We start from the raw sequence: 54959 nt of genomic DNA on the forward strand, positions 1-54959 counted from the left end.
TGGCGGTGGCCATGCTGTTTCTCCTTGTTGTTGTGCCAGCCGAAATAGAGGTAGAGCAGCACCAGTGCAGTGGCCAGGGCAAACCACTGCACCGCGTAACCGAGGTGTTTTTCCGGGCCCATGGCGACGACCGGCCAGTCCAGCCGATAAGCAGCCGGGCCGGGCTCCAGGCGTACTTCATGGGCGAAGCCTTCACGATCGAGCTGCTGCCACACTTGCGCAGCGTCGACCGCAGTGAGCAGGTGCGGCCATTGCCCCCCGACCGGATCGGGGTGCAGCTGGAAGGTATTGCCCGGAGCCACATACACCGACGCGTTCAACGCCAGTACCTGGTCGGGGGTGTCGAAAGGCACCGGCACGCGGCGGTCCGGCCATGGCAACCAGCCGCGGTTGACTAGCAGCCACAGGCCACTGGCCTGGTCATGGAAGGGCTGCAGCAGCTCGACGCCGGCCTGGCCATCGCGCATGCGGTTGTCCAGCAACACGCTGTGTTCGGCGTCAAAACGGCCGTAGAGGTGCACCCGGCGGAAGGCGGAATCCTGGGTCTGCAACAACTGGGTGGTGGCCAGCGGGGCATCGACCTCACGCTGGGCATAGGTTTCCAGCAACACGCGCTTTTCTTCGGCCCGGCCGAGTTGCCAGCAGCCAAGCGCGATCAGCCCCGGCAGCAGCGCAAGCACTACCAGGGTCGGTATCCAGCCTGGGCGAAAGCGCCTCATCGCAGCCTCGCCGGGCCAATCGCTATACTTATCCACATCACCGCATCCCCCCGGAGTATCGCCATGCTCAAGGCCGCGATTGTCCTGATGCTGTTGGCCACGGTTGCCAGCCTGTTCAGTGGCCTGGTGTTTCTGGTCAAGGACGATGAAAACTCGACCCGCCTGCTGAAAGCCCTGACCGTGCGGGTGGCCCTCGCCACCCTTACCATCGGCCTGGTTGCCTGGGGCTTCATCAGTGGTCAGCTGGTGTCTCACGCACCGTTCTGATCACAGCACATACACAAAGATGAACAGCCCCACCCACACCACATCAACGAAGTGCCAGTACCAGCTCGCCGCCTCGAAGCCAAAGTGTTTTTCCGGGTTGAAGTGCCCGCGCAGGATGCGCACGAACATCACGATCAGGATGATCGTGCCCAAGGTCACGTGGGCCCCGTGGAAACCGGTGAGCATGAAGAAGGTCGCGCCATAGATGCCCGAGCCCAGCGTCAGCCCCAGTTTGGTGTAGGCCTCGTGGTACTCGTAGGCCTGCAGCGTGATGAAGCTGATACCCAGCAGGATGGTCAGCGCCATCCAGAATTTCAGCGGGCCGCGATGGTCACGGCGCAGGGCGTGGTGAGCGATGGTGATGGTCACGCTGGAGCTGACCAGCAGGATGGTGTTGATCAGCGGCAGGTGCCACGGGTTGATCACTTCCTTGGGCGGCGGGAACAGTTTCGGGTCCGGTGTGTGCAGCAACGGCCAGGCGAACTCGAAGCTCGGCCACAGCATGTGGGCGATGCCCTTGTGCCCCTCACCGCCCAGCCAGGGCCCGGCCAGCACGCGCACGTAGAACAGCGCGCCGAAGAAGGCCAGGAAGAACATCACCTCCGAGAAGATGAACCAGCTCATGCCCCAGCGGAACGAGCGGTCCAGCTGCGGGCTGTACAGCCCGGCGCGGCTCTCGCGGACCACCGAGCCGAACCAGCCGAACAGCATGTAGGCCAGGAACAGCGCGCCGACGAAGAAGATCAGCGGCCCGTGTGATGACGGGTGCCCGGCCTTGATGTCGTTGAACCAGGTGCCCAGGCCGAACACCGTGATGAACATGCCGATGGTGGCGATGATCGGCCACTTGCTCTGCGCCGGAACGTAGTAGTGCTCATGACTTGCCATTGCTGTTCTCCTTCCCTCAACGGGCGCCCTGGACGTCCTGTACCGCGGCATGGGCGACCGGCGGATGACGCGCAGTGATGTCGAACAAGGTGTAGGCCAGTGTCAGGTGCTTCACGCTTTCCGGCAGGTCGCGGTCGACGATGAAGCGCACCGGCATCTCGATGCGTTCGCCGGGCTGCAGCACCTGCTGGGTAAAGCAGAAGCACTCGGTCTTGTGGAAATACGCCGCGGCCTCGGCCGGGGTGATGCTGGGTATCGCTTGCGCACTCATCGGCCGGTTGGTCGGGTTGTGCGCGACGAAGATCATCTGGTTCACCGCCCCCGGGTTGACCTCGAGCTCGTCGCCGGTGGAGTAGAAGTCCCAGACCATGTCGGCGGCGTTGGTCGACATGAACTGCACGCGCACCGAACGTGTCGGGTCGCTGACCTGGCTACCTTCGTACTGCCCGCCCGTCTTGCCGTTGATGCCGAAGGCCTTGCACATCACGTCATACATCGGCACCAGGGCAAAACCGAAGCCGAACATCACCACCGTCAGCAGCAGCAGGCGGGTGACCAGGCGCTTGAGCGACGAGCCTTTCATGGCGACGCTCCTACTTCACTTCCGGTGGAGTCTGGAAGGTGTGATACGGCGCAGGCGAAGGGATCGACCACTCCAGCCCCTCGGCGCCATCCCAGGGCTTGGCCGGTGCCGGCGCACCACCACGGATGCACTTGATGACGATGAACAGGAAGAACAGCTGCGTGGTGCCGAACAGGAAGGCGCCAATCGACGACACCATGTTGAAGTCGGCGAACTGCAGGTTGTAGTCGGGAATCCGCCGCGGCATCCCGGCCAGGCCCACGAAGTGCATGGGGAAGAAGGCCATGTTCATGCCAACGAACGACAGCCAGAAGTGCAGCTTGCCGAGGGTTTCGTCATACATGTGGCCGGTCCATTTCGGCAGCCAGTAGTAGGCCGAGGCAAAGATGCCGAAGATCGCCCCGGGCACCAGCACATAGTGGAAGTGCGCCACCACGAAGTAGGTGTCGTGGTACTGGAAGTCCGCCGGGGCAATGGCCAGCATCAACCCGGAGAAGCCACCGATGGTGAACAGAATGACGAAGGCGATGGCGAACAGCATCGGCGTCTCGAAGCTGAGCGAGCCTTCCCACATGGTGCTGACCCAGTTGAACACCTTCACCCCGGTAGGCACGGCGATGAGCATGGTGGCGTACATGAAGAACAGCTCGCCGACCACCGGGATGCCGACCACGAACATGTGGTGGGCCCAGACGATGAACGACAGGAAGGCAATCGCGCCGGTGGCGTAGACCATCGAGGTGTAGCCGAACAGCGGCTTGCGCGAGAATGCCGGAATGATCGAGCTGACCGCGCCGAAGGCCGGCAGGATCATGATGTACACCTCGGGGTGGCCGAAGAACCAGAACACATGCTGGAACAGCACCGGGTCACCACCACCGGCGGCGCTGAAGAAGCTGGTGCCGAAGTGGATGTCCATCAGCATCATGGTCACCACCCCGGCCAGCACCGGCATCACCGCGATCAGCAGGAACGCGGTGATCAGCCAGGTCCAGACGAACAGCGGCATCTTCATCAGGGTCATGCCCGGGGCACGCAGGTTGAGGATGGTGGCGATCACGTTGATCGCGCCCATGATCGAGCTGATGCCCATCAGGTGGATGGCGAAGATGAAGAAGGTCACGCTGGCCGGCGCGTAGGTGGTCGACAGCGGGGCGTAGAAGGTCCAGCCGAAGTTCGGCCCGCCGCCGGGGCTGAACAGGGTCGAGACCAGCAGCAGGAAGGCCGCCGGCAGCAACCAGAAGCTGAAGTTGTTCATCCGCGGCAGGGCCATGTCCGGCGCGCCGATCATCAGCGGGATCATCCAGTTGGCCAGGCCGACAAAGGCCGGCATCACCGCACCGAACACCATGATCAGGCCGTGCATGGTGGTCATCTGGTTGAAGAACGCCGGCTCGACGATCTGCAGCCCGGGCTGGAACAGCTCGGCGCGGATCACCATGGCGAACGAGCCACCGAGCAGGAACATCGTGAAGGCGAACCACAGGTACATCGTGCCGATGTCTTTGTGGTTGGTGGTCAGCACCCAGCGCATCAGGCCCTTGGCCGGGCCGTGGGCGTGGTCATGGCCGTGGGCGTGGTCGTCGATCACTGCACTCATGTCCTGTCTCCTGCAATCCGCTGATTGCCGCGCAAAACCCGGTTCACTTGGCTTCTGCCTGCTTGAGCGCCAGCACGTCCTTCGGCGTGACCATGTCGCCCTTGTTGTTGCCCCAGGCGTTGCGCTCGTAAGTGACCACGGCGGCAATGTCGACTTCCGAGAGCTGCTTGCCGAACGCGGCCATCGCCGTGCCCGGGCGGCCGTGGTACACCGTGCTCAGGTGCTCTTCCTTCGGCCCGGTGGCCACTTTCGAACCCTTGAGCGCCGGGAACATCGGTGGCAGGCCCTGGCCCTCGGCCTGGTGACAGGCCACGCAGGTGGTGTGGTAGACCTTGTCGCCACGCTCGACCAGTTCTTCGAGCGTCCAGTCCTTGCTGGTCAGTTCCTTGAGCTTGGCCGCCTCGGCCTTGCGTTCGCCGAGCCAGGTGTCGTAGTCGGCCTTGGACTTGACCTCGACCACCACCGGCATGAAGCCATGGTCCTTGCCGCACAGCTCGGTGCACTGGCCGCGGTAGATGCCGGGTTTCTCGATACGGGTCCAGGCTTCGTTGACGAAGCCTGGAATGGCGTCGCGCTTGACCGCGAAGGCCGGCACCCACCAGGAGTGGATGACATCGGCAGCGGTCACCAGGAAGCGCACCTTGGCACCTACCGGCAACACCAGCGGCTGGTCGACTTCAAGCAGGTAGTGCTCGTCCTTGGGTGCTTTGTTGTGGATCTGATCGGCGGGGGTGGCCAGGTTGCTGAAAAACTCCACATCCTGGCCCAGGTATTTGTAGTGCCATTTCCACTGGTAGCCGGTGACCTGGATGTCGATGTCCGATTCGCTGGCGTCGTAGATGTCGATCAGGGTCTTGGTGGCCGGAATGGCCATGGCCACCAGAATCAGGAAGGGCACGATGGTCCAGAGGATTTCCACCCAGGTGTGCTCGTGGAAATGCGCGGGCTGCTGGCCGGTGGAACGGCGGTGGATGACCATGGACCAGAACATCGCACCGAATACCACGATGCCGATGATCACGCAGATCCAGAAGATCGTCATGTGCAGGTCGAACACGGCGTTGGAGACTTCCGTCGCCCCCGGGTGCATGTTCACGGTCCAGGCCGCGTTGGCCTGACCAAAAACCGACCACAACAGGAGGCCCATCCAGACATGTGGATGTCGCATCATTGCGGGTTCCCCTTCTCGTTCTTGTAGTCCCGGAGGCGTGGCCTGCGGCAAGAGGGAACGGCGGTCAAGACTACCTGGCTTCGACGACCGAGCCCCTGCAAAAGCAGTCGGGCCTCATCAACGAATCACGTTCAACGGGAGTATAGACAGCGACCAACGGCACGCAACGGCACCGGTGAAATGAACTTCACGAAATCAGCAGCCGAGCGCAAAAGCCCGTGTTTGATAGGCTGTGGCAAAATAGTGGCATACCGATATACCAAACTGCGCACACGTTTGCGGGGTTTATAACAAATGCGTCTTAGGTATTCTGTATACCGAGCTAATTTAGTGTCTTCCGTTTGAAACGTCTTGTCCCTGGAGTTGTCATGAACATCGCTGCTGTACGCGAGCAGATTAGCCAAGCCCACGATCACGAAGGCCGCACCGGCCAACTGAAAGAGCGTCTCGAGCTGCAACTGCCTCATCTGCACCCCTCGATCCAACTGCCTGAGCAGGACGCCCAGGGTACTTTGGCGCGCTTCGTCAGCGCTTATATCGATCAAGTTCCGGAGCTGCTGGAAGCCGCCCATAACGTGGCCCGCGAAGCGGGGATCGAATCCCAGATCAAGCCCGTGCTGAAAATTGCCGAGGCCTATTTCCTGCAGCCGCCAAGCGTGATGCAGGGGCATGTGGGCCTCGATTGCCTGCTGGATGAGGCCTACCTGGCGCACCGCCTGGTGGAGGAGGTCAACGACCTGTACATCCGACACTTCCAGCAGCCGCTGATCCCGGTCGACACCACGGTGGCCAACCTGATCGCCCACCAGTTGATCGGCGAAACCTTCGCCAACCAGCTGGATGAGGTAGTGCACCACTCGGTGGATGAGATGCTGAACGACGAAAGCTTCGCCGCAGAATCGGTGGAGACTTATCGCGAAACCCTCAGCAGCCCGCAGACCGGCGAGGCATGGAAGCGCTGGCCGTGCCTGTCGCGCCAGTTGAATGTCGAGTTTGGCCGGGTCAGCGCCTGACCTGACGAGCAGGTGAGGGAAGGCGCTCCCGCTGCAGCCCCCCACTTTGGATCATTACTGTCATCCGGCCGCCTCAGGGCGGCCTTTTCCATTTAAAGGTGATGACAATGACGATCAGAAGAAACCGGATCTACACGGACCTGCTGCGGGGTACCTATCGCACGATTTGGGGCAACTGGGGCCTTAATCCCTCCATCAAGCCCGGCGCAGTCGGCATCATCGATTCCGACTCCGGCGACTTCAAGCTTGTCGCCGATTGCCTGCCCGGCGTCGAGATCAACAAGAACCAGCAAAGCCGCAAGTGGGACTTCAAATCCACTGGCGTGACGTGCAGGAGTATCAGCGCCAACGTGGAAGGGGTGATCTTCGACCCGAACACCGGTGCCGAAGTCAAACCTGCTGCCGCGCTGGAATGGACCTTCGACAAGGAGAACTCCATGACTTCGGAGTTCGCGATCGCTGGTGAGCACGCCATCAGCAACCTTGCCGTCCTGGACGACCAATACGATTGGCTGCTCGCCCAGGCGCGCAAGTTGAACATGGCGACCACCGCCGGCATCTCCGAAGGTTTTGGCGTGGTGACCTCGGTCATCTACGCCAGCAGTGGGCTGAATGCAGTAGCGAAGAAGAACAAAGCCAGCTTCACCGTTTCAGGCAGCGCAAGCGGCCTCAATCGCCTGCTCGGTGAAGAGGGCATCAACGGCAAAGGCAAGGCAAGCTACGTATTCACCAGCAACTCCAGTGAAGTCGAGATGCATACCCTGCCGGCCAAAAGCGGTGAAGTGGCAGCTGAGCCATTGCCTATCGCCTTTACCTTTGCGTCGTTCGCCGGCAACCGAGTGCTGATCCCGAACTGGGTCGGCAAGATGGGCGTGCTGAACCTGCTGGTGGATAGCAAGGCTTCGTCCTTCACCACTTACACCACCAAGGTCACACTGTCGTACCAGACCCCCACCGGCCCGGTCGAGGAATCCAGAACCGTGATCGGCGGGAGTTCGACCAGCTTCGGCGAAATTCCGCTGACCGCCACCGAGATGGTGCTGACTGCGGAATTCATCAACATCAGCGCCAATACCCGCAAGTCGATGAGGTGGAACACGCCCGCCAGCGAGTGGCTGGGCGGCACCCGTACCGTGAACCTGACCGGTACCTGGCCGGGTGCGCCGGAGATGACCGAGGTAGAGCGCTGACTTCAGGTGCCAGCAACGCTGCGCAAACGACCTTCCACCCTGCGCTTGAGCCCTCGCTGCTCGATGCGCAGGTCCGAGCCACTGGTCTTGCTCCAATCCTCCAGCAGCTCCAGGCATGAATGGTCGATGTAGGTCAGGTTGGCCAGCGGAACATGCAAGGTGGTGCCAGCGGGCACGCTGTCGAGCACCTTGGTCAACGCAGGCACCTTGAGGAACGTGGCCGCGCCGCTCAAGCGCAGCTCCATATGGCCACGTGCCTTGAGCTGAACAAGGCAGATTTTCAGGCGGGCCGCCTTGAGTGCCAGCTTCAGCAACGTCAGCGCGAAGCCCAGCAGTACGCCGGTCAACAGGTCGGTGAAGATGATCGCCATGGCTGTCGCCACATAGGTGAACATCGGCATCCGACCGTAGCGGCCCAAACCTCGCAGCGCCTTGAAGTCGACCAGCTTGATGCCGGTGTAGACCAGCACGCCTGCCAGGCTCGCCACCGGAATCTGCTGCAGCACGCTACTCAGCACCACCACGAACGCCAACAGCCACAAACCGTGCAGGATTGCCGAAGCGCGGGTTTGTGCCCCCGCCTGAACATTGGCCGAGCTGCGCACGATCACGCCGGTCATCGGTAGCGCGCCCAGCAATCCGCAGAGCATGTTGCCGACCCCCTGGGCCGACAGCTCGCGATCGAAATCCGAGCGCTGGCCGCTGTGCATGCGGTCGACCGCTGCGGCCGACAACAAGGTCTCGGCACTGGCAATGAACGCTAACGCAAATGCGGCAACCAGCAGAGTCGGGTCGGCCAGTTTCATGAGGTCATCGGGGCGAATCCAGTCGATGGCTTCGGTCAGATCTGCTGGCACCTGCACTCGGTTCACCGGCAGTGCCAGCCACATGGCGATGGCCGTCATCGCCGCCACGCCCAGCAAGGCGCCCGGAACGAATCGCAGCCTTTGCGGCCGCAAGCGCTCCCAGGCCCACATGATGGCAATGGTTCCCAACCCTAGCGCACCGGCCATCCAGCCGGATCCTGCATTTTCCAGCGGCAGGGCAGCGCTCACCGTCGCGGGAAACTCCAACAGGTTCTGCATGCCCGACGGCTGCGGCGCCGTGTCGAACATCACGTGTACCTGGGATAACACGATCAGCACACCGATACCGGCCAACATGCCGTACACCACCGCAGGCGCGGTAACGCGGAACCAGCACCCCAGCCGCAAGCGACCGGCCAGCAGTTGCAGAATCCCCGCCAGCAGCAGGATAGGCCCGAGCATCGCCATGCCATGTTGGCGGACCAACTCGAACACCAACACCGCCAGGCCAGCCGCCGGACCGCTGACCTGCAACGGCGAACCCGCCAGGAAGCCGACCACGATGCCGCCAATGATACCGGTGATCAGTCCCTTGGCCGGCGGCATGCCCGAAGCGATCGCAATACCCATGCACAACGGCAGGGCGACCAGGAAGACCACCACCGACGCCAGCAACTCACGCGGCAGGGCCGCTTTCAACTGTGTCATGTTCACCATCGTTCTCCTTTCTCTGTCGCACGGCCATTCCTCTGGCCGTGGGCACGTTTGGCCCCTGACCAGCGCGCAGGCGCGGGCCGCCAGCGCGATCGCCGGCAGTCAGGGCATTTTCAAGGCAGCCGAAGGCCGCGCCACACCCCGTGGGGTGCAGCCGGCTATTCAAGGTTCAGCTGTGGACGGGTCGCTTAGTAGCGGCCTCTCGGAGTGGCGCTAGGCACCGGCTGGCCAGCGGCCAGAGGCAGGAAGCTGTCGCTGGCGGCGTCGTAGGCTTCGATCTTGCTGGTTTCGATGTCGTAGACCCAGCCGTGGATGTACAACTGGCCAGCGGCCAGGCGCGAGGCCACCGATGGGTGGGTGCGCAGGTGGTGCAGCTGGGCGATGACGTTTTCCTTGGTCAGCACCTGCATGCTTTCGTGTTCGCTGCCGCACGAGCAGTTGTTCTCGACCACGGTGCGGGCCACTTCGGCGTGGCGCAGCCAGGCACCGACGGTGGGCATCTTGTCCAGCGAGTGCGGGTTCAGCACAGCGCGCATGGCGCCGCAGTCGGAGTGACCACAGATGATGATGTGGTGCACCTTCAGCGCCAGCACGGCGTACTCGATGGCGCTGGAAACACCGCCATTCATCTGGCCGTACGGCGGAACCACGTTACCGACGTTACGGGTCACGAACAGGTCGCCCGGCGAGCTCTGGGTAATCAGCTCGGGGACGATGCGCGAATCGGCACAGGTGATGAACATGGCGCGCGGGGTTTGCGCGGTGGCGAGCTTCTTGAACAGCTCCTGCTGCTCGGGAAAGACGTCATGGTGAAAGCGCAGGAAGCCGTCGACGATGTGCTTCAGGGCGGCATCGGCGCTCTCCGCGGGGGCTTGCGGAACGACCTTGGATGGGTCCTTGACGGGCATGATTCATCCTCTTGACGGTGTGTAGGTAAATCCATTTTACCGGTGAAAGATTCTGGCTATGCGCAGAGTTAGATGACGCGCACAAGCGATAGATCACAGTCTTCGCTGACTGGTTTCCTACGCTAGCGGGGAAAACTTAACTGAAACTTAATTCGAAGGCTCTAGAACAGGCGTTCCAGATCGAAAAGGCGGGATCTGAATAATAGCAAAAAAACATCAACTGCCAAGAGCCATTAGCACGATTGTCATCTCGGATTAGCTGAGCTGGGGATGGCCACTGCCATCAGAACAACGCCATCTGCCCACCCGGCGGGCAGAATGCGGAGCAGTCCAGGGCCTGCGCCTCGCGGCCGGCAAAGTCCAGACGCTTCGTGGCCTTGGCAAAACGCTGCGCAAGCAACTCGGCAAAGATGCCTTCGCCACGCATTCGCGCACCAAAGCGGCTGTCATACAATTCGCCACCTCGGCTCTGGCGAATCAGGCTGAGCACATGGGTCGCCCGCTGCGGGTAATGCTCATGCAGCCACTGCTCGAACAACGGCGCCACTTCCAACGGCAGGCGCAACATCATGTAGGCAGCGCTCTGTGCGCCTGCTTCCTTGGCAGCCTCCAGCAAATGCTCCAGCTCGCTGTCGTTGATCATCGGAATCATCGGCGAGCACAGGACACCCACTGGCACACCGGCATCGCGCAACACGCGAATGGCCCGTAACCTCGCTTTCGGTGAGGCCGCGCGGGGCTCGAGCACACGTTTGAGATCGTCGTCCAGAGTAGTGAGGCTGATCATCACCCGAGCCAGGCGCTGGCTGGCCATCTCGGCCAGCAGGTCGAGGTCGCGCAGCACCAGCGAGCCTTTGGTGACGATGGTCACCGGGTGACGGAAACGCAAAAGGACTTCCAGCAATCGTCGAGTCAGCTGGTGCTCGCGCTCGATCGGCTGGTACGGATCAGTGTTGGCGCCCAGGTTGATCGGCGCGCAGACGTAACCCGGCTTGCTCAACTGCTGCGCAAGCACTTCGGCAGCATTGGTCTTGGCGATCAGCTTGGTCTCGAAATCCAGCCCCGGGGACAGGTCCCAGTAAGCATGGGAGGGGCGGGCATAGCAGTAGATGCAGCCGTGCTCGCAGCCACGGTATGGATTGATCGAGCGATCGAAGGGCAGATCGGGCGAGGTATTGCGACTGATAACGGACTTGGCCCTCTCGATACGCACCTCGGTGCCCTGGGTGAGCGGCACTTCCTGATACCAACCATCGTCCTCGACCACAGAGTGGGACGAAGCAAAGCGGTTATGTGGTTGCAGAACAGTGCCACGCCCTTTCTGCGACGCAGGAATCATCATGTGCACCACCCATTACTGTATCTATATACAGTAATGCTTATGCACGACGCACACCAGCGCCGCCGGTCACCACAACTACATCAGGCCAGTCCTGTCCACATCAGGAAGCGTGTCACATCCGTCGGCCGCCCCAGGAACGATTCGATACTTTGCAGGAATGGGCGAGATACCGAGGGCGCGAAAATTTCTTCCAGCAACATCTTCCCAGTAGGCTGATCAAGCAATCCCGCCTCTTCGAACCGGCTGAACAGGTCCCAGGCATGGACATCCGCCCAGAGGTAACCGAAAAAGCCGGCGTCGTACCCCGTCACCAGGTGGGTGAAACCGTGCAACGGTTTCTCGAAACCCTTCAACGGCCAGAGCCCGGTGCGCTGATGGCTGTCAGCCACGAGTCGGGTAAGGTCGAGTGTATTGCGGGATGAACGGTGCAAGCCCAGATCGAGAAACGCGCGGCCCAGGAGCGCCGCGGTCGATCGGCCATTGTCGGCCCGCAGCTTGCTCAACACCGGCTCGAGCTCGGCACTGCTCAACTTGCGGCCATCTTCATGGTGAGCACAGATGCTCGCCAGGTAGTCGGCATCCCAGACCCAGCACTCGAAGAGTTTCGAGGGCACTTCCACCCCATCGCTGCCCAGCCGACGGGTATCGGAGAGCAGATGATTGTTCGTGCCGACCAGCAAACTGTGCAGGGCGTGACCAAACTCATGGTAGAGCTTTCTGAGTGCCAGGTGGTCCAGGAGCGGCGGGCGACCATCAACGCCCTGAGGTATGTCGCTGTAAACAGCAACCACGACACGGTGATAACGCCCTTCAGCGTCTATACGCCGATGCCAATGGGTAACGGTCTTGACCGTGTCGGCCGCTTTGCCATCGTGCTGCAGGGCATCCAGGTAAAGATAGCCGATCGACGCATGATCCTTGATCACCTCAAAGGTGATCACGCTGGGATGCCAGGCGTTCGAGGCTTCGAGTGCTTGCAACTCAACGCCAAAGAGCCGCCTGGCCATCTCGCGCAGCGCCGCCAGGACTCCCTCGAACGTGAAGTATTCCTGCAGGGTCGCTTCCGAAAGCAGGTTCTCGGATTCACGGGCATTGGCATGCAGATATTCGATATCCCAAGGCTCGATGGAATCAATGCCCTGTTCGGCCGCGAGCGGCCCGAGCGTGCCGGCAAGGGCTGACATCGCCGGTTTTACCCGATCCTCCAGACTTTGCAGAAACGCTTCCAGCCCGGCAACCGTACCGATGCTCTTGGTCTGCACACTCAACTGCACATGATCCTCGAAGCCCAGCAAGCGCGCTTTTTCATTTCTCAATTCGGCGAGATCCCGAATCACCTCACCATTGTCGAGCGCTGGGTCGTCACTTACACCCTGGGCATGGTAGGCGCGGTAAACCTGTTCACGCAGCGATCGGTCCTTCGCAAACTTGAGGACGTTGGTGAAGTTCGCTTCGTCGCACTTGATCAGCCAGCCGGGGCGAACTGCGGCTTCCGCTGCCGAGCGTATTTGCGCCTGTTGTGGGGCGGGAATCCCTTCGAGTCGGCCTTCATCCGTAACGTGAACGGCAAGGGATGCAATGGAAGCGTCAACGTTGCCCAGGAATCGGGTGCAATGTTCGCCTATTCGCTTATCCAGTTGTTGCAGGCGTGTCTTGTCATCCGTGCTCAGGTGTACGCCACCGTTTTCGTACTCTTGAAGGATCAGCGCCAGCGTCGCGCGCTTGCGCGAATCCAGATGCTGGCCCACTGCGCTGTTGGCCAAACGATCATAGAGTCGATAGAGCTCGACATTTCGCAGCTTGTCCTTGAAACACCCATCGACTTCGAGATAAGTCTTCTCGAACACCTGCCACCATTCATCACTGTGGCTGGCCATCGGCGCGAAGTCGTAGAAAGTGCCTTGCAGATCGGCGTCGAGAACATCGACGGCAAGGACGAGATCGTCCCAGGTGGGTAATGCGGCCTGATGCTCGATAACCGCTGCGATGCCCGTTCGATAGTTGGCAATGCTCGTTTCAATAGCCTGCAGGGCCTGGACGGGAGAGACCTGCCGGTAATCCAGCAAATTTTCAGCTTGCAAGAGTGTCATGACAGTACCTGACGGGACGCGGAAGAAGAGCAGAACTATCCGCACTCCCTCCACTCCCGCGGCAGGCATTATCTAACACCCTATCGACCCGGATTATTCGCTCGGCTTTTTCAGCTTCGGGTTCGGGAAGAACTGCACGGTCTGCACCTTGGCCGGCGCCGCTTTCGGCGCCAGCTGATTGACCCGCGTACCGAGCTCCTTTGGCACCGACAGGCCCTGCTCATTGAGGGTATCGGTGAAGCCGCAGGCCACGCACTCTCGGTGCGGGACGTCGTCTTCGCTCCACATCATCAGTTTGTCGGGCTCGCTGCACGCCGGGCAGACCGCCCCGGCGATGAAGCGTTTCTTGGTCTTGTTCACTGCAACCTCGCTCATGCCGCAGCGTCCTCGGTGAGGCCACTGTGGCGCAGCAATGCGTCGATGGAAGGCTCACGCCCACGGAAGTCCACGAACAGCTCCATGGGTTCGCGCGAGCCGCCGCGGGCCAGGATCGCTTCACGGAACGCACGGCCGGTCTCGGCATTCAGCACGCCTTCTTCCTCGAAGCGCGAGAAGGCGTCGGCCGACAGCACTTCAGCCCACTTGTAGCTGTAGTAGCCCGCCGCATAACCACCAGCGAAAATGTGCGCGAAACTGTTGGGGAAACGGTTGTACGCTGGCGGGCGCATCACCGAAACTTCATCGCGCACGCCTTCGAGCACCTGCAGCACGCTGCGGCCATCGCCATGGCTGGCGTGCAGCTCGAAGTCGAACAGCGAGAACTCCAGCTGACGCACCATCATCATGCCCGACTGGAAGTTCTTCGCTGCGAGCATCTTGTCCAGCAGGTCCTGGGGCAGGGCTGCGCCGCTTTCATAGTGTCCGGAAATCAGTGCCAGGCCTTCAGGCTCCCAGCACCAGTTTTCCATGAACTGGCTCGGCAGCTCGACTGCGTCCCAGGCCACACCGTTGATGCCGGACACACCGGCATGCTCGATGCGGGTCAGCATATGGTGCAGGCCGTGGCCGAACTCGTGGAACAGGGTGGTGACCTCATCGTGGGTCAGCAGCGCAGGCTTGCCAGGCGCAGCCGGGGTGAAGTTGCACACCAGGTTGGCCACCGGGCTCTGCAGCTCGCCGCCAGCCGTGCGGCGACGGTCGCGGGCGCCGTCCATCCAGGCACCGCCACGCTTGTTGGCACGGGCGTAAAGGTCGAAGAAGAAGCGGCCGACGTGCTGGCCGTTTTCTTTGATCTCGAACAGGCGCACGTCCGGGTGCCAGCTGTCGAAGCCTTTGAGTTCGGCGATCTCGATGCCGTACAGGCGCTGGACGATGCTGAACAGGCCGCTGAGCACCTTGTCGATCGGGAAGTAGGCGCGCAGGGTTTCCTGCGACACGCTGTAACGCTGCTCACGCAGCTTTTCACCGAAGTAACCGGCGTCCCAGCTGGCCAGCTCAGGGCAGCCCTGCTCGGCGGCGTAGGCCTTTAGCTGCTCCAGGTCCTGGGCTGCAAATGGCTTGGAACGCTTGGCCAGGTCACGCAGGAAGCTCAGCACCTGGTCGCTGGACTCGGCCATCTTGGTCGCCAGGCTCAGTTCGGCGTAATTCTTGTAGCCCAGCAGCCCGGCCAGCTCCTGGCGCAGGTCGAGGATCTGCTGCATCACCGGGCCGTTGTCGAACTGGCCGGCATTCGCGCCCTGGTCCGAGGCACGGGTGCAGTAGGCGGCATACAGCTCTTCGCGCAGGGCGCGGTCGCTGGCGTAGGTCATCACCGCGTAGTAGCTGGGGAATTCCAGGGTGATCAGCCAGCCGTCGAGGCCCTTGGCCTGGGCAGCAGCGGCCATCTGCGCCTTGGCAGAATCGGTCAGGCCGGCCAGTGCGGCTTCGTCGGTGACGTGCTTGGTCCAGGCCTGGGTGGCGTCGAGCAGCTGGTTGGAGAAGCGGCTACCCAGCTCGCTCAGCTTGCTCTGCACTTCGGCATAACGCTGCTGCTGGTCGGCCGGCAGGTCGATGCCCGACAGGCGGAAGTCACGCAGGGCGTGGTCGAGGATAGTCTTCTGCGCCACGTCGAAGCCAGCGGCTTCCGGGCTGCGGACCAGTGCCTGATAGGCTTCGAACAGCGCACGGTTCTGGCCCAGTTCGGTAGCGTAGGCACTCAGCGCCGGCAGGCAGGACTCATAGGCCTCGCGCAGTTCCTGGCTGTTGCACACCGCGTTAAGGTGGCTGACCGGGCTCCAGGCGGCGCCCAGGCGGTCGTTCAGTTCGTCCATGGCCAGCACCAGGCCGGCCCAGGTAGGGGTCTTGCCCTGCTGTTCGAGGATCTCGGCAATGGCTTTACGGTTGTCGGCCAGGATCGCTTCGATCGCCGGCAACACGTGTTCGGCACGGATTTGCGAGAAGGGCGGCAGATCGTAGGACTGCAGAAGCGGGTTGTTCGCACTCACGGTTCGGATACCTTGGCAGGAGAAACACTGCCCCATCTTAATTACAATCGACGCCGACCGCAGCAGGCAGCCTGCCTATCGGCACAGATGAGAGACGCTATCATGGCCATCCGCAGCTTCCAGCAACACACTCCGAAAGTGGGACTCAGGGCGTTTGTCGACCGTTCGGCGGTGGTCCTGGGCGATGTGGAAATCGGCGAGGACAGCTCTGTCTGGCCGCTGACGGTGATCCGCGGCGACATGCACCGCATCCGCATCGGCGCCCGCACCAGCGTGCAGGACGGCAGCGTGCTGCACATCACCCACGCCGGTCCGTTCAACCCTGACGGTTTTCCACTGATCATCGGTGACGAGGTGACCATCGGCCACAAGGTGATGCTGCATGGCTGCACCCTGGGCAACCGCATCCTGGTCGGCATGGGCAGCACCATCATGGATGGCGCCATCGTCGAAGACGAAGTGATCATCGGTGCCGGCAGCCTCGTGCCGCCCGGCAAGCGCCTGGTCAGTGGCTACCTGTACATGGGCAGCCCAGTGAAGCAGGTGCGGCTGCTGAACGATCAGGAGCACGCCTTCTTCCCTTACAGCGCCGGCAACTACGTCAAGCTCAAGGACCAGCACCTGGCCGAAGGCTACGACCAACCGGAATGAACCCGACTACCGAGACGAACATGCACCAGCAGAACATTCTCTTCGACCTCGACGGTACCTTGACAGACCCGCGCCTGGGCATCACCCGCTCGATCCAGTACGCCCTGGCCAAGCTGGGCATCGACGAGCCCGACCTGACCCGCCTCGAACACTTCATCGGCCCACCGCTGCTGCAGGCCTTCATGCAGTTCTACAGCTTCGATGAAGCGAAGGCGTGGGAAGCGGTGAATTACTACCGCGAACGCTTCCGTGTCACGGGCTTGTACGAGAACCTGGTGTTCGAAGGCGTGCCTGAGCTGCTCGAAGCCCTGAATGGTCAAGGTCGGACGCTGTATATCGCCACGTCCAAACCGTGGGAGTTCGCCCGGGAAATTGCCCGGCATTTTGCGTTCGATCACCACTTCAAGGTGATCTATGGCAGCGAACTGGATGGTACGCGGACCAACAAGGTCGAGCTGATCCGTCACCTGCTGGATGAGGAAGGGCTGGACCCGGCGCAGACGCTGATGATCGGTGACCGCAAGCATGACCTGATCGGTGCTCGCAGCAATGGTTTGCAGGCTGTGGCGGTGGGGTATGGGTTTGGTAGCCGGGAAGAACTGATAGCCGAGGCACCGGCCTTCCATTTCGCTACTGTGGCCGATATGCATCGAGCGTTTATCCAGGGCTGATGGCCACGGGGCTGCTTTGCAGTCCAACCTGTGGGAGCCGCGCTTGCCAGCGATGGGCCGCAAAGCGGCCCCAAAATCTCACAGGCTTACATCAACCGCTGCAAAGCCGCCTTCCTGTCAGCAGCCGACAACCGGCCAAGCTGCTCGACCCGCTCATAGAACCGCCCCCAATCCCCACCCACTTCTCGGAATACAGCCGCAAACGCCGGCACCCACTGGTCATAAAGCCCGAAAGGCAATAACTTGGCATTGCTCAATGGCGCATAGATCCAGGCGTCATAGCGCTTGTCCCCGTTCCACTGGCTGTCCCGCACCTGCTTGTACTCACTGCGCAAGCGCTCGAACTCCGCCTGCTTGGCCGCCCGCTTGAGCGCGTCGTCCAAGGGCCCTGCATAAATCGCCTGCAACCGCTCACGGCTGGCCAGCACCAACCGGGTAAACTGGTCGCGCTGCAGCGACTGATCCTCCCCAATCGCCGCAAGCCCGCGCGCTGCACGCCATTGCCGCGTGCCCTCCTGCTCGACGAAGGTGGCAAACGACTCGTTGAACTCGGTGTCGTCCTGCACATAAAAGCGCTGATGAGCCAGCTCATGGAAGATCAGCGTAGCCAGCCGCTCATCCCCCCAACCGACCATGGAAGAAAGAATCGGGTCATCGAACCAGCCCAGCGTCGAGTACGCTTCGACGCCGCTCACGTACACGTCCAGACCTTGCTGGCGCATCAACGCCGCCTCGCCACGCGCGGCGCCCTGACGGTAATAGCCGCGGTAGGCGACGCAGCCGGCAATGGGGAAGCAGTGCGTCACCGGTTGCAACGACAGCTCAGGTGTGGCGAACACGTTCCACACCACATAGGGACGCTGCAGATCGGCGTAGAGCCGATAGCTTTGATTGTCCGGCAGCTTGAGCTGTTCACTGGCAAACACCCGCGCCGCTTCGGCATGTGCCAGGCGATCGCGCAAGTGCGGGCTGCTGGCCGGGTCGGCGATCACCTTGTCCACCGGCTGGCGCGCCCGCAACAGCTGCCATTGCCCCTCGGCCAACTGGCCGTAATAGCCCACGGTGCTGCAACCGTTCAGCAGAAAGGCAGCCAGCAGGGGAACCAAACGCCTGAAAACGCAGTCGAGTGGCCCAGGGCCTGAGCGCTTGAGAAGAACAAAGAGATCCATCTGGGGCTATCCAACTTGCTCATGGCCAATGCGCTCCAAGACTATCTCGCCAAGGGGGAGTTTCGCCATGCGTGCACTGTTGGTCACCGGCTCACTGCTGCTGGTTTCTGCCTGTTCGACCCTGCCTGACCCGGACCCGAACCTGGCCTGGGTCGACCTCACCCCCTATGACGATGCTTCGCTGGACGCGAAGCAGGTGGACGAGCGCGACTGGGCCGACACTCGCTATTTCGAAGTGCCACCCGGCAGCCACGAGCTGACCGTGCGCTATCAATTCCCGGTCACGCCTAGCAATATCGGCCCGGTCGACGAGCCATTGTGGCGTGATTGCCAGGTCAAACTGACCTTCAAGGACTTCAGCGCCGGCCAGCGCTACCAGCTGCAAGCCGGCAGTATCGGCTTCCGCCCATGGATCAAGCTCTACGACCACCAGCAGAAACTGGTCGGTCAGGGCCTGCCAGCGGGTTGCCAACGCACCTGAACCGCACAAACGGCGCTATGCTTGTAACTCGTGTATCGCGAGTGGGAGTTTTTGCCATGCGCCAGCCCATGATGCTGATCGCCCTCAGTGCACTGGGGGCTTGCGCCAGCCCCTTGCCGCCCGTCGACCCTTCCAAGGCCTGGGTCGACCTCTACACCGTTACCCCTGGCCGCCTGCTCATGGCCGACCGCCTCGACGGCCAGCGCCTGGACGATGGCCGCTACTTCCAGCTGACCCCAGGCAAGCATGAACTGGTGGTGCGGTTCGACTATGAAATCTATGCCGGTGGCATGCTTACCAGCCCCAAGGATCGGACCTGTTACCTGACCGTGCGCTTCGACGACTTCAAAGCCGGCGAACGCTATCGCCTGGAGGCGCGGGCGCCGGTGATGGACCCGCAAGTGCTGCTGTACGACGCCAGCCGAAAGGTGGTGGTGAACGAGCCGAGCGACGTGTTCTGCATCCCGTAAAGCATTGGGGCCGCAGTGCGGCCCCAGTCTTCTACCGGTCGTTCTTCTGGTAGATGATCTTCTTCGTCCCGCCATCACAGGTGCCGACGATCATGTTCTGATCCTTGACCTCACTGTTGGGCACGATTTCCAGGGTGTAGGACGTCACACCCTGGGCCTGGATCTTGGCTTCGATCTCAGCCTTGAGTTCTTCGCACGGTTTCACCGCCGCCAATGCAGAAGTGGCCACAAGTGAAGCCAGCATGGCGATTGCTACGCGAATCATGGAACGGCTCCTGGCAAGGCAGCTGCGCTGCCGACGCTGTTTAGACTACAGCAAACCGTCACCGTTGCGCCGCCTAGCCCACCAAGGCGGCGTCCAGGCTGATCTTCGCGTTGAGCACCTTCGACACCGGGCAACCGGCCTTGGCCTTGTTGGCGATTTCGAGGAACTGCGCCTCGCTGGCCCCGGGCACCTTGGCCTTGAGGATCAGGTGCACGGCGGTGATGGCAAAGCCGTCGGGTTGTTTGTCCAACGTGACTTCGGCAATGGTATCGATGCGATCCGCGGTGAACCCTGCCTCCCCGAGCATCATCGACAGCGCCATCGAGAAGCAGCCGGCATGAGCAGCGCCGATCAGCTCTTCCGGGTTGGTCCCCGGCGAGCCCTCGAAACGGGTGTTGAAGCCGTAGGGGTTCTGCTTGAGTGCGCCGCTTTCGGTGGAAAGCAGGCCTTTGCCATCCTTCAGGCCACCTTGCCAGATCGCCGATGCTGTCTTCTTCATGATGCCTCCTGGTCACAGAGTTACTTACCTACCTTTTTCGAGACCTGCGTCCTACGGCAAGTTCAGAACATTCGCCGAGAGAGCATTGAATCCTTCGAAAACTGCCCATACAGAGTCAAGAAGGCCTCCGGGCCAACCACTCTTGCGGAGGCTCCGATGACGCAGCTGCGTGACCTGAAGATTTCTACCCTCGACCTGGTGCCGGTGCGCGCCGACAAAGGCCCGGCGCAATCGCTGCACAATTCGCTGGACCTGGCCCGGCACGTCGAGCGGTTTGGCTACAACCGCTTCTGGGTGGCCGAACACCACAACATGGACGGCATTGCCAGCTCGGCGACCTCGGTACTGATCGGCTACCTGGCCGGCGGCACTTCGACCATCCGCGTCGGCTCCGGTGGCATCATGCTGCCCAACCATGCACCGCTGGTGATCGCCGAGCAGTTCGGCACACTGGCCAGCCTGTATCCGGGGCGTATCGACCTGGGCCTGGGCCGTGCGCCAGGCTCCGACCAGATGACCGCCCACGCCCTGCGCCGTGACCGCGCTGGCAGCGCCGATGACTTCCCGGATGATGTCGAAGAGCTGTCGCGCTATCTTGGCCCGCGCACCGATGATCAAAAAGTGATCGCCGTGCCCGGTCATGACACCGACGTGCCCCTGTGGCTGCTCGGTTCCAGCCTGTTCAGCGCCCAGCTTGCTTGCATGCGCGGCATGCCGTACGCCTTTGCCTCGCACTTCGCCCCGCGCTACATGCATGAGGCGATCCGCATCTATCGCGACCATTTCAAGCCGTCGACCACGCTCGACAAGCCTTACGTGATGCTGGGCATTCCGATGGTTGTGGCGGAAACCGACGAAAAGGCCGAATACCTGGCCACCTCGGTGTACCAGCGCATCATCGCGTTGATGCGTGGGCAGAGCCTGATGCAAAAGCCGCCAGTGCCGAGCATGGACGGGCTATGGCTGCCCCATGAGCGCGATGCCGTGGGGAGCTTCCTGGGCCTGGCGATGATTGGCAGCCCGCAGAAGGTGCGGGCCAAGGTGGAAGTGCTGCTGGAGCAGACCGGGGCAGATGAGCTGATCTTTACCTGTGACCTGTATGAACATGAAGACCGGATTCGGTCCTATGAGCTGATGGCGCAGGCCCTGAAAGCCGACTGACCCTCTTCGCGGGCAAGCCCGCGAAGAATCCAGCACCTTAGCTGCGGCGGTAGACAATCTCCTTGCGACCCGCCTCACAGCTGCCAACCACCTTGCCTGCCGGCTCGCCCTTGTTGACGATTTCCAGCTTGTAACCCTTCACGCCCTTGGCATCGAGCTTCGAGGCGATCTCGGCCTTGAGTTCTTCACAGGGTTTGCCAGCGGCCATCGCCCCGCTGGCCAGCACCATCAAACCCAACGCCAGCATCAGTTTCTTCATCGATCGCATTCCTTGTACAGATGAGAAAAGACCAGAAGGGCGCCGCCAAGGCGCCCTGCAGAGTTATAACGCCATCACGCCGGGCTATTCCAGCCCGAGAATGTTTCAGCTGTTGGCGATGCGGAAGCCGACCTTCAGCGTGACCTGGAAGTGCGCCGCCTTGTTGTCGCGGATATGGCCACGGGTATCGACCACTTCGAACCACTCCAGGTGCTTGATGCTCTTGCCGGCTTCGGCCAGAGCATTGTTGATCGCCTCTTCGATGCTGGAGTGGGACGAACCCACCAGCTCGATCTTCTTGTAGGTGTGATGATCGGTCATGAGCGCTCTCCTTGGGTGACAGTGAGATTGAGCCTAGCAGCGCAAGCCCGGTTTACCTGCGAGCCGCCGTCGTTCGCTAAAGTTCGATCGCACTTTCCCGCAACCTGGGGGTCGCAATCCTTACAGTCCATACTGCAAAGGAGAGTCAACATGCACCGCAACTCGCTGCGTAAAACGTCCCTGGAAAGCATGGAAGCGGAGATCGAAAGCCTCCTGAAAAGCCTGGAGAACCTGAAGCATGATGCGTCCGAGGAAACCCAGAAGTCAGTGAAGGCGATGCGCAGCAACGCCGAAAGCGCGCTGCGCCATTCGCGCAGCCTGATCAGCGACGCCTATGATGAAGTCAAAGCGCGCACCCGCCAGACCGGCATCGCCACCCGCGACTACGCCCAGGAGCACCCATACACCACCGCAGGCGTTGCCATTGGCGCGCTGGGCCTGTTGGCGGCGTACCTGCTGTGCAAGCGCAACTAGGCACTCTGCCTGGCCAGTTCGGCGCGTAGCCACTGCGCCAGCTGCTCGGCGCGCCCATCCGCGGCGCGCCGAGGCACCCACAACGCCAGCGCGGCAGGGGTCGGCGAGAAACCCCACGGTGCACTCAAACGCCCCGCTCGCAGGTCGTCGGCAACCAAGGGTTGTGGGGCGATTGCCACCCCGAGGCCGGCAACCGCCGCCTCCAGCAAGTAATACAGATGCTCGAACGCCTGGCCGTACTGCAATGCGCCGGCCTCCAGCCCTTGTTCAGTAGCCCAGGTTGGCCAAGCCTGCGGGCGTGAGGTGGTGTGCAGCAGGGCTTCGTCCAGCAGGGCCTTAGCAGGCGCCGCCTGCAAGCGGTCGAAGCCGGCGAAGTGCGGGCTCAGCACGGGGCCGATGCGCTCTTGTGCCAGCACGTGGACCTGCATGTCCGCAGGCCAGGGTGGTTCGGCATACACCAGCAACGCATCCAGCCCGGGCCGGCGCGGGTCGAGGTCGCCTTCACCCGCCGACAGGTGCAGGCGCAGTTCGGGCAGGTCAGCCTTCAGGCGCCCCAACCGGGGGATGAACCAACGCGCCAGCAGGCTGCCGGAACAACCCAGCACGAACGGCGCCTCGCTCACATCCCGGCTCAACTCGGCGCACACACTGCGCAGGCGGTCGAACGCCTCGCCGCTGGCGTCACGCAGGCGCATGCCGGCATCTGTGAGTTTGATGCCACGCCCGTCCTTGACGAACAGCGCAACGCCCAGGTGCTCTTCAAGCACCTTGATCTGCCGACTGACGGCGCCATGGGTGACGTGCAGCGCTTCGGCCGCCTGGCTGACACTGTTGAGCCTGGCAGTGGCCTCGAAGGCTCGCAGGGCGTTTAGGGGGGGGAGGTCGTGAGCCATTTTACCTGTGAGTTTTTCTGACAAGTTTGCGCAATCTTATCGGTTTTCAGCCGGGCTTGCCGTGGTTAGAGTAAAGCCCATCACTCATTCATTACGCCCTGGAGCGCCCCATGACCCAGTCCCAATACCGTCCCGGCCCCGACGCCAACGGCCTGTTCGGCTCGTTCGGCGGCCGCTACGTGGCCGAAACCCTGATGCCGCTGGTGCTGGACCTAGCCCGCGAGTACGAAGCGGCCAAGGCCGACCCCAAGTTCCTCGAAGAACTGGCCTACTTCCAGCGCGACTACATCGGCCGCCCGAACCCGCTGTACTTCGCCGAGCGCCTGACCGAGCACTGCGGTGGCGCGAAGATCTTCTTCAAGCGTGAAGAGCTCAACCACACCGGCGCGCACAAGGTGAACAACTGCATCGGCCAGGTACTGCTGGCCAAGCGCATGGGCAAGAAGCGCCTGATCGCCGAAACCGGCGCAGGCATGCATGGCGTGGCCACCGCCACTGTCGCAGCGCGCTTCGGCCTGCCTTGCGTGATCTACATGGGCGCCACCGACATTGAGCGCCAGCAGGCCAACGTGTTCCGCATGAAGCTGCTGGGCGCCGAAATCGTCCCGGTCACCGCTGGCACCGGCACCTTGAAAGACGCCATGAACGAGGCCCTGCGCGACTGGGTCACCAACGTCGACGATACCTTCTACCTGATCGGCACCGTGGCCGGCCCACACCCGTATCCGGCGATGGTCCGCGACTTCCAGTCGATCATCGGCAAGGAAACCCGCGCCCAGTTGCAAGAGAAGGAAGGCCGCCTGCCAGACAGCCTGATTGCCTGCGTCGGCGGTGGCTCCAACGCCATGGGCCTGTTCCATGAGTTCCTCGAAGAACCAAGCGTGCAGATCATCGGCGTCGAAGCCGGCGGCCACGGCGTCAACACCGACAAGCACGCCGCCAGCCTGAACGGCGGCGTACCGGGCGTGCTGCACGGCAACCGCACCTACCTGCTGCAGGACGAAGACGGCCAGATCACCGACGCCCACTCGATTTCCGCCGGCCTCGACTACCCGGGCATCGGCCCGGAGCACGCCTACCTGCACGAAGTGAAGCGCGTCGAGTACGTCAGCATCACCGACGATGAAGCACTGGATGCGTTCCACGCCACCTGCCGCCTGGAAGGCATCATTCCGGCCCTGGAAAGCTCCCATGCCCTGGCCGAAGCGATCAAGCGCGCACCGAACCTGCCCAAGGACCACCTGATGGTGATCTGCCTGTCCGGCCGCGGCGACAAAGACATGCAAACCGTGATGAACCACATGGCAGCCCAGGAGAAACAGGCATGAGCCGTCTTGAACAACGCTTCGCCGAGCTGAAGGCCGAAGGCCGCTCCGCGCTGGTCACCTTCGTCACCGCTGGCGACCCGGGCTACGACGCTTCGCTGCAGATCCTCAAGGGCCTGCCGGCAGCCGGCGCCGATGTGATCGAACTGGGCATGCCGTTCACCGACCCGATGGCCGATGGCGTGGCCATCCAGCTCGCCACCCTGCGTGCCCTGGAAGCTGGCCAGACCCTGGCCAAGACCCTGCAGATGGTTCGCGAATTCCGTGTGGATAACCACACTACGCCAATCGTGCTGATGGGTTACTACAACCCGATCCACCGCTTCGGTGTGGATAAGTTCGTTGCCGAAGCCAAAGCCGCCGGCGTCGATGGCCTGATCATCGTCGACCTGCCGCCAGAGCACGACGCCGAGCTGGCCACCCCGGCCCAGGCCGCAGGCATCGACTTCATCCGCCTGACGACCCCGACCACCGACGATGCGCGCCTGCCGCGCGTGCTGGAGCGCAGCTCCGGGTTCGTCTACTACGTATCGGTGGCAGGCGTGACCGGTGCCGGTTCCGCGACCACCGAGCACGTGACCGAGGCGATTGCCCGCCTGCGTCGGCATACCGACCTGCCGATCAGCGTTGGTTTCGGTATTCGTACACCGGAGCAGGCTGCCGCCATCGCGCGGCTGGCCGATGGTGTAGTGGTCGGATCGGCGCTGGTCGACAAGATTGCCCAGGCCAAGGATGCCGGTCAGGCGGTGAGCGATGTATTGAGCCTGTGCTCGGCACTGGCTGAAGGCGTGCGCGGCGCCCGCCGCTAACCCGCGTCGCCTCTTCGCGGGCTTGCCCCGCGAAGAGGCTCGCACAGGCTACACGAGCTTAACCGCCAAAAATCGACAGTTTCAGGGGCCGCACAGCCCCCATCCAGATCGCATGATCCCGGTGATCCGCCAGCTCATCCCCAGTCAGCGGATGCAAAAACACCACCAGCCCCTTCCGGTACAGCGCCAACCAAGGCAACACCACCCCCACGAATTCCGGCTCGAAGGCCAACTGGCAGCTCCAGTCCGGGTGCGGCCCTACGGGTTTCTGATGCATGCGCCCCATGGTCACGGGAAACAGCCGCGCCGCTTCTTCGCACAGTTCACGGGCCTGCTCGATGGTGGATGCGTCGTAGTAGACATGGGCGTGGTAACCCTTGATCCTCTGCACGATAACTCCTGAACTCAAACGGACCGTCAGACTATACGCCAGAGTGGCCGCTATGGGCCTCGCTCACGCTCCAACCACTCCACAAACCGCTCGATCAACGCCCCACGCCGCTTACGCGGCGGCAGCACCACGTAATACCCCCGCGCCGAGCGCAAACTCCCCTCCAGCGGCCGGCACAGCAACCCTTGCTCCACCAGCCCATCCACCAGGTGCCCCCAGCCAATCGCCACCCCTTGCCCGGCAATCGCCGCCTGAATCAACAAGGTGTAGTTATCGAACCGCAACTGCCCAGGCGGCGGCGGGCTGGCCACACCATACCCACGAAAAACCCCCGCCCAGTCAAACCAGCGGCTAGCCTGCTCACCGCGCAAATGGAGCAACGGCAATCGTTGCAAAGCCACGGCTGACAAGGGTTTGCCATGAATCAGACGCGGGCTGCAAACCGGGAAAACCTCCTCATCGAACAGCCAGCGGCTCTCGCCCTGATGGAAGCGCCCGTCGCCAAACAGCACCGCCACATCGATATCCGGGCGCAGCATGCCCTGGCTGCGCTCACCAGTCACCAGGCTCACGTCCACCTGTGGATAAGCCTCGTGAAAGCGCTGCAGCCGGGGCATCAGCCAGAACGCCGCGAAGGCAAAGTCGGTGGCCACCTGCAGCACTTCACGCTGGCCGCGCCCACTGGCCTGGGCAATGCCGTCATCCATGGCCTGCAGACCTTGGTGCACCTGCTCGAACAGCAGCTGGCCAGCCTCCGTCAGCTCGATGCCCCGGTAGATCCGGTCGAACAGGCGGGTGCCCAGCTGCGCCTCAAGGCGTTTCACCTGCTGACTCACGGCAGGCTGAGTGGTGCCCAGTTCCAACGCCGCTGCGGTAAAGCCACGCAAGCGGGCCGCAGCTTCGAATACTCGCAAAGCATCCAGCGACAACTCGGCCAGGTGATCAAACATAAGCTCAGCTAATCCCAGACATTGCCCGCCATGGGCTTTACCCATGTTATCCACAGTCGCATCTTGATAGGCAAGCGGTTCGCATAACCCTCAACGATGGAAGCCACCATGACCCGCCCGAATATCCTGTTCATCATGGCCGACCAGATGGCCGCGCCCTTGCTGCCGATCTACGGCCCTTCGCCGATCCAGATGCCAAACCTGAGCCGCCTTGCCGAGCAGGCGGTAGTATTCGACTCGGCCTACTGCAACAGCCCACTGTGCGCACCGTCGCGCTTCTCCCTGGTCAGCGGCCAACTGCCGAGCCGAATCGGCGCCTACGACAACGCGGCCGATTTCCCTGCCGACGTACCGACTTATGCACACTACCTGCGCCGCCTGGGCTACCGCACCGCGCTGTCGGGCAAGATGCACTTCTGCGGCCCGGACCAGTTGCACGGCTACGAGGAGCGCCTGACCAGCGACATCTACCCGGCCGACTACGGCTGGGCGGTGAACTGGGATGAGCCGGACGTACGCCCGAGCTGGTACCACAACATGTCCTCGGTGCTGCAGGCCGGGCCCTGTGTGCGTACCAACCAGCTGGATTTCGACGAGGAAGTGGTGTTCAAGGCGCGCCAGTACCTCTACGACCACGTGCGGGAAAACGATGGCCGGCCGTTCTGCCTGACCGTGTCCATGACTCACCCGCACGACCCGTACACCATCCCAAAACGCTACTGGGATCGCTACGAGGCTGTGGATATCCCCATGCCCCGCGCCGAATTCAGCCAGGCCGAACTCGACCCGCACTCGCAACGCCTGCTCAAGGTCTACGACCTGTGGAACAAGCCGCTGCCTGTGGACAAGATCCGCGACGCCCGCCGCGCCTACTTCGGCGCCTGCAGCTACATCGACGACAACATCGGCCAACTGCTGCAGACCCTCGAGGAATGCAACCTGGCTGACGACACCCTGATCGTGTTCTCCGGCGACCACGGCGACATGCTTGGCGAGCGCGGGCTCTGGTACAAGATGCACTGGTTCGAGATGTCGGCACGCGTGCCGCTGTTGATCCACGCGCCCAAGCGCTTCGATGCCGGCCGGGTGAGCGCCTCGGTATCGACCTGCGACCTGCTGCCGACCCTGGTCGAACTGGCCGGTGGCGCTGTGGATAACCATCTGCACCTGGACGGCCGCTCACTGCTCGGCCACCTGCAAGGGCAGGGCGGCCACGATGAGGTTATCGGCGAATACATGGCCGAAGGCACCGTCGGCCCGCTGATGATGATTCGCCGTGGGCCGTACAAGTTCGTGTACAGCGAAGATGACCCGTGCCTACTCTATGACCTGAGCCGCGACCCGCACGAGCGGGAGAACCTCACCGGCAGCCCGGACCATCAAGCGCTGCTGCAGGCATTTGTCGAGGAAGCACACCAGCGCTGGGATATCCCCGGCCTGCGCCAGCAAGTGCTGGCCAGCCAACGCCGCCGGCGCCTGGTGGCCGAGGCGCTGGCCATCGGCAAGCTGAAAAGCTGGGACCACCAACCACTGGTGGACGCCAGCCAACAGTACATGCGCAACCATATCGATCTCGACGACCTCGAGCGCAAGGCACGTTATCCACAGCCCGCCCCCATGGATTGAGAAGAGAGGCCGCCATGCACAAATTCTCCACCGTCGTATTCGCCCTGGCTCTGCCTCTGGGCCTGGCCACCGCCACGGCCCACGCCGCCGACAGCGACGCACAATGCAGCACCGTGAAGATGGCCGACCCCGGCTGGAGCGACATCGCCTCGACCAACGCCGTCGCCCGGCTGCTGCTGGAAAGCCTGGGCTACCAGGTGAAGATCGACAGCCTGGCGGTGCCGATCATCTACGGCGGCCTCAAGGATGGCCGGGTCGACGCCTTCCTCGGCAACTGGATGCCGGCGCAGCAGGGCTTCCATGACAAGTTCATCGCCAATGGCGATGTGCAGCAGCTGTCGCGCAACCTGGAAGGCACCGAGTTCACCCTGGCGGTACCGGATTACGTATGGAATGCCGGGGTGAAGGATTTTGCCGACCTGCAGAAGCACGCTGACCAATTCGACAAGAAGCTGTACGGCATCGGCTCCGGCGCGCCAGCGAACCTGTCGCTTAAGGAAATCATCGACAAGAACGCATTCAACCTGGGCCAGTGGAAGCTGGTGGAGTCCAGCGAGCAGGCGATGCTGGCGCAGGTGGACAGGGCGGTGAAGAAACAGCAGTTCATCACCTTCCTCGGCTGGACGCCGCACCCGATGAACGTGAAGTTGAAGATGCATTACCTGACGGGCGGGGAGAAGTGGTTCGGCAGCCAGGGCGAGGTGTTCACACTGACCCGCAAGGGTTATCCACAAGCCTGCCCGAATGCGGCGAAGCTGTTGGGCAACCTGAGTTTTACCCTGGACATGGAAAACACCATCATGGCCGAGGTTGTGGACAAGAAGATCAGCTTTGATCAGGCGGCCAAGGCTTGGGTGAAGCAGCACCCCGAGCGGCTGGAAGAGTGGCTGGCGGGAGTAACCACCAAGGCCGATGGCAATGCCCTGGAGGCCGTCAAAGCCAAGCTTTGACCTGCACCGGCCTCATCGCCGGCAAGCCGGCTCCCACACGGATACCGCAACACCTGAAGCTGGCACTATACCTGTGGGAGCTGGCTTGCCTGCGATGGGCCGCAAAGCGGCCCCGACAATCTCAGCCCCGGGCGAGTTGCCGGCGCAGCTCAGCAAGAACCGGCGCCGTATCCGGCCGCACCCCACGCCAGATGAAGAAGGCTTCAGCCGCCTGCTCGGTCAGCATCCCCAGCCCATCCAGCACCTTGGCCGCGCCCAGCTTCTCGGCCCACTGGCAGAACGGCGTCGGCTCCTTGCCATACATCATGTCGTAGCACACCGTGCGCCCCGCCTCGACCAGGCTGTCGGCAATCGGCGGCAACTCACCGGCCAGGCTCGCCGAGGTGGCGTTGATGATCACGTCCACCGGCTCCTGCAACCAGGCAAACCCGCTGGCCACCACCGGCCCCAGTTCATCGAACTCCCGCGCCAGCTGCTCGGCCTTCTCCACGGTACGGTTGGCAATCACCAGCGACTGCGGCTGGTGCGCCAGGATCGGCTCCAGTACGCCGCGCACGGCACCACCGGCCCCGAGGATGAGGATGCGCTTGCCGGCCAGTTCGACCCCGGCGTTCACCGTCAGGTCGCGCACCAGGCCAGCGCCGTCGGTGTTGTCGCCCTGCAAGGTGCCGTCCGCCAGCTTGCTCAGCGTGTTCACCGCGCCCGCGCGCCGGGCACGCGGGGTAAGGCTGTCGCACAGGCGATAGGCCTCTTCCTTGAACGGCACGGTGACGTTGCCGCCGCTGCCTTGCTTGAAGAAGCCGCGCGCGCAATCGCTGAACTCGTCCAGCGGTGCCAGCAGCGTGGCGTATTCCAGGTCCTGACCGGTCTGTTCGGCGAACAGGCGGTGAATCAGCGGCGACTTGCTGTGGCCGATGGGGTTACCGAAAACTACGTACTGGTCCATGGCGATTCCTTGTTTATCCACAGGCTTACTGGCCGAGCCAGTCGCGGTCCTGCAGGAAGTATTCGGTCAGGCGCGCTTCCTCGCTGCCGGGCGCAGGCTTCCAGTCGTAACCCCAGCGCACTTGCGGCGGCAGCGACATCAGGATCGACTCGGTACGGCCACCAGACTGCAGGCCGAACAGGGTGCCACGGTCGTAGACCAGGTTGAACTCCACGTAGCGGCCGCGGCGGTATTCCTGAAACTCGCGCTGCTGCGGGGTGAAGGGGGTGTTCTTGCGGCGCTGGACGATCGGCAGATAGGCCTCGACGTAGGCATCACCGATGGCGCGGACGAAGGCGAAGCAGGTGTCGAAGTCCCACTCGTTCAAGTCATCGAAGAACAGCCCGCCGATGCCACGCGGCTCGCCGCGGTGCTTGAGGTGGAAGTAGCGGTCGCACCAGGCCTTGTAGCGCGGGTACACGTCTGTACCGAACGGCGCGCAGGCCTGCTCGGCCACGCGGTGCCAGTGGATGCAGTCTTCCTCAACGCCGTAGTACGGGGTCAGGTCGAAGCCACCGCCAAACCACCAGACCGCCTCTTCACCTTCCTTCTCGGCGATGAAGAAACGCACGTTGGCATGGGACGTCGGCACATGCGGGTTGTGCGGGTGAATCACCAGCGACACGCCAAGGGCCTCGAAGCCACGGCCCGCAAGCTCCGGGCGATGGGCGCTGGCCGATGGCGGCAGGCCGGCGCCGAACACGTGTGAGAAGTTGACCCCGCCTTTCTCGATCAGCTTGCCATCCCCGATCACCCGCGTGCGGCCCCCGCCACCGGCTTCGCGCACCCAGGCGTCCTCGACGAAGCGGGCGCCGCCGTCTTCGGCTTCGAGGGCAGAGCAGATGCGGTCTTGCAGGTCGAGCAGGTAGGCTTTCACGGCCTCGGTGCGGCTAGTCATCGGGTCACCAGGAACGGGCAGGGAAGAATTCGCCGCGTAGCATACCACCGCCGGCGCGCGCGCCGCAGTTGACGGCGATCAAGCAAAGGCGTCCGATAGAAGGCCTTTTCCCGATCCCGACAACAGGAGTGCGAGATGGCCAAGCGTATCCAGTTCAGCCAGCACGGCGGCCCGGAAGTGCTGCAGCTTGTGGAATTCGACCCCGCCCCACCCGGGCCGCAGCAGGTGCGCGTGCGCAACCATGCGATCGGCCTGAACTTCATCGACACGTACTATCGCAGCGGGCTGTACGCGCCGCCATCCTTGCCCTCTGGCCTGGGTACCGAGGCGGCGGGCGTGGTCGAGGCCGTGGGCGAGGGCGTGACCCGGTTGAAGGTCGGTGACCGCGTGGCCCATGCCGGTGGCCCCCTGGGCGCCTACAGCGAGGTGCATACGCTGCCGGAGGCGAACCTGGTCAAGCTGCCTGACAACATCAGCTTCGAGCAGGCAGCAGCGGTGATGCTCAAGGGGCTGACCGTGCAGTACCTGCTGAAGCAGACCTATGAGGTGAAACCGGGCGATGTGATCCTGTTCCACGCCGCAGCGGGCGGCGTCGGTTCGCTGGCCTGCCAGTGGGCCAAGGCCCTGGGTGCCAAGCTGATCGGCACTGTCAGCTCCGCCGAGAAGGCCGAGCGGGCCAAGGCGCTGGGGGCGTGGGCGACCATCGACTACAGCCGCGAAGACGTGGCCAAGCGGGTGCTGGAGCTGACCGATGGCAAGAAATGCCCGGTGGTGTACGACGGCGTCGGTGCCGACACCTGGCTGACCTCGCTGGACTGCCTGCAGCCGCGCGGGTTGATGGTGAGCTTCGGCAATGCCTCGGGGGCGGTGAGCGGGGTGAACCTGGGAATCCTGTCGCAGAAGGGCTCGCTGTATGTGACCCGGCCGACCCTGGCGACCTATGCCAACAATGCCGAGAACACCCAGGCCATGGCGGATGACCTGTTTGCGATGATTGGCAGTGGGAAGCTGGTTGTGGATATCCAGCAGCGGTATCCGCTGAGTGAGGCGGCGAAGGCGCAGGCGGAGTTGTCGGCGCGCAGGACGGTGGGGTCTACGGTTTTGTTGCCTTGAGCCTAGCTGGAGATCGCGTCATGGCGAACAGCTGCATGCCTTCAGGTTTGCAGTGCCTGTGAGATCGAGCGCCGCGCGGGCGGCGCTCGATCTCACAGGCGACAAAACACCATCGGCGAACGCCTGGCAGCCCCAAAAACCACCAAAGACTGCCAGCGCTATCAGCCCGGCCGCACAACCTCACCAGTAGCCAAATTCCGAATCACACTCGGATTCTTCCGCCCGCCCAGCGCCCCGCCAAGCACCAAGTCCAGCTGGCCATGGAAATACTGCTCGACCCGCAAGCGGGTCTTGGCCGCCGGGCGCCCGCCCGGGTTGCAGGAGGTGGAAATCAAAGGCCCGACCAAGGCACACAGCTCGCGCACCACCGGGTGATCACTGACCCGCAGCGCCACGGTGTCATGCTGCCCGGTCACCCACTCGGGCAACAGGTCCTGGTGCGGTACCAGCCAGGTGTTCGGCCCGGGCCAGGTGCTGCCCATGCGGTCGATCCAGTCCTCAGGGAAGTCTTCGAACAGGAAGTCGAACTGGCGGATGTTGTCGGCAATCAGGATCAGCCCTTTATCCACAGGCCGCGACTTCAGCGCCAGCAGGCGATACACCGCGTCCTCGTTCCAGGGGTCGCAGCCCAGGCCCCAGACCGCTTCCGTCGGGTAGGCGATCACTGCGCCTGCCCGGATCTCACGTGCGGCTTGTTGCACACGAAAACTGCTCACCATTTGCGTCTCTCCGCCTTTTAACCTTGCTTGCGCGCAGTGTACTTAGCCGGCGCGGGCAAACCAACGCCCGGCGACATTGCTGACTCGCCCTTCAAGCTCCAGTTCCGTCAGCTGCGCCAGCACCTCGGCCAGCGGCCGGTCGCTGAAATGGGCCAGATTCTCGCTAGTCTGTGGCGCGGCATGCAGCAGAGCAAGCAGCGGATGCGCCGGTTTATCCACTACAGCTGGCGGCAGGTTCTGCCAACCGCGCAGGCTTTCCACAATCTGCTCCACGCTCTCCACCAACAGTGCGCCATCGCGGATCAGCTGGTGGCAGCCCTTGGCTGCCGGGTGATGAATCGACCCGGGAATCGCATACACCTCGCGGCCCTGCTCAGCCGCCAGGCGGGCGGTGATCAACGAGCCGCTGGCAAGGCTGGCCTCGACCACCAGCACGCCGAGCGACAGACCGCTGATGATGCGATTGCGCCGCGGGAAGTTGCCCGGCAACGGTCCGGCATCGAGCGGATACTCCGACACCAGCGCACCGCCCATCTCGATCATCATCCGCGCAAGGTCGCGGTGGCGCTGTGGATAAAGTTTTTGCAAGCCTGTGCCGAGGACCCCGATGGTGCCCCCGCCGACCTCCAGCGCCGCCCGATGAGCGGCACCATCGATGCCCAGGGCCAGCCCGCTGGTGATGGTGAAACCGGCCTGCGCCAGGCAGCGGGAAAATGCCCTGGCCGTGTCGAGTGCCGGAGGTGTGGCACGCCTGCTGCCCACAATGGCCAGCTGAGGTCGGTCGAGCAGTGCCGGATTGCCAGCCACGAAAAGCAGCGGTGGGGCATCGTCGATTTCCCCCAGCAATGCCGGGTAGCCAGGCCCATCCCACATCAGCAAATGCTGGCCCGGGCGCTCTAGCCAGGCCATTGCAGCCAGGGCGCCGTCACGTACCTCTGCACTGCGCCGCGCATCGATGGTGGCTTGTGGAATACCCAACGCACGCCAGGCGGGGCCGGGAGCGCTGAGCGCCGAAGAAGCACTGCCAAAGGCCTCCAGCAAGGTGCGAAAACGTCGCAATCCGGTCTCGGGCAGGCGATGCAGGCGTAATCGGGCCTCCAGTTCGGCAGGTGGACAAGGCGACGAATGGTCAGTCGGCATGGGGATCATCCTTGATCGAAACAGGGCCATCTACGTGGCACAACCTGTGGATAAGTTTGTGGGTAACACTTTGAAAAGCTGTCCATGATTTGGCGGCTATCAGGCCTATAGAGACCCTAGACGAGCTTTCACAGGTGCTGAAATCGCCGTTTGCCTTTATTATGTGTGCTCAGTTTTCAACCGACCGCACAGTGACTGCCTGACCTTATGGCCATCTTGAACATTCTCGAATTCCCGGACCCGCGCCTGCGCACCATTGCCAAACCGGTAACGGTGTTCGACGACGCCCTGCGTCAGCTGATCGACGACATGTTTGAAACCATGTACGAAGCCCCCGGCATCGGCCTGGCCGCCACCCAGGTCAACGTGCACCAGCAGGTCGTGGTCATGGACCTCAGCGAAGACCGCAGCGAACCGCGCGTGTTCATCAACCCGACTGTCGAAGAGCTGACCCACGACATGGGCCAGTACCAGGAAGGCTGCCTGTCGGTCCCGGGCTTCTACGAGAACGTCGACCGCCCGCTGCGTGTCCGGGTCAAGGCCCAGGACCGTGACGGCAAGCCGTACGAGCTGGAATGCGAAGGCCTGCTGGCGGTGTGCGTGCAGCACGAATTCGATCACCTCAACGGCAAGCTGTTCGTTGACTACCTGTCGCAGCTCAAGCGCGACCGGATCAAGAAGAAGCTGGAAAAGCAGCACCGCCAGCAAGCCTGATCCCCCACCTCCCAGAAGGCTTGCTCCGGCAAGCCTTTTTCTTTTTCAAGCGAGAACTCCATGCGCATCGTCTTTGCTGGCACTCCAGAGTTTGCCGCCGAACACCTCAAGGCCCTGCTCGACAGCCCGTACGAGATCGTGGCTGTCTACACCCAGCCCGACCGCCCCGCCGGTCGTGGCCAGAAGCTCATGCCGAGCCCGGTCAAGCAGTTGGCCGTGGCCCATGACATCCCGGTGTTCCAGCCGCCGACCCTGCGCAACGCCGATGCCCAGGCAGAACTGGCCGCGCTCAAGCCGGACCTGATGGTGGTGGTCGCCTACGGCCTGATCCTGCCGCAAGTGGTCCTCGACATCCCGCGCCTGGGTTGCATCAACAGCCATGCCTCCTTGCTGCCACGCTGGCGCGGTGCAGCGCCGATCCAGCGCGCCGTGGAAGCCGGCGATGCCGAGAGCGGCGTGACGGTGATGCGCATGGAAGCCGGCCTGGATACCGGGCCGATGCTGCTCAAGGTGGTCACCCCGATCAGCGCCGACGATACCGGCGGCAGCCTGCACGACCGCCTCGCCGAAATGGGCCCGCCGGCTGTCGTCCAGGCCATCGCCGGCCTGGCAGACGGTTCGCTGCAGGGCGAGGTCCAGAACGATGCCCTGGCCACCTATGCACACAAGCTGAACAAGGACGAAGCCCGCATCGACTGGAGCCGCCCGGCTGTCGAGCTGGAACGCCTGATCCGTGCCTTCAACCCTTGGCCGGTGTGCCACAGCACGCTCGATGGCGAGAGCGTGAAGGTACTGGCTGCCAACCTATCCACAGGTAAAGGCGCCCCGGGCGAGATCCTCTCCGCCAGCAAGGACGGCCTCGTCGTCGCCTGCGGTGACCAGGCCCTGAGCCTGACCCGCCTGCAGCTGCCTGGTGGCAAGGCACTGAACTTCAGCGACCTGTTCAACAGCCGCCGTGAGAAATTCGCCGCCGGCAAGGTGCTGGGCCAATGAACCCACGTCTCGCCGCCGCCCGTGCCCTTGCTGCTGTGCTCAGCGGCAAGGCCTCGCTGAACAGCTCGCTGCCCGCGCAGCTGGACAAGGTCGAAGAACGCGACCGGGGCCTGACCCAGGACCTGGCGTTCGGTACTGCCCGCTGGCAGCCACGCCTGGATCTGCTGGCCGCGCAGCTGCTGCAGAAGCCGTTCAAGGCTGCCGATGCCGATGTGCAGGCACTGCTGCTGGTCGGCCTGTACCAGCTCTTCTACACCCGTATTCCGGCCCACGCCGCCATCGGCGAGACCGTCGGCTGTGCCGACAAGCTGAAGAAGCCGTGGGCCAAGGGCCTGCTCAATGCCGTGCTGCGCCGCGCCCAGCGCGAAGGCGAGGAACTGCTCGCCGGCATGGAGCGCGACCCGGTGGTGCGTACCGCCCACCCGCGCTGGTTGCAGAAGTCGCTGAAGGCCTTCTGGCCGGAGCAGTGGGAAGCCATCTGCGCCGCCAACAACGCCCACCCGCCGATGATCCTGCGGGTCAACCGCCGCCATCACAGCCGCGACGCCTACCTGTCACTGCTGGCTGAGGCCGGCGTCGGCGCCAGCGCCTGCCAGTACAGCCGCGACGGTATCGTCCTCGCCGAAGCCTGCGACGTTCGTGGCCTGCCAGGCTTCGCCGAAGGCTGGGTCAGCGTGCAGGACGAAGCCGCGCAGCTGTCCGCCGACCTGCTCGAACTGGCCCCCGGCCAGCGCGTGCTCGACGCCTGCTGCGCCCCCGGCGGCAAAACCTGCCACCTGCTCGAAGCCGAACCTGGCCTGGCCCACATGACGGCTATCGACCTTGAAGCCAAGCGCCTGACCCGGGTGCGCGAGAACCTCGACCGCCTGCAACTGGATGCCGAGCTGATCGCCTGCGATGCCCGTGACACCGCCAGCTGGTGGGACGGCAAGCCGTTCCAGCGCATCCTGCTCGATGCGCCGTGCTCGGCCACCGGCGTGATCCGTCGCCACCCGGACATCAAGCTGACTCGCCAGGCCGAGGACATTCCGGCCCTGGCCGCGCTGCAAGGCGAGCTGCTCGACGCCCTGTGGCCGACCCTGGAAGTGGGCGGCATGCTGCTGTACGCCACCTGCTCCAGCCTGCCGACCGAGAACACCGAAGTGATCGATGCCTTCCTCGCCCGCACCCCAGGCGCCCGTGAGCTGGACCTGGCCACCGAAGCCGGCCTGCGCCAGCCCCACGGCCGCCAGCTGCTGGCCCAGGAAGGCGGCCACGACGGCTTCTACTATGCCAAGCTGATCAAGATCGCCGCCTCGCGCGGATAAGCACACAGGGTAGGGAGTAGCGGATGAAGATCATCATCCTCGGCGCAGGGCAGGTAGGCGGTACGCTGGCGGAACACCTGGCCAGCGAAGCCAACGACATCACCGTGGTCGACACCGATGGCGACCGCCTGCGCGACCTCGGCGACCGTCTGGACATCCGCACCGTGCAGGGCCGCGGCTCGCTGCCGACGGTACTGCGCCAGGCCGGTGCCGACGACGCCGACATGCTGGTGGCAGTGACCAACAGCGACGAAACCAACATGGTCGCCTGCCAGGTGGCCTATTCGCTGTTCCACACCCCGACCAAGATCGCCCGGGTGCGCGAGTCGGCCTACCTGACCCGCGAAGAGCTGTTCGACAACGACCATATCCCGGTTGATGTGCTGATCAGCCCCGAGCAGGTGGTGACCAACTACATCAAGCGCCTGATCGAACACCCAGGCTCGTTGCAGGTAATCGACTTTGCCGAGGGCAAGGCCCAGCTGGTGGCGGTGAAGGCCTATTACGGCGGCCCGCTGGTGGGCCAGCAGCTGCGCCAGATTCGCGCGCACATGCCCAACGTCGATACCCGCGTGGCGGCGATCTTCCGCCGCGACCGGCCGATCACCCCGCGGGGCGACACGGTGATCGAAGCCGATGACGAAGTGTTCTTCATCGCTGCGAAGAAGGACATCCGCGCCGTGATGGGCGAGCTGCGCCGCATCGACGAAACCAACAAACGCATTGTCATCGCCGGCGGTGGGCAGATCGGCGAGCGCCTGGCCGAAGCCATCGAGAGCCGCTACCAGGTGAAGATCATCGAGATGAGCGCGGCACGCTGCCGGCACCTCTCCGATACTCTTGAAAGCACCGTGGTGCTGCAGGGCAGCGCCTCGGACAAGGACCTGATGCTCGAAGAGAACATCGCCGACGCCGACATCTTCCTGGCCCTGACCAACGACGACGAAGCCAACATCATGTCGTCGCTGCTGGCCAAGCGCCTTGGCGCGGGCAAGGTCATGACCATCATCAACAACCCGGCCTATGTCGACCTGGTGCAGGGCGGCGAAATCGACATCGCCATCAGCCCGCAGCTGGCCACCATCGGCACCTTGTTGGCGCACGTGCGGCGCGGCGATATCGTCAGCGTGCACTCGCTGCGCCGCGGTGCGGCCGAGGCCATCGAGGCGGTGGCGCACGGCGATTCGAAGTCGAGCAAGGTGGTCGGCAAGGCTGTGGAAAACATCGCCTTGCCACCGGGCACCACCATCGGCGCGATCATCCGCGACGAGGAAGTGCTGATCGCCCACGACGACACGGTGATCGAGTCGGGCGACCACGTGATCCTGTTCGTTGTGGATAAAAAGCACATTCGCGATGTGGAGAAGCTGTTCCACGTCGGCTTGAGTTTCTTCTAGGAGAAGACGGCATGCGTGAATCGCTGGAGAAAATGCTGGCCAAGGGTGTGGATAACCCGCTGCTGAGGTTTGGCCTGGGCAAAGCCTGGCTGGACGAGGGCAATGGCGCGGAAGCGGCGGTGCACCTGGCGCGGTGCGTGGAGCAGGACCCGAAGTACTCGGCGGCCTGGAAGCTGTTGGGGAAGGCTTATCAGCTGGTCGGTGACCTGGCGGCGGCGCGCAAGGCCTGGGAGGACGGGATCGTTGCGGCCCAGGCCCATGGCGACAAGCAGGCCGAGAAAGAAATGACCGTGTTCCTGAAGAAATTGAACAAGGTCTGATATTGCCGGGGCTGCTTTGCAGCCCTTTCCGACCGGTCCGGCGCCCCGGCAAGGCCGCTCCTACAGGCGACCGCGATTCCTTGTAGGAGCGGCCTTGTGTCGCGAAAGGGGCACAGAGTGCCCCCAGGGTCTCAATACCAGCGCGGCTCGCCAGCCGGGCGCTTCTTGAAGCGCTTCATGCTCCACATGTACTGGCTCGGATACTCGCGCACATAACGCTCGACCACCTTGCTCATGGCCGCCGCCGACACGTTCACGTCGGTGCTGTACATCTCTTCCGGCGCAGCTTCCAGGAACACCTTGAAGCCCGACCCGTCCGGCAGCCGCAGCGCGTGCAGGAACACCCCCACCGCCTTGCCACCGGCCAGCATGTTCGGCACGAACTTGCTGGTCAGCGCCTGGGTGCCCAGGAACGGCACGAACACCCCCGCCGATTCCGCCGGCTCCGGGTCGGCAGGAATACCCACCTGCCCACCGCGGCGCACTTCCTTGATCACGCTGAGGATGCCTTCCTTGGTCGAAGGCGCCACGCGGTTGCCCATCTGCACCCGCTGCTCGCGCAGCAGGTCATCCACTGCCTTGAGCTTCGGCGGGCGGTAGAAGATGATCGGTTTGCACTGGTTGCAGTAGAAGTGGTTGAGCACTTCCCAGTTGCCCAGGTGGCTGGTGATGCCAACCACGCCCTTGCCCGAGGCCAGGGCCTGCTCCAGCACTTCCAGGCCGTGCACTTCCTTGACCAGCTCCAGCGAACGCTGCGGCGGCCAGATCCAGGCACAGGCGCTTTCGACGAAGGATTTACCGATATCCTTCAGTGCACGGCCGACCAGCTGCTCGCGCTCGCCCGGATCCATCTCCGGGAAACACTTGGCCAGGTTGATGCGCACGACATTGCGCGAGCCGTTGGGGACTTTCCACATCAGCCAGCCGATACCGGCGCCGACGCGCTGCACAGCGCCCCAGGGCAGCTTGGCAAACAGACGCAGCACCCCGACCATCAGGGCGCCCTTGAACTTTTCCACAGGCAATTCCTTATTTCAGCAAGGCGCGCATTGTAACCCCTCAGCGCAACAAGGCGGCGTAGCGATCGCAATCGGTGGTGTGGTCCATGACCATGCCGGTGGCCTGCATGAAGGCGTAGCAGATGGTCGGGCCGACGAAGGTGAAGCCGGCTTTCTGCAAGGCCTTGCTCATGGCCTTGGCTTCGTCGGTGACTGCCGGCACGTCGCCACGGGCCTGGAAGTGGTTGATCTTCGGCTCGCCGCCCACGAACGACCAGAGCCACTCGGCGGGGTTATCCACAGCCAGCCAGGCCTGCGCATTGCGCCGGGCAGCCTTGAGCTTGAGGCGGTTGCGGATGATGCCGGCGTCGAGCATCAGCTCCTCGATCCGTTCGTCGCTCATGGCCGCCAGTTTCACCGGGTCGAAGCCGTGCATTACCTTGCGATAACGCTCGCGTTTGCGCAAAACAGTGATCCACGATAGCCCCGCCTGGAACCCTTCGAGCAAAAGCATCTCGAACAGCAACGCCGGGTCACGCTGTGGCGTTCCCCATTCCTGGTCGTGGTAGGCCTGGTACAACGGATCGTCGGTACACCAAAAGCAGCGTGGCATAAGGCTCCAATGAGTAGAGGGCGAGGCGAATCAGGTTATACTCCCGCTCTTTACATCCGCATCCCCAGATACAGGTGAATTTCGTGAGCCAGCCTACGCCAGCCGTGCGTACCTTCCAAGACCTGATCCTCGCCCTGCAAAACTACTGGGCAGCTCAAGGTTGTGTGGTGCTTCAGCCCTACGATATGGAAGTAGGCGCCGGCACTTTCCACACCGCTACATTCCTGCGCGCCGTGGGTCCAGAAACCTGGAACGCCGCCTATGTGCAGCCTAGCCGTCGCCCTGCCGACGGGCGGTATGGCGAAAACCCCAACCGCCTGCAGCACTACTACCAGTTCCAGGTGGTCCTGAAGCCGAACCCGGCCAACTTCCAGGAGCTGTACCTCGGCTCGCTGAAAGCCATCGGCCTGGACCCGCTGGTCCACGACATCCGCTTCGTCGAAGACAACTGGGAGTCGCCGACCCTGGGCGCCTGGGGCCTGGGCTGGGAAATCTGGCTGAACGGCATGGAAGTCACCCAGTTCACCTACTTCCAGCAGGTCGGTGGCATCGAGTGCTACCCGGTCACCGGTGAAATCACCTACGGCCTCGAGCGCCTGGCCATGTATATCCAGGGCGTCGACTCGGTCTACGACCTGGTGTGGGCCGACGGCCCGTTCGGAAAGGTCACCTACGGCGACGTGTTCCACCAGAACGAGGTGGAGCAGTCGACCTACAACTTCGAACACGCCAACGTCGACAAGCTGTTCGAACTGTTCGATTTCTATGAAAGCGAAGCCAACCGCCTGATCAAGCTGGAGCTGCCGCTGCCGACCTATGAAATGGTCCTGAAGGCCTCGCACACCTTCAACCTGCTGGACGCCCGCCGCGCCATCTCGGTAACCGAGCGCCAGCGTTACATCCTGCGCGTACGTACCCTGGCCCGGGACGTGGCGCAAAGCTATCTGCAAGCCCGTGCACGCCTGGGCTTCCCGATGGCCACCCCTGAACTGCGTGACGAAGTGTTGGCGAAGCTGGAGGCTGCACAATGAGTGCTCAAGATTTCCTGGTAGAACTGGGCACCGAGGAGCTGCCTCCGAAAGCCCTGGCCAGCCTCGGTGACGCCTTCCTGGCCGGCATCGAGAAGGGCCTGCAGGCCGCAGGCCTGAACTACACCGGCAAGCAGGTGTACGCCGCGCCGCGCCGTTTGGCCGTGCTGATCCGCCAGCTGGACGTGCAGCAGCCTGACCGCAGCATCAACATCGATGGCCCGCCCATGCAGGCGGCCTTCAAAGACGGCGAGCCAACCCAGGCTGCCTTGGGCTTCGCCAAGAAGTGCGGCGTGGAGCTGTCGGAAATCGACCAGAGTGGCGCCAAGCTGCGCTTCTCCCAGCACATCCCGGGCAAGGCTACCGCCAGCCTGCTGCCGACCATCGTCGAGGATTCGCTCAACGACCTGCCGATCCCCAAGCGCATGCGCTGGGCCGCCAGCCGTGAAGAGTTCGTGCGCCCGACCCAGTGGCTGGTGATGCTGCTCGGCGACCAGGTGGTCGATTGCACCATCCTGTCGCAGAAGGCCGGCCGTGAATCCCGTGGCCACCGCTTCCACCACCCGGAAAACGTGGTCATCACCACCCCGGCCAACTACGTTGAAGACCTGCGCAAGGCCTACGTGCTGGCCGACTTCGCCGAGCGTCGCGAACTGATCAGCAAGCGCACCGCAGAGCTGGCCATGCAGCAGGAAGGCAGCGCCATCGTGCCGCCGGCGCTGCTGGACGAAGTGACTGCCCTGGTCGAATGGCCAGTGCCGCTGGTGTGCTCGTTCGAGGAGCGTTTCCTCGAGGTGCCGCAGGAAGCCCTGATCACCACCATGCAGGACAACCAGAAGTACTTCTGCCTGCTGGACAGCGAAGGCAAGCTGCTGCCGCGCTTTATCACCGTGGCCAACGTCGAGAGCCGTGACCCCAAGCAGATCGTGCAGGGTAACGAGAAGGTCGTGCGCCCGCGCCTGACCGACGCCGAGTTCTTCTTCAAGCAGGACAAGAAGCAGCCGCTGGAAACCTTCAACGAGCGCCTGAAGAACGTGGTATTCCAGGCCCAGCTGGGCACTGTCTACGACAAGGCCGAGCGTGTTTCCAGGCTGGCAGCCTTCATCGCCCCGCTGATCGGCGGCGACGCCCAGCGCGCTGGCCGTGCCGGCCTGCTGTCGAAGTGCGACCTGGCCACCGAGATGGTCGGCGAATTCCCTGAAATGCAGGGTGTTGCCGGCTACTACTACGCGCTCAACGACGGCGAGCCGGAAGACGTCGCCCTGGCCCTGAACGAGCAGTACATGCCGCGCGGTGCTGGCGCCGAGCTGCCGCAGACCCTCACCGGTGCTGCCGTGGCCATCGCTGACAAGCTCGACACCCTGGTCGGCATCTTCGGCATCGGCATGCTGCCCACCGGCAGCAAGGACCCGTATGCCCTGCGCCGTGCCGCCCTGGGCGTGCTGCGCATCCTGATCGAGAAGCAGCTGGACCTGGACCTGAGCGCAGCGGTGGAGTTCGCGGTCAAGCAGTTCGGTGCCAAGGTCAAGGCCGCAGGCCTGGCCGAGCAGGTGCTGGAGTTCATCTTCGACCGCCTGCGTGCACGCTACGAAGACGAAGGCATCGACGTTGCCACCTACCTGTCGGTACGTGCCCTGAAGCCGGCGTCTGCCCTGGACTTCGACCAGCGCGTGCAAGCCGTGCAGGCCTTCCGCAAGCTGCCGGAAGCCGAAGCCCTGGCCGCGGTGAACAAGCGTGTGTCGAACCTGCTGAGCAAGGCCGAAGGCGCCATCGCCGATCAGGTCGAGCCGAAGTACTTCGACAACGCCAACGAGTTCTCCCTGTACTCGGCCATCCAGCAGGCCGACCTGGCTGTGCAACCGATGGCAGCCGCTCGCCAGTACAGCGAATCGCTGGCCCGCCTGGCGGCCCTGCGTGACCCGGTCGACGCCTTCTTCGAGGCGGTGATGGTCAACGCCGAAGACGCCAAGGTCCGTGCCAACCGTTATGCCTTGCTCAGCCGCCTGCGCGGCCTGTTCCTGGGCGTGGCCGACATTTCGCTGCTGGGGTAAGCCTTGAAACTGCTGATTCTCGATCGTGACGGGGTGATCAACTACGACTCCGACGCCTACATCAAGACGCTGGAAGAGTGGATCCCGATCCCTGGCTCGGTCGAGGCCATCGCGCAGTTGAGCAAGGCGGGCTGGACGGTGGCCGTGGCCACCAACCAGTCCGGCATCGCCCGTGGCTACTACCCGCTGGCAACCCTCGAGGCCATGCACGCGCGCTTGCGCGCGCTGGTGGCCGAGCAGGGCGGCGAGGTGGGCCACATCGTGTATTGCCCGCACGGGCCGGACGAAGGCTGCGATTGCCGCAAGCCCAAGCCTGGCATGCTGCGGGCGATCGCCGAGCATTACCAGGTGGGCCTCGAAGGCGTCTGGTTCGTTGGCGACAGCAAAGGTGACCTGGAGGCCGCCCTGGCCGTCGGTGCACAACCCGTGTTGGTGAAAACCGGCAAGGGTGAGCGGACCCTGGAAAAAGGCGTCCCGGAAACTACACTGATTTTCGACGATCTGGCAGCTATCGCCAGAGAAATTATTTAAACAACAATGCGCCTTCGGGCGCATTTTTCCCAGGCGGGCACGCCCCGCAACGGTACTTGCCACTATGTCGATCCTGCAGGCGATCAGAATCTTTCTTTTTTACCTGCTGCTGGGCACCAGTTCGCTGCTGTGGTGCTCGCTGAGCTTCTTCGTCGCGCCGTTCTTGTCGTTCCCCAAGCGCTACAAGTTCATCAACGTGTACTGGTGCCGCTGCGCATTGTTCCTGGTGCGCACCATCCTCGGTATCAACTACAAGGTCACCGGTGCCGAGAACGTGCCGGATGAACCCTGCGTGATTCTGTCCAACCACCAGAGCACCTGGGAAACCTTCTTCCTTTCCCAGTACTTCTCGCCGCTGAGCCAGGTGCTCAAGCGCGAGCTGCTGTATGTGCCGTTCTTTGGTTGGGCCATGGCCATGCTGAGGCCGATCGCGATCAACCGCGACAACCCCAAGGAAGCCCTGCGCCAGGTGGCCAGCAAGGGTGACGAATTGCTCAAGCAGAAAACCTGGGTGCTGATCTTCCCGGAAGGTACCCGTGTACCGTTCGGTACCGTGGGCAAATTCTCCCGAGGCGGTACCGCGCTGGCCGTGAATGCTGGCTTGCCAGTGCTGCCGATTGCCCACAACGCTGGCAAGTTCTGGCCCAAGACGGGCTGGGGCAAGCGCTCGGGTACCATCGAGGTGGTGATCGGCAAGCCGATGTATGCCGAGGGCAGCGGACCACGGGCCATTGCCGAGCTAAACGACCGTGCTGCGGCGTGGAACGAAGCCACTCAGCGGGCCATGGGCTCGCTGCCGCCAGTGGATGAAAAACCGCAGGAGCAGATGGCCTGACCATCTGTGGATAACTTGTGAACAGTTTTTTGATAAAGTCCCCGGATACGACGCTAAGTGTATGAATTAGCTGTTTATTTCTTGGTATGACAATTTTCTGAAAAACGTGCATAAGTTTTTTCGGGGCATAAGAAAACCGGCTTTTACAGCCGGTTTTTTTATGGCTTGGTGATGGCGTCAGACTTTGTCGATATCCACGTCCTTGGTTTCTTTCAGGCAGAAGATCCCCACCACCAGGCTGATGCCAGTCACCAGTACCGGGTACCACAAGCCGTAGAAGATATCCCCGGTATACACCACCAGCGCGAACGACACCGTTGGCAGGAAGCCGCCGAACCAGCCGTTGCCGATGTGGTAGGGCAGCGACATGGAGGTGTAGCGGATACGGGTCGGGAACAGCTCGACCATCACCGCCGCCAGCGGCCCGTAGGTCATGGTCGCGATCAGGATCATGGCCACGATCAGCACCACCACCATCACCTGGTTGACCTGCCCCGGGTCTGCCTTGGCCGGGTAGCCCGCCTGCTCGATCGCCGCACGCATGGCCGTTTCATCGAAGCCGTTGATGGTCTTGTCGCCAATGTTCACCACCACATCACTGCCGGCCACGCTCACCGAGCTGTACGGCAGGCCCTGCTTGACCAGGAAGGTCTTGACCTTGTCGCACGGGCTGTCGAAACGCGCCTTGCCAACCGGGTCGAACTGGAAGGTACAGCCTTGCGGATCTGCGGTGACCACGATCGGCGCCTGACGGCTGGCCGCATCGATCTGCGGGTTGGCGTAATGGCTCAGGGCCTTGAACATCGGGAAGTACAGCACGGTGGCCAGGAGCAGGCCGAGCATCAGGATCGGCTTGCGCCCGATACGGTCGGACAGCCAACCGAAGAACACGAAGAACGGCGCGCCGATCACCACGCTGATGATCAGCAAGGTGTTGGCCTGGGCCGGGTCCATCTTGAGCATCTGGGTCATGAAGAACAGCACATAGAACTGCGCCGTGTAGAAGGTCACGGCTTGCCCGGCATTGATACTGAACAGCGCCGTGAGCACGACCTTGAGGTTTGGCCAGGAAGTGAACGACTCGCGGATCGGTGACTTGCTGACCTTGCCCTGGGCCTTCATTTTCACGAAGGCCGGCGACTCGTGCATGCTCATGCGGATCCAGGTAGAGATCGCCAGCAGGATGATCGACAGCAGGAACGGCAGGCGCCAGCCCCAGGTTTCGAACTGATCACCACTGATGTAGCGGCTGCCCAGTACCACCAGCAATGACAGCAGCAAGCCCAGGGTCGCAGTGGACTGGATGAAACCGGTGTGGAAGCCGCGCTTGCCGGGTGGCGCGTGCTCGGCCACGTAAGTGGCGGCACCACCGTATTCACCCCCCAGCGCCAGCCCCTGAAGCATGCGCAGGATCACCAGGATGATCGGTGCCGCGATGCCGATGCTGGCGTAGGTGGGCAGCAGGCCGACGGCGAACGTCGACAGGCCCATCAGCACGATGGTCACCAGGAAGGTGTACTTGCGCCCGATCATGTCGCCCAGGCGGCCGAACACCAGCGCACCGAACGGCCGCACCAGGAAGCCGGCAGCAAAGGCCATGAGGGCGAAAATGAAGGCGGTGGTGTCATTCACCCCGGCGAAGAACTGCTTGCTGATGACAGCGGCCAGCGCCCCATAGAGAAAAAAGTCATACCACTCGAACACCGTCCCGAGGGATGACGCGAAAATGATCTTGCGTTCTTCACGACGGCTGGAGGTGCTCGCCGCCGCACCCTGCTCTTGGATGTAATCCGACATCGTTGCTGTCCTCGGCCCGCAGGCCACAGTGATTATTCTTGTTGTTCCACTGTCGGCAGCTTGTGACCGCGAGCTGCCGGTGTTGCACGCTCCCGGTCAGGGGGTCGGTACTGCGTCTTGGTTCAGGTAGGTCTGGGTTGCGGCTCCTTTGAGGATCAGTTGCGCCGCCTTCTCGGCGATCATCAGGGTGGGGGAACAGGTATTGCCGGAGGTGATCTGCGGCATGATCGAGGCATCGGCCACACGCAAGCCCGGGATGCCATGCACACGCAGCTGGTTATCCACAACGTCCAGGTCGCCGTTGCCCATGCGGCAGGTGCCGACCGGGTGGAAGATGGTGGTGCCGATCTTGCCGGCCGCGTCGAACAGTTCTTCCTCGGTTTGCAGGGCCGGGCCTGGCAGATATTCCCGGGGGTCGAAAGCGGCGAGGGCAGGGGCCTGGACGATGCGCCGGGTCAGGCGGATGGCATCGGCGGCAACGCGCAGGTCCTGGGGGTCGCTCAAGTAGTTGGGATCGATGAGCGGTGTGCTGTTCATGTTCGCGCTGCGGATATCGATGCGCCCACGGCTGGCCGGGCGCAGGTTGCACACCGAGGCGGTGAAGGCCGGAAACTGATGCAGCGGCTCGCCGAAGCGCTCCAGTGATAGCGGCTGCACGTGATACTGCAGGTTGGCTGTTGCCTGCTCCGGGCTCGATCGCACGAAAGCGCCCAGCTGGCTCGGCGCCATGGCCAGCGGGCCACTGCGGTCGTAGAGATAGCGCAGGCCCATGCCCAGCTTGCCCCACAGGCTGTTGGCCATCTGGTTGAGGGTGCGGGTGTTGCTGATCTGGTAGATCAGCCGCAGCTGCAGGTGATCCTGCAGGTTGCCGCCAACGCCAGGCATGTCGTGGCGCACACCGATGCCCAGGCTTTCGAGCAGCTTGCGCGGGCCGATGCCGGAACGCTGGAGAATGCCGGGCGACCCCACGGCGCCAGCACAGAGGATGATCTCGCGACGTGCGGCAAACTCGTGCCAGGCACCTTGCCAGTGCGCCTTGACCGCACGGGCACGGGTGTTGTTCAGCAGCACCTGGTCAACCTGCACGCCGGTCAGCACGGTGAGGTTGGGACGGTCCTTGATCGGCCGGAGAAAGGCCTTGGAGGCATTCCAGCGTACACCGCTGCGCTGATTGACCTGAAAGTATCCACAGCCCTGGTTGTCGCCGGTGTTGAAGTCGTCGACCTTGCCGATGCCACTCTGCTCGGCGGCATCACGGAAGGCATCGAGGATCGGCCAGCTGTAGCGCTGGCGCTCGACCCGCCATTCACCCTCACTGCCATGGTGTTCGCTGGCGCCGGCAAAGTGGTTCTCGCTGGCCTTGAACAACGGCAGCACATCCTTCCAGGCCCAGCCTTCGTTGCCTTGCTCGGCCCAATGGTCGTAATCGGCGGCCTGGCCACGCATGTAGATCATGCCGTTGATAGACGAACAGCCACCGAGCACCTTGCCCCGTGGATAACCTAGTGCGCGACCGAGCAGGCCGGGCTGTGCTTCGGTCTTGAAGCACCAATCGGTGCGGGGGTTGCCGATGCAGTAAAGGTAACCGACGGGGATGTGAATCCAGGGATAGTTGTCGCGGCCACCGGCTTCGAGCAGCAGGACGCGGCAGGAAGGGTCGGCGGACAAACGATTGGCCAGCAGGCAGCCGGCGGGACCAGCGCCTACGACCACGTAGTCGAAGACAGAATCGGCTGATGGCATGTGCAACCTCGCGCCTGATTATTATTCTTGTCCCGATCCATCTTAGTGAGTAATTTCGCCAAGGAAACACGAGATTTCACGCAGCCGCTGTGCGTTTTAGCACAGCCCAAAGGATCAGCATGTTCGACTGGAACGATCTGCGGTTTTTCCTCGAGTTGCAGCGCAGTGGCCGCCTGCTCAGCGCGGCCAAGCGCCTCAATACCACCCACAGCACGGTCGCCCGGCATATCGAGAGCATCGAGAAGAGCCTGGGTACGCCACTGTTCGTGCAGCACGCCCAGGGTTATGAACTGACCCCGTCGGGCCAGGCGCTGCTCAAGCACGCCGAAGCCATGGAGAACGTTGCCCTGCTGGCGCAGGAAGAAATCACCCAGGCCATCACCCCGCTGGGCAAGATTCGCCTGGGCGTCACCGAAGGCATCGGCATCATGTTCTTCACCCCGCGCATGAGCGAGCTGTTCGCCCGCTATCCGGGGCTAGAAGTGGAACTGGTGGCAGTACCGCGCTTCGTCAGCATCCTCAACCGCGAGGCAGAGATCAGCATTCATCTGGAGCGGCCCAACGCCGACCTGCTGATCACGCGCAAGCTCACCGACTACCGCCTGGCGCTGTACGCCAGCCAGGACTACCTGGACCGGGCGCCACCCCTGCGCAACCGCGAGGACCTGGCCCGGCACAGCTGGATCGGCTACGTCGATGACCTGCTGTTCAGCCAGGAACTGCTGTTTCTCAACAGCTTCTGCCGCGCACCGAACGTGGCCTTCCGCAGTACCAGTGTGATCGCCCAGCAAACCGCCGCACGCGCAGGGCTGGGCATCGCCGTGCTGCCCAACTACATGGCTCGCCATGACCCGACACTGGTGCGCGTGCTGCCCAGCGAGACCATCCAGCGCAGCTACTGGATCTGTACCCGCCGCGAGTTGCACAAGTCGGTGCGCCTGCGGGTGGTGTGGGACTACCTGCTGGCGCTGTGCGCGGCGGAACAGGACGAGCTGCTAGCCGAATAGCGCCTTGCCAGCCAGCAGCACGGCCGCGAGCCAACCGGCGACAGCGAACATCTGCTGCAGGCGAGGCCCGGCGATCTTTGCCGCCAGGGGTCGGGCCAGCAGCAGGCCGATCACCGCACCGATGGCAAAGGGTGCGCCAATCCGCCAGTGCATCACACCGGCCAAGCTGGCGCTGATCACGCTCCCCGTGGAAACCAGCGCGATGACGGCCAGGGAGGTCGAGACGATGCTCTTCATGCGCAGATTGGTGTAGCGGTTCAAGGCGGGGATTATCACAAAGCCGCCGCCTACTCCCAGCAGGCCGGAGAGCAAGCCGGACATCGCCCCGGTAAACGCGAGGGCGCGTGCGCAGGGTAACGTCCAGCGCAAGCGCCCCTGCAATGGGTTGAGCACGCAGGGCTCAATGTAGCGATGGGCTTCGCTGCCTTCGCCGCGCAGCTCTTTGGCCGCCTTGCGCCAGATGCGCAGGCAGGCATAGATGAGCACGGCAGCGAACACCAGCGCCAAGGGTGTATTGGGCAAGCGGTGGGCCAGCATCAGGCCGAACGGTGCCGCCGCGATGCCGATCAGGGCGATGAAGAGGGCGGCGCGATAACGCACCAGCCCTTCGCGCAAGCCGAGTGCCGCCCCCACCGCCGCAGCAAGCCCCACGGCGAGCAGCCCGATGGGTGCCGCTTCGACCATCGACAGGCCCAGCCCGAACACCAGCAGCGGCACCGCCAGGATGCCACCGCCAGCGCCAGTCAGCGCCAGCACCGCACCGATGATCGCACCGAGGCCAGCGCCAAGCAGTTGATGTTCGATCACTGTGCGGCCTCGGCGTCCAGCGGTTGCGGGCGCGCCAGCCACTCACGGCCTTTGAGCATCCCCTGCCAGTACAACGGCGGCAACACCCGTGCCTTGAGCAGCCAGGCCAGGCGAGTCGGCTGACGCCCATCGAGCAGCCAGCGGGGGAAGCTGGGGGCGACCTTACCGCCATAAGTGAATTCGGCCAGGACGATCTTGCCGCGCTCGACGGTCAGCGGGCAGGAGCCATAGCCGTCGTATTGGGCCAGGGTAGGGAGGCGGCCCAGCGCCACCAGCACATTGTTGGCGACCACTGGCGCCTGCTTGCGTGCAGCCGCAGCAGTCTTGGCATTGCTGGTGTTGGCCACATCGCCCAGTGCGTGGACGTTGCCGAACTGACGGTGGCGCAAGGTATGCGGGTCGACGTCGACCCAGCCGGCGGCATCGGCCAAGGGGCTCTGGCGAACGAAGTCCGGGGCAACCTGCGGCGGCACCACGTGCAACAGGTCGAAGGCTTCGGTACGGGTTTCACTGCTGCCGTCGGGTAGCGTACGCACGAAGGTGGCACGCTGGTTGGGCCCATCCACGGCCACCAGGCGATGGCTGTAATTAAGGTTCACGCCGTACTTGTCGATGTAGGCCATCAAGGCGGGTACATAGTCGGGGACGCCGAACAGCACGGCACCGGCATTGAAGAAACTGGCTTTCACGGCGCCCAGCCGACCACTGCGCAGCCAATGGTCACAGGACAGGTACAGCGCCTTTTGCGGTGCGCCAGCGCACTTGATCGGCATCGGCGGCTGGGTGAACAGGGCACGCCCTTGCTTGAGCTTTTGCACCAGCTCCCAGGTGTAAGGTGCCAGGTCATAGCGGTAGTTGGAGGTGACGCCGTTGCGGCCAAGGGTTTCGCTGAGCCCGTCGATCGCGTCCCAGTCGAGCTTGAGGCCGGGGCAGACCACCAGCTGTTCATAACTGATGGCACGGCCTCCCTCCAGGGTGACCAATTGGGCGGACGGGTCGAAGCCCTGGACACGCGCCTTGATCCAGCGCACGCCGCGCGGGATGGCCGAGGCCATGGTGCGAGCGGTGCTCGGCGCAGTGAAGACGCCGGCGCCGACCATGGTCCAGCCTGGCTGGTAGTAGTGCACCTCGGCAGGGTCGATCAGGGCGATGTCCAGTGACGGGTCACGGGCGATCAGGCTTGAGGCAGTGGCGATACCGGCGGCACCGGCACCGACGATGACCACCTTGTGGTGGTCGGCATTGGCAGGCATGGCAGTCAATCCTGGAATTTCTGGTAATGGGGCAGGGCAGTCAAAGCTTGTTCAGCGGGATCTTCAGGTAACTCACGCCGTTTTCCTCAGGCTCCGGGAACTGGCCACTGCGCATGTTCACTTGCACCGATGGCAGGATCAGCACGGGCATCTCGAGGGTCTTGTCGCGGGCTTCGCGCATGGCCACGAAGCTGTCCTCATCAATGCCTTGGCGGATGTGGATGTTGCTGGCGCGCTGCTCGGCCACCGTGGTGACGTACTGCATCTCGCGCCCGCCTGGCAGGTAGTCGTGGCACATGAACAACCGGGTCTGGTCGGGGAATGCCAGCAACCGGCGGATCGAGCGGTACAGCGTCCGTGCATCGGCGCCAGGGAAGTCGCAGCGGGCGGTGCCGTAGTCAGGCATGAACAGGGTATCGCCGACGAACACCGCAGTCTCGCCAGCGTCCACCACCATGTAACTGATGCAGGCTGGCGTATGCCCAGGGGTATGCAGCGCACGGGCATGCAGGTTGCCGATGCGGAAACCTTCTTCATCTTCGAACAGCACATCGAACTGGCTGCCATCGCGGGCGAAGCCGGGCTCGGCGTTGAACAGCGTGCCAAAGACTTTCTGCACCTGGGTGATGTGCGCACCGATGGCTGTATGGCCGCCGAGCCTGCCCTTGAGATAAGCCGCCGCCGAGAGGTGGTCGGCATGTACATGGGTTTCCAGTACCCATTGCACGTTAGCCTTGAGCTCGGTCACACGTTCGATCAGGCGATCCGCCGAAGCGGTGCAGGTGCGCCCGGACTTGGGGTCGTAATCCAGCACGCTGTCGATCAGTGCGCACTGCAGGGTTTCACGATCCATGACCAGGTAGCTGATGGTCGAGGTCGCCTTGTCATAGAAGGCGTCCACGTGAAGGTTGTTGCCGATGATCATCACGTTCTCCAAATTATCTGCCTCGCCTTGTACAGGCGTAGGCAGTGGATGGAGATTTATCAAGATGCATGCCAGGCATTTTCAGACGCCAGAACCAGTAAAACCAGCACCCAAATCAAGTAAATGCCGAAAGTGGCAGCGCTAATGGCAGTCGACTGTCAGCCAATGGCAGTGTTTGGCAGTCCTTGTTACCCTGCGCCAGGTTATCCAATCGGTGTCGTCATGCCTGAATCTCATCCACTCATCCTAGCTCTGGTTTCCTACCTTGAGCACGATGCCCTGCCTACAATCGTGCTAGACACCGACTACAACATCCTTGCGGCCAACGCGGCTTATCGCCGGCAGTTCGGCCGAGACAAGCAGGCCCCTCTGGGTGAAAAATGCCATCGTGTGTCACATCACTACGCCGTCCCGTGTGACCAGGCCGGTGAGCACTGCCCGATGCGCAAGGCGTGGGACAGCAAAGTGCCGGAGCGTGTGCTGCACATTCATCACACGCCGCGAGGTCCTGAGCATGTGGATGTGGAACTGCGGCCGATCCTCGATGAGCAGGGCAGGGTGGTGGCGTTCGTCGAGCGGCTTACCAGCATCACCCTGGCCTCTGCTCAGCCTCAAGAACACGGACTGGTCGGGCGAGCACCGGCATTCAAGACCGCGTTGGCCAGCCTTCAACGTGCGGCACCCGCACAGATTCCTGTGCTGCTCCAGGGCGAGTCGGGTACCGGCAAGGAGCTCTTCGCTCGCGCTATTCACATGGGTAGCCCGCGGGCCAATGGCCCACTGGTCGTGGTCGACTGCACAGGCCTGACCGAATCGCTGTTCGAAAGCGAGCTGTTCGGCTACGAGAAAGGCGCTTTCACCGGCGCCAACCAGCGCAAGATCGGCTTGGCTGAGGCTGCCCATGGTGGCACGTTGTTCCTCGACGAGATCGGCGAGGTGCCGTTGGCGATGCAGGTCAAACTGCTGCGCCTGATCGAGTCCGGGAGTTTCCGCCCGGTGGGCAGCCTGCGCACCGTGCATTCGGATTTCCGCCTGGTATCGGCGACCCATAAACCGCTGAAGAAAATGGTGGCAGAGGGTACCTTCCGTGAAGATCTGTATTACCGCATCAGTGGTTTCCCGATCCGCCTGCCGGCGTTGCGCGAGCGCGTGGAGGATTTGCCATTGCTGGCCGAGAGCCTGCTTCAACGCATGGCTGGCAAGCCGACACCCAGCCTGACCGAAGAAGCGCTGAAGCAACTTACGTTGCATGCGTTCCCCGGGAACATTCGCGAATTGCGCAACATCCTGGAAAGGGCTCGACTGTTTGCCGATGACGGGCTGATCCGGCCTGAGCATCTGCCGGAAGATGTTGGGCCCCAGCAGGCATTCGGCATGAGCAGAGGACGAAACGATCTGAGTGATCTGGCGCAGGCGCTGGAGCAGTTTCAAGGATCACGCAGCGAACTGGCCCGGCACCTTGGCCTGAGTGAGCGAACCTTGTATCGCCGCCTGAAAGCGCTTGGCCTGTAATACGCCTACCTTTACCTGACCTTTACCTCTGCCCTTACATTATGTGGAAAAGTTTGTGGTCTGATCAGTTAACCGCACCAGGCAGCCCGTTTTACCTGCCGGGCGTTAACAGGCAGAGGATCAACAAATGAAGAAAGCCCTAACCGTACTCTGCGCCGCGCTTGTGCTCAGCACACCCTTGGCCAGCTTCGCTCAACCGGGCCCGGACCGCTACGACGATGGTCCATCCCATCAGGGCTACCCGCCACATGGCCAACCCGAACGGCACGACCGTCATGACGACGGTCGCTACCCGGCCTACCACAACCCGAACTTCCGACCCGAAGCGGGTATGCCGATGCCGCATCAGCAGTGGCATCGTGGCTATGTAGTGGAGCCGCGTTATCGCGCCGACCGCTACTGGGTGACCGACTGGCGCGCGCGTCATCTGTACGCACCACCACGCGATCACCGCTGGTTGTACGTGAATGGTGACTATGTGCTGGTGGCGATCGCCACAGGCGTGGTCGTCAGCGTTCTCTCCGGTTACTGATTCCTCAGCCCCAAAAAGCCCGCGTCAGCGGGCTTTCTTGTTTGTGGCGATCTACTCACAGTAGTGGTTCCACGTGGAACATGGCGCCAAGGCCGCCGTGCATCCGCGCGTACAGGCCGCGAATCGCCTGATGTTTGGGATCAACTAAACTCCAAAGTTCCAGTACTGAACGTTCTGTTTGGTACTCGTTCATCCAACAGTAGTTACTCCCACCGAAGTGTCCTGAGGACACACCATCATGTGTAAATCATGTGATTCAACTTCCCACCCAACAGATCGCCGTCGATTTCTTCAGTTTGCCGGACTCGGAGCCGGTGCCTTGCTGCTATCCGGTGCGCTCCCTGCACGGCTTTCGCAGGCAGCAGAAAAGTCGACAGCGCCCCCTAAACCGCAGAACGCAATCAGCCCAGACGAAGCGTTGAAACGGCTGATGGCAGGTAATGCGCGTTACATCAACGGTGATTCAACCTCACACGACTTCAAGGATGAGCGCGAGGCGTTGGTGTCTGGGCAAAACCCGTTTGTCGCAGTGCTCAGTTGTTCCGATTCGCGTATTGCACCGGAGTACGCATTTGATACGGCGCGGGGTGATTTATTTGCGATTCGTGTAGCAGGCAACTTTGTGACTGGCGAGGGTCTGGCCAGTATTGAATATGGCGTGG

At 62.9% G+C, this 54959-nt stretch carries 58 protein-coding genes (3 of these 58 only partly in view); 27 read left to right on the forward strand and 31 right to left on the reverse strand.

All coding sequences use genetic code 11. From position 1 onward, the window contains the following. On the reverse strand, window positions 1–13 hold the 5' portion of the coding sequence (locus ACIPZ8_RS20370) for a hypothetical protein (protein WP_400726771.1). The gene continues 569 nt to the left of window position 1, outside the view; only the first 13 of its 582 coding nucleotides appear in the window; it begins with the start codon at window positions 11–13; its stop codon lies beyond the left edge, outside the window. Continuing rightward, on the reverse strand, window positions 1–719 hold the 5' portion of the coding sequence (locus ACIPZ8_RS20375) for an SURF1 family protein (protein ID WP_400726774.1). Its footprint begins 19 nt before the window's first position; only the first 719 of its 738 coding nucleotides appear in the window; it begins with the start codon at window positions 717–719; the stop codon falls past the left edge of the window. The genes ACIPZ8_RS20370 and ACIPZ8_RS20375 overlap by 32 nt, the downstream gene beginning before the upstream one ends. Before the next feature lie 63 nt (window positions 720–782). On the opposite strand from ACIPZ8_RS20375, the gene ACIPZ8_RS20380 reads away from it, so the two are divergent. Then, window positions 783–986, forward strand: coding sequence for a twin transmembrane helix small protein (locus tag ACIPZ8_RS20380; protein WP_060507818.1), 204 nt, complete (start codon window positions 783–785; stop codon window positions 984–986). On the opposite strand, the gene ACIPZ8_RS20385 is transcribed toward ACIPZ8_RS20380, so the two are convergent. The 4 genes from ACIPZ8_RS20385 to coxB are packed head-to-tail and all read right to left on the reverse strand — an operon-like array spanning window position 987 to window position 5228. Further along, entirely contained in the window at window positions 987–1874 is an 888-nt protein-coding gene (locus ACIPZ8_RS20385) for a cytochrome c oxidase subunit 3 (RefSeq protein WP_400726777.1), read from the reverse strand. Between the two features lie 16 nt (window positions 1875–1890). Continuing rightward, window positions 1891–2457, reverse strand: coding sequence for a cytochrome c oxidase assembly protein (locus ACIPZ8_RS20390; RefSeq protein ID WP_400726780.1), 567 nt, complete (start codon window positions 2455–2457; stop codon window positions 1891–1893). Between the two features lie 10 nt (window positions 2458–2467). Next, on the reverse strand, window positions 2468–4057 hold the full coding sequence (ctaD, locus tag ACIPZ8_RS20395; protein WP_400726783.1) for a cytochrome c oxidase subunit I: 1590 nt from the start codon (window positions 4055–4057) through the stop codon (window positions 2468–2470). Between the two features lie 43 nt (window positions 4058–4100). Continuing rightward, on the reverse strand, window positions 4101–5228 hold the full coding sequence (gene coxB, locus ACIPZ8_RS20400; protein WP_294325986.1) for a cytochrome c oxidase subunit II: 1128 nt from the start codon (window positions 5226–5228) through the stop codon (window positions 4101–4103). A gap of 368 nt (window positions 5229–5596) precedes the next feature. Here coxB and ACIPZ8_RS20405 point away from each other — a divergent pair, with 368 nt between their 5' ends. Continuing rightward, window positions 5597–6241 (forward strand): hypothetical protein, encoded by a 645-nt coding sequence (locus tag ACIPZ8_RS20405; RefSeq protein WP_400726786.1) that lies wholly within the window; start codon window positions 5597–5599, stop codon window positions 6239–6241. A 107-nt stretch (window positions 6242–6348) separates the two neighbouring features. Then, complete coding sequence (locus ACIPZ8_RS20410) at window positions 6349–7431, forward strand: hypothetical protein (protein ID WP_400726789.1); 1083 nt, start codon at window positions 6349–6351, stop codon at window positions 7429–7431. A 2-nt stretch (window positions 7432–7433) separates the two neighbouring features. Here the strand turns inward: ACIPZ8_RS20410 and ACIPZ8_RS20415 are convergent, their stop codons facing one another. The 6 genes from ACIPZ8_RS20415 to prlC all read right to left on the reverse strand — a co-directional run bounded on the left by ACIPZ8_RS20415 (window position 7434) and on the right by prlC (window position 15714). Beyond that, window positions 7434–8954, reverse strand: coding sequence for a SulP family inorganic anion transporter (locus ACIPZ8_RS20415; protein ID WP_400726792.1), 1521 nt, complete (start codon window positions 8952–8954; stop codon window positions 7434–7436). A 185-nt stretch (window positions 8955–9139) separates the two neighbouring features. Next, complete coding sequence (locus ACIPZ8_RS20420; RefSeq protein WP_110639496.1) at window positions 9140–9859, reverse strand: carbonic anhydrase; 720 nt, start codon at window positions 9857–9859, stop codon at window positions 9140–9142. A 283-nt stretch (window positions 9860–10142) separates the two neighbouring features. Then, window positions 10143–11201, reverse strand: a complete 1059-nt coding sequence (locus ACIPZ8_RS20425) for a PA0069 family radical SAM protein (RefSeq protein WP_400726794.1) — start codon at window positions 11199–11201, stop codon at window positions 10143–10145. 80 nt (window positions 11202–11281) lie between these two features. Continuing rightward, the gene (locus ACIPZ8_RS20430) at window positions 11282–13291 is read right to left on the reverse strand and encodes a M3 family metallopeptidase (RefSeq protein ID WP_400726797.1); all 2010 of its coding nucleotides are present in this window, start codon (window positions 13289–13291) and stop codon (window positions 11282–11284) included. A gap of 93 nt (window positions 13292–13384) precedes the next feature. Then, window positions 13385–13666, reverse strand: coding sequence for a YheV family putative zinc ribbon protein (locus ACIPZ8_RS20435; RefSeq protein WP_103448350.1), 282 nt, complete (start codon window positions 13664–13666; stop codon window positions 13385–13387). Beyond that, window positions 13663–15714 carry an oligopeptidase A gene (prlC, locus tag ACIPZ8_RS20440; RefSeq protein ID WP_400726800.1) on the reverse strand — a complete coding sequence of 684 codons (2052 nt, stop codon included), beginning with the start codon at window positions 15712–15714 and terminating at the stop codon, window positions 13663–13665. The genes ACIPZ8_RS20435 and prlC overlap by 4 nt, the downstream gene beginning before the upstream one ends. Window positions 15715–15816: 102 nt before the next feature. Between prlC and ACIPZ8_RS20445 the strand changes: the two genes are divergently transcribed. Beyond that, entirely contained in the window at window positions 15817–16365 is a 549-nt protein-coding gene (locus ACIPZ8_RS20445) for a gamma carbonic anhydrase family protein (RefSeq protein WP_400726803.1), read from the forward strand. 20 nt (window positions 16366–16385) lie between these two features. Further along, the gene (locus tag ACIPZ8_RS20450; RefSeq protein ID WP_400726806.1) at window positions 16386–17036 is read left to right on the forward strand and encodes an HAD family hydrolase; all 651 of its coding nucleotides are present in this window, start codon (window positions 16386–16388) and stop codon (window positions 17034–17036) included. An 86-nt stretch (window positions 17037–17122) separates the two neighbouring features. Here ACIPZ8_RS20450 and ACIPZ8_RS20455 read toward each other — a convergent pair whose 3' ends face one another. Beyond that, window positions 17123–18205 carry an aminopeptidase gene (locus ACIPZ8_RS20455; RefSeq protein ID WP_400726809.1) on the reverse strand — a complete coding sequence of 361 codons (1083 nt, stop codon included), beginning with the start codon at window positions 18203–18205 and terminating at the stop codon, window positions 17123–17125. A gap of 67 nt (window positions 18206–18272) precedes the next feature. Between ACIPZ8_RS20455 and ACIPZ8_RS20460 the strand changes: the two genes are divergently transcribed. Next, the gene (locus ACIPZ8_RS20460) at window positions 18273–18686 is read left to right on the forward strand and encodes a hypothetical protein (RefSeq protein WP_400726812.1); all 414 of its coding nucleotides are present in this window, start codon (window positions 18273–18275) and stop codon (window positions 18684–18686) included. Between the two features lie 56 nt (window positions 18687–18742). Next, the gene (locus ACIPZ8_RS20465) at window positions 18743–19156 is read left to right on the forward strand and encodes a hypothetical protein (protein ID WP_400726814.1); all 414 of its coding nucleotides are present in this window, start codon (window positions 18743–18745) and stop codon (window positions 19154–19156) included. A gap of 31 nt (window positions 19157–19187) precedes the next feature. On the opposite strand, the gene ACIPZ8_RS20470 is transcribed toward ACIPZ8_RS20465, so the two are convergent. Both ACIPZ8_RS20470 and ACIPZ8_RS20475 read right to left on the reverse strand, forming a co-directional pair. Further along, a complete protein-coding gene (locus ACIPZ8_RS20470) occupies window positions 19188–19421 on the reverse strand; it encodes a DUF1161 domain-containing protein (RefSeq protein WP_054884398.1) in 234 nt (77 codons plus the stop codon). Window positions 19422–19494: 73 nt separating this feature from the next. Beyond that, complete coding sequence (locus ACIPZ8_RS20475; RefSeq protein WP_103448356.1) at window positions 19495–19920, reverse strand: OsmC family protein; 426 nt, start codon at window positions 19918–19920, stop codon at window positions 19495–19497. Window positions 19921–20076: 156 nt separating this feature from the next. Between ACIPZ8_RS20475 and ACIPZ8_RS20480 the strand changes: the two genes are divergently transcribed. After that, entirely contained in the window at window positions 20077–21081 is a 1005-nt protein-coding gene (locus tag ACIPZ8_RS20480) for an LLM class flavin-dependent oxidoreductase (protein ID WP_400726817.1), read from the forward strand. A gap of 37 nt (window positions 21082–21118) precedes the next feature. Here the strand turns inward: ACIPZ8_RS20480 and ACIPZ8_RS20485 are convergent, their stop codons facing one another. Both ACIPZ8_RS20485 and ACIPZ8_RS20490 read right to left on the reverse strand, forming a co-directional pair. Next, window positions 21119–21340, reverse strand: a complete 222-nt coding sequence (locus ACIPZ8_RS20485; protein WP_400726820.1) for a DUF1161 domain-containing protein — start codon at window positions 21338–21340, stop codon at window positions 21119–21121. Window positions 21341–21445: 105 nt separating this feature from the next. Continuing rightward, window positions 21446–21661, reverse strand: coding sequence for a dodecin (locus tag ACIPZ8_RS20490; RefSeq protein WP_400726823.1), 216 nt, complete (start codon window positions 21659–21661; stop codon window positions 21446–21448). Window positions 21662–21811: 150 nt separating this feature from the next. Here ACIPZ8_RS20490 and ACIPZ8_RS20495 point away from each other — a divergent pair, with 150 nt between their 5' ends. Then, the gene (locus ACIPZ8_RS20495; protein ID WP_400726826.1) at window positions 21812–22135 is read left to right on the forward strand and encodes a YqjD family protein; all 324 of its coding nucleotides are present in this window, start codon (window positions 21812–21814) and stop codon (window positions 22133–22135) included. Here the strand turns inward: ACIPZ8_RS20495 and ACIPZ8_RS20500 are convergent. Beyond that, complete coding sequence (locus tag ACIPZ8_RS20500; RefSeq protein ID WP_400726829.1) at window positions 22132–23028, reverse strand: LysR family transcriptional regulator; 897 nt, start codon at window positions 23026–23028, stop codon at window positions 22132–22134. The genes ACIPZ8_RS20495 and ACIPZ8_RS20500 overlap by 4 nt on opposite strands. A 110-nt stretch (window positions 23029–23138) precedes the next feature. Here ACIPZ8_RS20500 and trpB point away from each other — a divergent pair, with 110 nt between their 5' ends. Both trpB and trpA read left to right on the forward strand, forming a co-directional pair. Continuing rightward, window positions 23139–24356, forward strand: coding sequence for a tryptophan synthase subunit beta (gene trpB / locus ACIPZ8_RS20505; RefSeq protein ID WP_400726832.1), 1218 nt, complete (start codon window positions 23139–23141; stop codon window positions 24354–24356). Further along, window positions 24353–25162 carry a tryptophan synthase subunit alpha gene (trpA, locus tag ACIPZ8_RS20510; protein WP_400726835.1) on the forward strand — a complete coding sequence of 270 codons (810 nt, stop codon included), beginning with the start codon at window positions 24353–24355 and terminating at the stop codon, window positions 25160–25162. The genes trpB and trpA overlap by 4 nt, the downstream gene beginning before the upstream one ends. Window positions 25163–25220: 58 nt before the next feature. Here the strand turns inward: trpA and ACIPZ8_RS20515 are convergent, their stop codons facing one another. Together ACIPZ8_RS20515 and ACIPZ8_RS20520 are read right to left on the reverse strand one after the other, a co-directional pair. Next, a complete protein-coding gene (locus ACIPZ8_RS20515; protein ID WP_110638934.1) occupies window positions 25221–25553 on the reverse strand; it encodes a DOPA 4,5-dioxygenase family protein in 333 nt (110 codons plus the stop codon). 50 nt (window positions 25554–25603) lie between these two features. Next, window positions 25604–26503, reverse strand: coding sequence for a choline sulfate utilization transcriptional regulator (locus ACIPZ8_RS20520; RefSeq protein ID WP_400726838.1), 900 nt, complete (start codon window positions 26501–26503; stop codon window positions 25604–25606). 108 nt (window positions 26504–26611) lie between these two features. Here ACIPZ8_RS20520 and betC point away from each other — a divergent pair, with 108 nt between their 5' ends. Both betC and choX read left to right on the forward strand, forming a co-directional pair. Beyond that, entirely contained in the window at window positions 26612–28129 is a 1518-nt protein-coding gene (gene betC, locus ACIPZ8_RS20525; protein ID WP_400726841.1) for a choline-sulfatase, read from the forward strand. Window positions 28130–28143: 14 nt separating this feature from the next. Beyond that, window positions 28144–29079, forward strand: coding sequence for a choline ABC transporter substrate-binding protein (gene choX, locus ACIPZ8_RS20530; protein WP_400726844.1), 936 nt, complete (start codon window positions 28144–28146; stop codon window positions 29077–29079). Window positions 29080–29200: 121 nt separating this feature from the next. Here choX and aroE read toward each other — a convergent pair whose 3' ends face one another. After that, window positions 29201–30025, reverse strand: a complete 825-nt coding sequence (gene aroE / locus ACIPZ8_RS20535) for a shikimate dehydrogenase (RefSeq protein ID WP_400726847.1) — start codon at window positions 30023–30025, stop codon at window positions 29201–29203. A 25-nt stretch (window positions 30026–30050) separates the two neighbouring features. Next, window positions 30051–30962, reverse strand: coding sequence for an oxygen-dependent coproporphyrinogen oxidase (gene hemF, locus ACIPZ8_RS20540; RefSeq protein WP_400726850.1), 912 nt, complete (start codon window positions 30960–30962; stop codon window positions 30051–30053). Between the two features lie 135 nt (window positions 30963–31097). Here hemF and ACIPZ8_RS20545 point away from each other — a divergent pair, with 135 nt between their 5' ends. After that, the gene (locus ACIPZ8_RS20545) at window positions 31098–32075 is read left to right on the forward strand and encodes an NADPH:quinone reductase (RefSeq protein WP_400726852.1); all 978 of its coding nucleotides are present in this window, start codon (window positions 31098–31100) and stop codon (window positions 32073–32075) included. A gap of 161 nt (window positions 32076–32236) precedes the next feature. Here the strand turns inward: ACIPZ8_RS20545 and ACIPZ8_RS20550 are convergent, their stop codons facing one another. Continuing rightward, complete coding sequence (locus ACIPZ8_RS20550) at window positions 32237–32794, reverse strand: L-threonylcarbamoyladenylate synthase (protein WP_011953122.1); 558 nt, start codon at window positions 32792–32794, stop codon at window positions 32237–32239. A gap of 42 nt (window positions 32795–32836) precedes the next feature. After that, window positions 32837–33934, reverse strand: a complete 1098-nt coding sequence (dprA, locus tag ACIPZ8_RS20555) for a DNA-processing protein DprA (RefSeq protein ID WP_400726855.1) — start codon at window positions 33932–33934, stop codon at window positions 32837–32839. Window positions 33935–34141: 207 nt separating this feature from the next. Between dprA and def the strand changes: the two genes are divergently transcribed. Genes def through ACIPZ8_RS20580 form a run of 5 tightly spaced genes read left to right on the forward strand, consistent with a single transcriptional unit; the run spans window position 34142 to window position 38665 of the window. Then, window positions 34142–34648: a peptide deformylase gene (gene def, locus ACIPZ8_RS20560; protein ID WP_003260000.1), complete on the forward strand. Its 507-nt coding sequence runs from the start codon at window positions 34142–34144 to the stop codon at window positions 34646–34648. A 60-nt stretch (window positions 34649–34708) separates the two neighbouring features. After that, window positions 34709–35641: a methionyl-tRNA formyltransferase gene (gene fmt / locus ACIPZ8_RS20565; protein ID WP_400726858.1), complete on the forward strand. Its 933-nt coding sequence runs from the start codon at window positions 34709–34711 to the stop codon at window positions 35639–35641. Next, the gene (rsmB, locus tag ACIPZ8_RS20570) at window positions 35638–36948 is read left to right on the forward strand and encodes a 16S rRNA (cytosine(967)-C(5))-methyltransferase RsmB (RefSeq protein WP_400726861.1); all 1311 of its coding nucleotides are present in this window, start codon (window positions 35638–35640) and stop codon (window positions 36946–36948) included. Before fmt ends, rsmB begins: the two co-directional genes overlap by 4 nt. Before the next feature lie 23 nt (window positions 36949–36971). Next, window positions 36972–38345, forward strand: a complete 1374-nt coding sequence (gene trkA / locus ACIPZ8_RS20575; protein ID WP_400726864.1) for a Trk system potassium transporter TrkA — start codon at window positions 36972–36974, stop codon at window positions 38343–38345. 11 nt (window positions 38346–38356) lie between these two features. Continuing rightward, entirely contained in the window at window positions 38357–38665 is a 309-nt protein-coding gene (locus ACIPZ8_RS20580; protein ID WP_400653946.1) for a tetratricopeptide repeat protein, read from the forward strand. A gap of 131 nt (window positions 38666–38796) precedes the next feature. Here ACIPZ8_RS20580 and ACIPZ8_RS20585 read toward each other — a convergent pair whose 3' ends face one another. Together ACIPZ8_RS20585 and ACIPZ8_RS20590 are read right to left on the reverse strand one after the other, a co-directional pair. Continuing rightward, on the reverse strand, window positions 38797–39684 hold the full coding sequence (locus ACIPZ8_RS20585) for a lysophospholipid acyltransferase (protein ID WP_400726867.1): 888 nt from the start codon (window positions 39682–39684) through the stop codon (window positions 38797–38799). 40 nt (window positions 39685–39724) lie between these two features. Next, window positions 39725–40276: a DNA-3-methyladenine glycosylase I gene (locus tag ACIPZ8_RS20590; RefSeq protein WP_400726870.1), complete on the reverse strand. Its 552-nt coding sequence runs from the start codon at window positions 40274–40276 to the stop codon at window positions 39725–39727. Between the two features lie 83 nt (window positions 40277–40359). Here ACIPZ8_RS20590 and glyQ point away from each other — a divergent pair, with 83 nt between their 5' ends. From glyQ to ACIPZ8_RS20610, 4 genes are all read left to right on the forward strand, one after another. Beyond that, window positions 40360–41307, forward strand: coding sequence for a glycine--tRNA ligase subunit alpha (gene glyQ, locus ACIPZ8_RS20595; RefSeq protein WP_003253126.1), 948 nt, complete (start codon window positions 40360–40362; stop codon window positions 41305–41307). After that, window positions 41304–43355, forward strand: a complete 2052-nt coding sequence (gene glyS, locus ACIPZ8_RS20600; RefSeq protein WP_400726873.1) for a glycine--tRNA ligase subunit beta — start codon at window positions 41304–41306, stop codon at window positions 43353–43355. The genes glyQ and glyS overlap by 4 nt, the downstream gene beginning before the upstream one ends. A gap of 3 nt (window positions 43356–43358) precedes the next feature. Continuing rightward, on the forward strand, window positions 43359–43886 hold the full coding sequence (gmhB, locus tag ACIPZ8_RS20605; protein ID WP_085676570.1) for a D-glycero-beta-D-manno-heptose 1,7-bisphosphate 7-phosphatase: 528 nt from the start codon (window positions 43359–43361) through the stop codon (window positions 43884–43886). Between the two features lie 64 nt (window positions 43887–43950). Then, window positions 43951–44721 (forward strand): 1-acyl-sn-glycerol-3-phosphate acyltransferase, encoded by a 771-nt coding sequence (locus ACIPZ8_RS20610; RefSeq protein ID WP_159412680.1) that lies wholly within the window; start codon window positions 43951–43953, stop codon window positions 44719–44721. 177 nt (window positions 44722–44898) lie between these two features. Here ACIPZ8_RS20610 and ACIPZ8_RS20615 read toward each other — a convergent pair whose 3' ends face one another. Next, window positions 44899–46518 carry an MFS transporter gene (locus tag ACIPZ8_RS20615; RefSeq protein ID WP_400726876.1) on the reverse strand — a complete coding sequence of 540 codons (1620 nt, stop codon included), beginning with the start codon at window positions 46516–46518 and terminating at the stop codon, window positions 44899–44901. 96 nt (window positions 46519–46614) lie between these two features. Continuing rightward, window positions 46615–48261: a GMC family oxidoreductase gene (locus ACIPZ8_RS20620; RefSeq protein ID WP_400726879.1), complete on the reverse strand. Its 1647-nt coding sequence runs from the start codon at window positions 48259–48261 to the stop codon at window positions 46615–46617. Window positions 48262–48380: 119 nt separating this feature from the next. Between ACIPZ8_RS20620 and ACIPZ8_RS20625 the strand changes: the two genes are divergently transcribed. Further along, the gene (locus ACIPZ8_RS20625) at window positions 48381–49268 is read left to right on the forward strand and encodes a LysR family transcriptional regulator (protein WP_085676566.1); all 888 of its coding nucleotides are present in this window, start codon (window positions 48381–48383) and stop codon (window positions 49266–49268) included. Here the strand turns inward: ACIPZ8_RS20625 and ACIPZ8_RS20630 are convergent. The 3 genes from ACIPZ8_RS20630 to ACIPZ8_RS20640 are packed head-to-tail and all read right to left on the reverse strand — an operon-like array spanning window position 49257 to window position 52253. After that, a complete protein-coding gene (locus ACIPZ8_RS20630; protein WP_400726882.1) occupies window positions 49257–50075 on the reverse strand; it encodes a sulfite exporter TauE/SafE family protein in 819 nt (272 codons plus the stop codon). The genes ACIPZ8_RS20625 and ACIPZ8_RS20630 overlap by 12 nt on opposite strands. Further along, window positions 50072–51328, reverse strand: coding sequence for an FAD/NAD(P)-binding oxidoreductase (locus tag ACIPZ8_RS20635; protein WP_400726885.1), 1257 nt, complete (start codon window positions 51326–51328; stop codon window positions 50072–50074). Before ACIPZ8_RS20635 ends, ACIPZ8_RS20630 begins: the two co-directional genes overlap by 4 nt. A gap of 40 nt (window positions 51329–51368) precedes the next feature. After that, a complete protein-coding gene (locus tag ACIPZ8_RS20640) occupies window positions 51369–52253 on the reverse strand; it encodes an MBL fold metallo-hydrolase (RefSeq protein WP_400726888.1) in 885 nt (294 codons plus the stop codon). Between the two features lie 222 nt (window positions 52254–52475). Here ACIPZ8_RS20640 and ACIPZ8_RS20645 point away from each other — a divergent pair, with 222 nt between their 5' ends. From ACIPZ8_RS20645 to ACIPZ8_RS20655, 3 genes are all read left to right on the forward strand, one after another. Then, complete coding sequence (locus ACIPZ8_RS20645; RefSeq protein ID WP_400727097.1) at window positions 52476–53765, forward strand: sigma-54 interaction domain-containing protein; 1290 nt, start codon at window positions 52476–52478, stop codon at window positions 53763–53765. A 127-nt stretch (window positions 53766–53892) separates the two neighbouring features. Then, complete coding sequence (locus ACIPZ8_RS20650) at window positions 53893–54297, forward strand: RcnB family protein (RefSeq protein ID WP_400726891.1); 405 nt, start codon at window positions 53893–53895, stop codon at window positions 54295–54297. 238 nt (window positions 54298–54535) lie between these two features. Continuing rightward, window positions 54536–54959, forward strand: the 5' portion of a protein-coding gene (locus tag ACIPZ8_RS20655) for a carbonic anhydrase (RefSeq protein WP_400726894.1). Its footprint extends 323 nt past the window's final position; the window shows 424 of its 747 coding nt (coding positions 1–424); the start codon lies at window positions 54536–54538; its stop codon lies off the right edge, out of view.

The organism is Pseudomonas sp. NPDC089422, from assembly GCF_044749405.1.
In the GTDB taxonomy this organism is placed as follows: Bacteria; Pseudomonadota; Gammaproteobacteria; order Pseudomonadales; family Pseudomonadaceae; genus Aquipseudomonas.

Excerpts from the sequence above, each read along its gene's own strand:
- ACIPZ8_RS20380 (WP_060507818.1), top strand. The coding sequence starts at position 783 with ATGCTCAAGGCCGCGATTGTCCTGATGCTGTTGGCCACGGTTGCCAGC.
- ACIPZ8_RS20385 (WP_400726777.1), bottom strand. The coding sequence starts at position 1,874 with ATGGCAAGTCATGAGCACTACTACGTTCCGGCGCAGAGCAAGTGGCCG.
- ACIPZ8_RS20390 (WP_400726780.1), bottom strand. The coding sequence starts at position 2,457 with ATGAAAGGCTCGTCGCTCAAGCGCCTGGTCACCCGCCTGCTGCTGCTG.
- ctaD (WP_400726783.1), bottom strand. The coding sequence starts at position 4,057 with ATGAGTGCAGTGATCGACGACCACGCCCACGGCCATGACCACGCCCAC.
- coxB (WP_294325986.1), bottom strand. The coding sequence starts at position 5,228 with ATGATGCGACATCCACATGTCTGGATGGGCCTCCTGTTGTGGTCGGTT.
- ACIPZ8_RS20405 (WP_400726786.1), top strand. The coding sequence starts at position 5,597 with ATGAACATCGCTGCTGTACGCGAGCAGATTAGCCAAGCCCACGATCAC.
- ACIPZ8_RS20410 (WP_400726789.1), top strand. The coding sequence starts at position 6,349 with ATGACGATCAGAAGAAACCGGATCTACACGGACCTGCTGCGGGGTACC.
- ACIPZ8_RS20415 (WP_400726792.1), bottom strand. The coding sequence starts at position 8,954 with ATGGTGAACATGACACAGTTGAAAGCGGCCCTGCCGCGTGAGTTGCTG.
- ACIPZ8_RS20420 (WP_110639496.1), bottom strand. The coding sequence starts at position 9,859 with ATGCCCGTCAAGGACCCATCCAAGGTCGTTCCGCAAGCCCCCGCGGAG.
- ACIPZ8_RS20425 (WP_400726794.1), bottom strand. The coding sequence starts at position 11,201 with ATGATGATTCCTGCGTCGCAGAAAGGGCGTGGCACTGTTCTGCAACCA.
- ACIPZ8_RS20430 (WP_400726797.1), bottom strand. The coding sequence starts at position 13,291 with ATGACACTCTTGCAAGCTGAAAATTTGCTGGATTACCGGCAGGTCTCT.
- ACIPZ8_RS20435 (WP_103448350.1), bottom strand. The coding sequence starts at position 13,666 with ATGAGCGAGGTTGCAGTGAACAAGACCAAGAAACGCTTCATCGCCGGG.
- ACIPZ8_RS20445 (WP_400726803.1), top strand. The coding sequence starts at position 15,817 with ATGGCCATCCGCAGCTTCCAGCAACACACTCCGAAAGTGGGACTCAGG.
- ACIPZ8_RS20450 (WP_400726806.1), top strand. The coding sequence starts at position 16,386 with ATGCACCAGCAGAACATTCTCTTCGACCTCGACGGTACCTTGACAGAC.
- ACIPZ8_RS20455 (WP_400726809.1), bottom strand. The coding sequence starts at position 18,205 with ATGGATCTCTTTGTTCTTCTCAAGCGCTCAGGCCCTGGGCCACTCGAC.
- ACIPZ8_RS20460 (WP_400726812.1), top strand. The coding sequence starts at position 18,273 with ATGCGTGCACTGTTGGTCACCGGCTCACTGCTGCTGGTTTCTGCCTGT.
- ACIPZ8_RS20465 (WP_400726814.1), top strand. The coding sequence starts at position 18,743 with ATGCGCCAGCCCATGATGCTGATCGCCCTCAGTGCACTGGGGGCTTGC.
- ACIPZ8_RS20470 (WP_054884398.1), bottom strand. The coding sequence starts at position 19,421 with ATGATTCGCGTAGCAATCGCCATGCTGGCTTCACTTGTGGCCACTTCT.
- ACIPZ8_RS20475 (WP_103448356.1), bottom strand. The coding sequence starts at position 19,920 with ATGAAGAAGACAGCATCGGCGATCTGGCAAGGTGGCCTGAAGGATGGC.
- ACIPZ8_RS20480 (WP_400726817.1), top strand. The coding sequence starts at position 20,077 with ATGACGCAGCTGCGTGACCTGAAGATTTCTACCCTCGACCTGGTGCCG.
- ACIPZ8_RS20485 (WP_400726820.1), bottom strand. The coding sequence starts at position 21,340 with ATGAAGAAACTGATGCTGGCGTTGGGTTTGATGGTGCTGGCCAGCGGG.
- ACIPZ8_RS20490 (WP_400726823.1), bottom strand. The coding sequence starts at position 21,661 with ATGACCGATCATCACACCTACAAGAAGATCGAGCTGGTGGGTTCGTCC.
- ACIPZ8_RS20495 (WP_400726826.1), top strand. The coding sequence starts at position 21,812 with ATGCACCGCAACTCGCTGCGTAAAACGTCCCTGGAAAGCATGGAAGCG.
- ACIPZ8_RS20500 (WP_400726829.1), bottom strand. The coding sequence starts at position 23,028 with ATGGCTCACGACCTCCCCCCCCTAAACGCCCTGCGAGCCTTCGAGGCC.
- trpB (WP_400726832.1), top strand. The coding sequence starts at position 23,139 with ATGACCCAGTCCCAATACCGTCCCGGCCCCGACGCCAACGGCCTGTTC.
- trpA (WP_400726835.1), top strand. The coding sequence starts at position 24,353 with ATGAGCCGTCTTGAACAACGCTTCGCCGAGCTGAAGGCCGAAGGCCGC.
- ACIPZ8_RS20520 (WP_400726838.1), bottom strand. The coding sequence starts at position 26,503 with ATGTTTGATCACCTGGCCGAGTTGTCGCTGGATGCTTTGCGAGTATTC.
- betC (WP_400726841.1), top strand. The coding sequence starts at position 26,612 with ATGACCCGCCCGAATATCCTGTTCATCATGGCCGACCAGATGGCCGCG.
- choX (WP_400726844.1), top strand. The coding sequence starts at position 28,144 with ATGCACAAATTCTCCACCGTCGTATTCGCCCTGGCTCTGCCTCTGGGC.
- aroE (WP_400726847.1), bottom strand. The coding sequence starts at position 30,025 with ATGGACCAGTACGTAGTTTTCGGTAACCCCATCGGCCACAGCAAGTCG.
- hemF (WP_400726850.1), bottom strand. The coding sequence starts at position 30,962 with ATGACTAGCCGCACCGAGGCCGTGAAAGCCTACCTGCTCGACCTGCAA.
- ACIPZ8_RS20545 (WP_400726852.1), top strand. The coding sequence starts at position 31,098 with ATGGCCAAGCGTATCCAGTTCAGCCAGCACGGCGGCCCGGAAGTGCTG.
- ACIPZ8_RS20550 (WP_011953122.1), bottom strand. The coding sequence starts at position 32,794 with ATGGTGAGCAGTTTTCGTGTGCAACAAGCCGCACGTGAGATCCGGGCA.
- dprA (WP_400726855.1), bottom strand. The coding sequence starts at position 33,934 with ATGCCGACTGACCATTCGTCGCCTTGTCCACCTGCCGAACTGGAGGCC.
- def (WP_003260000.1), top strand. The coding sequence starts at position 34,142 with ATGGCCATCTTGAACATTCTCGAATTCCCGGACCCGCGCCTGCGCACC.
- fmt (WP_400726858.1), top strand. The coding sequence starts at position 34,709 with ATGCGCATCGTCTTTGCTGGCACTCCAGAGTTTGCCGCCGAACACCTC.
- rsmB (WP_400726861.1), top strand. The coding sequence starts at position 35,638 with ATGAACCCACGTCTCGCCGCCGCCCGTGCCCTTGCTGCTGTGCTCAGC.
- trkA (WP_400726864.1), top strand. The coding sequence starts at position 36,972 with ATGAAGATCATCATCCTCGGCGCAGGGCAGGTAGGCGGTACGCTGGCG.
- ACIPZ8_RS20580 (WP_400653946.1), top strand. The coding sequence starts at position 38,357 with ATGCGTGAATCGCTGGAGAAAATGCTGGCCAAGGGTGTGGATAACCCG.
- ACIPZ8_RS20590 (WP_400726870.1), bottom strand. The coding sequence starts at position 40,276 with ATGCCACGCTGCTTTTGGTGTACCGACGATCCGTTGTACCAGGCCTAC.
- glyS (WP_400726873.1), top strand. The coding sequence starts at position 41,304 with ATGAGTGCTCAAGATTTCCTGGTAGAACTGGGCACCGAGGAGCTGCCT.
- ACIPZ8_RS20610 (WP_159412680.1), top strand. The coding sequence starts at position 43,951 with ATGTCGATCCTGCAGGCGATCAGAATCTTTCTTTTTTACCTGCTGCTG.
- ACIPZ8_RS20615 (WP_400726876.1), bottom strand. The coding sequence starts at position 46,518 with ATGTCGGATTACATCCAAGAGCAGGGTGCGGCGGCGAGCACCTCCAGC.
- ACIPZ8_RS20620 (WP_400726879.1), bottom strand. The coding sequence starts at position 48,261 with ATGCCATCAGCCGATTCTGTCTTCGACTACGTGGTCGTAGGCGCTGGT.
- ACIPZ8_RS20625 (WP_085676566.1), top strand. The coding sequence starts at position 48,381 with ATGTTCGACTGGAACGATCTGCGGTTTTTCCTCGAGTTGCAGCGCAGT.
- ACIPZ8_RS20635 (WP_400726885.1), bottom strand. The coding sequence starts at position 51,328 with ATGCCTGCCAATGCCGACCACCACAAGGTGGTCATCGTCGGTGCCGGT.
- ACIPZ8_RS20640 (WP_400726888.1), bottom strand. The coding sequence starts at position 52,253 with ATGATCATCGGCAACAACCTTCACGTGGACGCCTTCTATGACAAGGCG.
- ACIPZ8_RS20645 (WP_400727097.1), top strand. The coding sequence starts at position 52,476 with ATGCCTGAATCTCATCCACTCATCCTAGCTCTGGTTTCCTACCTTGAG.
- ACIPZ8_RS20650 (WP_400726891.1), top strand. The coding sequence starts at position 53,893 with ATGAAGAAAGCCCTAACCGTACTCTGCGCCGCGCTTGTGCTCAGCACA.